The 57,671-nt window shown below is 38.1% G+C and carries 51 protein-coding genes (1 of these 51 running past the window's edge); 33 read left to right on the top strand and 18 right to left on the bottom strand.

What is annotated here, in order from left to right; all coding sequences use genetic code 11:
- The first annotated feature begins 19 nt into the window (after positions 1 to 19).
- The 13 genes from UFO1_RS05275 to nifJ all read left to right on the top strand — a co-directional run bounded on the left by UFO1_RS05275 (position 20) and on the right by nifJ (position 17,518).
- Positions 20 to 985, top strand: coding sequence for a sugar ABC transporter substrate-binding protein (locus UFO1_RS05275; protein ID WP_038668733.1), 966 nt, complete (start codon positions 20 to 22; stop codon positions 983 to 985).
- Between the two features lie 381 nt (positions 986 to 1,366).
- Positions 1,367 to 2,743 (top strand): Sapep family Mn(2+)-dependent dipeptidase, encoded by a 1,377-nt coding sequence (locus tag UFO1_RS05280; RefSeq protein WP_038668736.1) that lies wholly within the window; start codon positions 1,367 to 1,369, stop codon positions 2,741 to 2,743.
- A gap of 88 nt (positions 2,744 to 2,831) precedes the next feature.
- Complete coding sequence (locus tag UFO1_RS05285; RefSeq protein ID WP_038668738.1) at positions 2,832 to 4,733, top strand: BglG family transcription antiterminator; 1,902 nt, start codon at positions 2,832 to 2,834, stop codon at positions 4,731 to 4,733.
- Between the two features lie 14 nt (positions 4,734 to 4,747).
- Positions 4,748 to 5,203, top strand: coding sequence for a PTS sugar transporter subunit IIA (locus UFO1_RS05290; protein ID WP_038668740.1), 456 nt, complete (start codon positions 4,748 to 4,750; stop codon positions 5,201 to 5,203).
- A 26-nt stretch (positions 5,204 to 5,229) separates the two neighbouring features.
- A complete protein-coding gene (locus UFO1_RS05295) occupies positions 5,230 to 5,547 on the top strand; it encodes a PTS fructose transporter subunit IIB (RefSeq protein WP_038668741.1) in 318 nt (105 codons plus the stop codon).
- 98 nt (positions 5,548 to 5,645) lie between these two features.
- The gene (locus tag UFO1_RS05300; protein ID WP_038668743.1) at positions 5,646 to 6,872 is read left to right on the top strand and encodes a PTS fructose transporter subunit IIC; all 1,227 of its coding nucleotides are present in this window, start codon (positions 5,646 to 5,648) and stop codon (positions 6,870 to 6,872) included.
- Positions 6,873 to 6,930: 58 nt separating this feature from the next.
- Positions 6,931 to 8,001 (top strand): M24 family metallopeptidase, encoded by a 1,071-nt coding sequence (locus UFO1_RS05305; protein WP_038668746.1) that lies wholly within the window; start codon positions 6,931 to 6,933, stop codon positions 7,999 to 8,001.
- Positions 8,002 to 8,011: 10 nt separating this feature from the next.
- Entirely contained in the window at positions 8,012 to 9,184 is a 1,173-nt protein-coding gene (locus UFO1_RS05310) for a MalY/PatB family protein (RefSeq protein ID WP_038668751.1), read from the top strand.
- 131 nt (positions 9,185 to 9,315) lie between these two features.
- Entirely contained in the window at positions 9,316 to 10,194 is an 879-nt protein-coding gene (locus UFO1_RS05315; protein WP_038668754.1) for a radical SAM/SPASM domain-containing protein, read from the top strand.
- Positions 10,195 to 10,355: 161 nt separating this feature from the next.
- Complete coding sequence (locus UFO1_RS05320; RefSeq protein WP_038668756.1) at positions 10,356 to 11,012, top strand: transcriptional regulator; 657 nt, start codon at positions 10,356 to 10,358, stop codon at positions 11,010 to 11,012.
- Between the two features lie 308 nt (positions 11,013 to 11,320).
- Positions 11,321 to 12,529 carry a threonine ammonia-lyase gene (gene ilvA, locus UFO1_RS05325; protein WP_038668758.1) on the top strand — a complete coding sequence of 403 codons (1,209 nt, stop codon included), beginning with the start codon at positions 11,321 to 11,323 and terminating at the stop codon, positions 12,527 to 12,529.
- A gap of 17 nt (positions 12,530 to 12,546) precedes the next feature.
- The gene (locus UFO1_RS05330; RefSeq protein WP_038668760.1) at positions 12,547 to 13,941 is read left to right on the top strand and encodes an amino acid permease; all 1,395 of its coding nucleotides are present in this window, start codon (positions 12,547 to 12,549) and stop codon (positions 13,939 to 13,941) included.
- Between the two features lie 31 nt (positions 13,942 to 13,972).
- Positions 13,973 to 17,518 (top strand): pyruvate:ferredoxin (flavodoxin) oxidoreductase, encoded by a 3,546-nt coding sequence (gene nifJ / locus UFO1_RS05335; RefSeq protein WP_038668763.1) that lies wholly within the window; start codon positions 13,973 to 13,975, stop codon positions 17,516 to 17,518.
- Positions 17,519 to 17,578: 60 nt separating this feature from the next.
- Here nifJ and UFO1_RS05340 read toward each other — a convergent pair whose 3' ends face one another.
- Positions 17,579 to 17,935 (bottom strand): MerR family transcriptional regulator, encoded by a 357-nt coding sequence (locus UFO1_RS05340; RefSeq protein WP_038668765.1) that lies wholly within the window; start codon positions 17,933 to 17,935, stop codon positions 17,579 to 17,581.
- Positions 17,936 to 18,009: 74 nt separating this feature from the next.
- Here UFO1_RS05340 and UFO1_RS05345 point away from each other — a divergent pair, with 74 nt between their 5' ends.
- Both UFO1_RS05345 and UFO1_RS05350 read left to right on the top strand, forming a co-directional pair.
- On the top strand, positions 18,010 to 18,408 hold the full coding sequence (locus UFO1_RS05345; RefSeq protein ID WP_038668767.1) for a carboxymuconolactone decarboxylase family protein: 399 nt from the start codon (positions 18,010 to 18,012) through the stop codon (positions 18,406 to 18,408).
- A 194-nt stretch (positions 18,409 to 18,602) separates the two neighbouring features.
- Positions 18,603 to 18,983, top strand: a complete 381-nt coding sequence (locus UFO1_RS05350) for a hypothetical protein (protein ID WP_038668770.1) — start codon at positions 18,603 to 18,605, stop codon at positions 18,981 to 18,983.
- Between the two features lie 39 nt (positions 18,984 to 19,022).
- On the opposite strand, the gene UFO1_RS05355 is transcribed toward UFO1_RS05350, so the two are convergent.
- The 3 genes from UFO1_RS05355 to UFO1_RS05365 all read right to left on the bottom strand — a co-directional run bounded on the left by UFO1_RS05355 (position 19,023) and on the right by UFO1_RS05365 (position 20,799).
- Positions 19,023 to 19,652 (bottom strand): LysE family translocator, encoded by a 630-nt coding sequence (locus UFO1_RS05355; protein WP_038668773.1) that lies wholly within the window; start codon positions 19,650 to 19,652, stop codon positions 19,023 to 19,025.
- Positions 19,653 to 19,724: 72 nt separating this feature from the next.
- Entirely contained in the window at positions 19,725 to 20,420 is a 696-nt protein-coding gene (locus UFO1_RS05360) for an LrgB family protein (protein ID WP_038668775.1), read from the bottom strand.
- 1 nt (position 20,421) lies between these two features.
- Positions 20,422 to 20,799: a CidA/LrgA family protein gene (locus UFO1_RS05365; RefSeq protein WP_038668778.1), complete on the bottom strand. Its 378-nt coding sequence runs from the start codon at positions 20,797 to 20,799 to the stop codon at positions 20,422 to 20,424.
- A gap of 121 nt (positions 20,800 to 20,920) precedes the next feature.
- Between UFO1_RS05365 and UFO1_RS05370 the strand changes: the two genes are divergently transcribed.
- The 15 genes from UFO1_RS05370 to UFO1_RS05440 all read left to right on the top strand — a co-directional run bounded on the left by UFO1_RS05370 (position 20,921) and on the right by UFO1_RS05440 (position 37,978).
- Positions 20,921 to 21,487 carry a YqaA family protein gene (locus UFO1_RS05370; protein ID WP_236639402.1) on the top strand — a complete coding sequence of 189 codons (567 nt, stop codon included), beginning with the start codon at positions 20,921 to 20,923 and terminating at the stop codon, positions 21,485 to 21,487.
- A gap of 111 nt (positions 21,488 to 21,598) precedes the next feature.
- Entirely contained in the window at positions 21,599 to 23,470 is a 1,872-nt protein-coding gene (locus tag UFO1_RS05375) for a hypothetical protein (protein WP_038668783.1), read from the top strand.
- Between the two features lie 399 nt (positions 23,471 to 23,869).
- Positions 23,870 to 24,658, top strand: coding sequence for an electron transfer flavoprotein subunit beta/FixA family protein (locus UFO1_RS05380; protein ID WP_038668785.1), 789 nt, complete (start codon positions 23,870 to 23,872; stop codon positions 24,656 to 24,658).
- A gap of 15 nt (positions 24,659 to 24,673) precedes the next feature.
- A complete protein-coding gene (locus UFO1_RS05385) occupies positions 24,674 to 25,720 on the top strand; it encodes an electron transfer flavoprotein subunit alpha/FixB family protein (RefSeq protein ID WP_236639331.1) in 1,047 nt (348 codons plus the stop codon).
- Between the two features lie 13 nt (positions 25,721 to 25,733).
- The gene (locus tag UFO1_RS05390; protein WP_038668787.1) at positions 25,734 to 27,158 is read left to right on the top strand and encodes an FAD-binding oxidoreductase; all 1,425 of its coding nucleotides are present in this window, start codon (positions 25,734 to 25,736) and stop codon (positions 27,156 to 27,158) included.
- 215 nt (positions 27,159 to 27,373) lie between these two features.
- On the top strand, positions 27,374 to 28,450 hold the full coding sequence (locus tag UFO1_RS05395) for a nucleoid-associated protein (RefSeq protein WP_236639403.1): 1,077 nt from the start codon (positions 27,374 to 27,376) through the stop codon (positions 28,448 to 28,450).
- Between the two features lie 257 nt (positions 28,451 to 28,707).
- On the top strand, positions 28,708 to 29,004 hold the full coding sequence (locus UFO1_RS05400) for a hypothetical protein (protein ID WP_038668792.1): 297 nt from the start codon (positions 28,708 to 28,710) through the stop codon (positions 29,002 to 29,004).
- Between the two features lie 345 nt (positions 29,005 to 29,349).
- Complete coding sequence (locus tag UFO1_RS05405; RefSeq protein WP_038668795.1) at positions 29,350 to 29,745, top strand: PTS sugar transporter subunit IIA; 396 nt, start codon at positions 29,350 to 29,352, stop codon at positions 29,743 to 29,745.
- A gap of 51 nt (positions 29,746 to 29,796) precedes the next feature.
- Positions 29,797 to 30,270, top strand: coding sequence for a PTS sugar transporter subunit IIB (locus UFO1_RS05410; protein WP_038668797.1), 474 nt, complete (start codon positions 29,797 to 29,799; stop codon positions 30,268 to 30,270).
- Between the two features lie 19 nt (positions 30,271 to 30,289).
- Positions 30,290 to 31,024 carry a PTS mannose/fructose/sorbose transporter subunit IIC gene (locus UFO1_RS05415; protein ID WP_305809534.1) on the top strand — a complete coding sequence of 245 codons (735 nt, stop codon included), beginning with the start codon at positions 30,290 to 30,292 and terminating at the stop codon, positions 31,022 to 31,024.
- A gap of 9 nt (positions 31,025 to 31,033) precedes the next feature.
- A complete protein-coding gene (locus UFO1_RS05420) occupies positions 31,034 to 31,846 on the top strand; it encodes a PTS system mannose/fructose/sorbose family transporter subunit IID (RefSeq protein ID WP_038668799.1) in 813 nt (270 codons plus the stop codon).
- A gap of 84 nt (positions 31,847 to 31,930) precedes the next feature.
- Positions 31,931 to 32,194 (top strand): HPr family phosphocarrier protein, encoded by a 264-nt coding sequence (locus tag UFO1_RS05425; protein WP_038668802.1) that lies wholly within the window; start codon positions 31,931 to 31,933, stop codon positions 32,192 to 32,194.
- A 4-nt stretch (positions 32,195 to 32,198) separates the two neighbouring features.
- A complete protein-coding gene (gene ptsP, locus UFO1_RS05430; protein ID WP_038668805.1) occupies positions 32,199 to 33,917 on the top strand; it encodes a phosphoenolpyruvate--protein phosphotransferase in 1,719 nt (572 codons plus the stop codon).
- A gap of 41 nt (positions 33,918 to 33,958) precedes the next feature.
- The gene (pfkA, locus tag UFO1_RS05435; RefSeq protein ID WP_038668807.1) at positions 33,959 to 34,921 is read left to right on the top strand and encodes a 6-phosphofructokinase; all 963 of its coding nucleotides are present in this window, start codon (positions 33,959 to 33,961) and stop codon (positions 34,919 to 34,921) included.
- Between the two features lie 120 nt (positions 34,922 to 35,041).
- The gene (locus UFO1_RS05440) at positions 35,042 to 37,978 is read left to right on the top strand and encodes a sigma 54-interacting transcriptional regulator (protein WP_038668809.1); all 2,937 of its coding nucleotides are present in this window, start codon (positions 35,042 to 35,044) and stop codon (positions 37,976 to 37,978) included.
- A gap of 143 nt (positions 37,979 to 38,121) precedes the next feature.
- Here the strand turns inward: UFO1_RS05440 and UFO1_RS05445 are convergent, their stop codons facing one another.
- From UFO1_RS05445 to UFO1_RS05505, 13 genes are all read right to left on the bottom strand, one after another.
- Positions 38,122 to 38,310, bottom strand: a complete 189-nt coding sequence (locus UFO1_RS05445; protein ID WP_038668812.1) for a hypothetical protein — start codon at positions 38,308 to 38,310, stop codon at positions 38,122 to 38,124.
- A 78-nt stretch (positions 38,311 to 38,388) separates the two neighbouring features.
- Entirely contained in the window at positions 38,389 to 39,120 is a 732-nt protein-coding gene (locus UFO1_RS05450; RefSeq protein ID WP_038668816.1) for an MBL fold metallo-hydrolase, read from the bottom strand.
- A gap of 261 nt (positions 39,121 to 39,381) precedes the next feature.
- Positions 39,382 to 40,833 carry an APC family permease gene (locus tag UFO1_RS05455; RefSeq protein WP_038668819.1) on the bottom strand — a complete coding sequence of 484 codons (1,452 nt, stop codon included), beginning with the start codon at positions 40,831 to 40,833 and terminating at the stop codon, positions 39,382 to 39,384.
- Positions 40,834 to 41,187: 354 nt separating this feature from the next.
- Complete coding sequence (locus tag UFO1_RS05460) at positions 41,188 to 41,757, bottom strand: DJ-1/PfpI family protein (RefSeq protein ID WP_038668821.1); 570 nt, start codon at positions 41,755 to 41,757, stop codon at positions 41,188 to 41,190.
- 77 nt (positions 41,758 to 41,834) lie between these two features.
- The gene (locus tag UFO1_RS24005; RefSeq protein WP_051788836.1) at positions 41,835 to 42,749 is read right to left on the bottom strand and encodes an FkbM family methyltransferase; all 915 of its coding nucleotides are present in this window, start codon (positions 42,747 to 42,749) and stop codon (positions 41,835 to 41,837) included.
- A gap of 21 nt (positions 42,750 to 42,770) precedes the next feature.
- The gene (gene galE, locus UFO1_RS05470; RefSeq protein ID WP_038668824.1) at positions 42,771 to 43,742 is read right to left on the bottom strand and encodes a UDP-glucose 4-epimerase GalE; all 972 of its coding nucleotides are present in this window, start codon (positions 43,740 to 43,742) and stop codon (positions 42,771 to 42,773) included.
- 15 nt (positions 43,743 to 43,757) lie between these two features.
- The gene (locus tag UFO1_RS05475; protein WP_038668826.1) at positions 43,758 to 44,294 is read right to left on the bottom strand and encodes an HAD-IIIA family hydrolase; all 537 of its coding nucleotides are present in this window, start codon (positions 44,292 to 44,294) and stop codon (positions 43,758 to 43,760) included.
- 78 nt (positions 44,295 to 44,372) lie between these two features.
- Positions 44,373 to 45,188, bottom strand: coding sequence for an alpha-1,2-fucosyltransferase (locus tag UFO1_RS05480; protein ID WP_038668828.1), 816 nt, complete (start codon positions 45,186 to 45,188; stop codon positions 44,373 to 44,375).
- A gap of 11 nt (positions 45,189 to 45,199) precedes the next feature.
- Complete coding sequence (locus tag UFO1_RS05485) at positions 45,200 to 46,378, bottom strand: DegT/DnrJ/EryC1/StrS aminotransferase family protein (RefSeq protein WP_038668830.1); 1,179 nt, start codon at positions 46,376 to 46,378, stop codon at positions 45,200 to 45,202.
- Complete coding sequence (locus UFO1_RS05490) at positions 46,338 to 47,321, bottom strand: GDP-L-fucose synthase (RefSeq protein ID WP_051788837.1); 984 nt, start codon at positions 47,319 to 47,321, stop codon at positions 46,338 to 46,340. Before UFO1_RS05490 ends, UFO1_RS05485 begins: the two co-directional genes overlap by 41 nt.
- A gap of 337 nt (positions 47,322 to 47,658) precedes the next feature.
- The gene (locus tag UFO1_RS05495; RefSeq protein ID WP_038668832.1) at positions 47,659 to 48,243 is read right to left on the bottom strand and encodes an SIS domain-containing protein; all 585 of its coding nucleotides are present in this window, start codon (positions 48,241 to 48,243) and stop codon (positions 47,659 to 47,661) included.
- A complete protein-coding gene (locus UFO1_RS05500; RefSeq protein WP_038668834.1) occupies positions 48,243 to 49,220 on the bottom strand; it encodes a GHMP kinase in 978 nt (325 codons plus the stop codon). The genes UFO1_RS05495 and UFO1_RS05500 overlap by 1 nt, the downstream gene beginning before the upstream one ends.
- On the bottom strand, positions 49,195 to 49,911 hold the full coding sequence (locus UFO1_RS05505) for a nucleotidyltransferase family protein (protein WP_038668837.1): 717 nt from the start codon (positions 49,909 to 49,911) through the stop codon (positions 49,195 to 49,197). Before UFO1_RS05505 ends, UFO1_RS05500 begins: the two co-directional genes overlap by 26 nt.
- Positions 49,912 to 50,187: 276 nt before the next feature.
- Between UFO1_RS05505 and UFO1_RS24010 the strand changes: the two genes are divergently transcribed.
- Positions 50,188 to 51,984, top strand: a complete 1,797-nt coding sequence (locus UFO1_RS24010) for a glycosyltransferase (RefSeq protein ID WP_051788838.1) — start codon at positions 50,188 to 50,190, stop codon at positions 51,982 to 51,984.
- Positions 51,985 to 52,065: 81 nt separating this feature from the next.
- Here UFO1_RS24010 and UFO1_RS05515 read toward each other — a convergent pair whose 3' ends face one another.
- Entirely contained in the window at positions 52,066 to 54,573 is a 2,508-nt protein-coding gene (locus UFO1_RS05515; protein ID WP_051788839.1) for a DUF6385 domain-containing protein, read from the bottom strand.
- Positions 54,574 to 54,758: 185 nt separating this feature from the next.
- Here UFO1_RS05515 and UFO1_RS05520 point away from each other — a divergent pair, with 185 nt between their 5' ends.
- A complete protein-coding gene (locus UFO1_RS05520) occupies positions 54,759 to 56,723 on the top strand; it encodes a glycosyltransferase family 2 protein (RefSeq protein ID WP_038668840.1) in 1,965 nt (654 codons plus the stop codon).
- A gap of 2 nt (positions 56,724 to 56,725) precedes the next feature.
- Positions 56,726 to 57,671, top strand: the 5' portion of a protein-coding gene (locus UFO1_RS05525) for a glycosyltransferase (RefSeq protein ID WP_038668843.1). It continues 803 nt past the right edge of the window; only the first 946 of its 1,749 coding nucleotides appear in the window; it begins with the start codon at positions 56,726 to 56,728; its stop codon lies beyond the right edge, outside the window.

Consider the following 57,671-nt stretch of genomic DNA (forward strand, 5'->3'; position numbering starts at 1 on the left):
TGAAAAAGGGGAATTAAGAATGAAAAAAAAGTATACGTTACTAGTAGCAATGTCCTTACTGTTTTCTTTGGTGGCTGCTGGCTGCGGTAGTTCTCAAACGCAAGCCCCAAAAACAAGCGAAAAAATGAAAGTTGGCGTAGTTGTTAAAGCGCTAAATAGCGATTATTGGAAAATAGTAGAATCCGGAGCGAAAGCAGCTGGGGATAAATATGGTGTTGAAGTAAAAGTTCTTGGCCCTAATGCAGAGACTGATGTAACGGGTCAGATCTCGTTGATTGAAGATCAAGTTACTAGAAAAGTAAGTGCATTGGTGGTAGCGCCTTCCCAATCAGCAAGTGCTATTCCAGTTTTTGAACGAGCAAAGACTGCTAAAATTCCGGTAATTCTTGCAGATACAGATGCTTCTTGGAATGATAAGGTTTCCTTTGTTGGAACGGGAAATTTGAATGGTGGTAAAATTGCTGGCGAATACTTTGGGAAAAAACTTCCTAAGGGTTCAAAAGTCGTTATCTTGCGTGGTGCTTTAGGTGATCCTACTCATGATGAACGAGTAAACGGCTGCATTGAAGGGTTAAAAGCTGCAGGTCTAGAAGTGGCAGTAATACAGCCTGCCAATAGTGAACGTTCTATGGCAGTAACTGTAATTGAGAATATTTTGCAGAGCAAACAAGAATTTGCTGGTGTTTTCGCAACGAATGATGATATGGCACTTGGTGCAGCGAAAGCGTTGGAAGATGGCGGTAAGAAAATGGTTGTGGTTGGTTTTGATGGTTCTCCAGATGCCTTGGCTTCGATTAGTGCAGGCAAACTTAATGCATCTGTGGCACAAAGCCCTTATAACATCGGTTTTAAAGGTGTAGAAGCAGCAGTTAAAGCCGCTAAAGGTGAAGCTGTTGAAAAACGAATTGACACTGGAACTGAAATCATTGATGCAGATAATGTTAAACAAAAGAGCGAAGAATTGAAAAAGATCCTAGGAAAATAAAGTACCAAAAGACCTCTTATTAGTAGTGATTTATTTCTACAATAGGAGGCCTTTTTCTTATCAGGTTGGCTGCGAAAAACTCATTAGCACTGTTTAGTTGGGCGTTTGGGAAACAAAATTTCTTACTTAAAAAGGAATGAATGCAGTAAGAAAGATGTAGGAGAACAATTTCTAGTGGAATGAATTTTGCAATCTTGCCAATAAATTAAAACTTGCAAAATAATGGTATTATTTACAAGGGATTTGCGCATAGGAGCAAGAAATTCATATTTAACCTATGAGGATTAGTTTAGTGTCGGTTAAAGGGTATTGAGGAGGAAATTAGCCCTCCTTATTTTTTTATTACGTCAGGTAGATGGGTTGAGTAAAGGAGAGAATAACATGATAAATTTTGCAATCGAGGCTGAGAAATATAGAAAGGAATTTCTTATGCTTCTGGATCAATGGATCAGCATTCCTTCTATATATAATAATGAAACCGTCTCAGCAATGATGCCTTTTGGAGCAGACATAGCACAGGCTTTAGAATGGTTTAAAAATAAAGGGGAGGAAGAAGGTTTTACTACAAAATTAGTAGATGGGTACGCCGCACATATAGAATACGGCAAAGGCGAGGAATATGTATATGTCTTTGGCCACTGTGATGTGGTACCAGCAGGCCAGGGGTGGAACGGTGATCCCTTCAAACTTTTAAAATCAGGGGACATGCTTGTAGGTCGAGGTGTAATAGATGATAAAGGACCTTTGCTTGCTACATTCCTTGCTTTAAAACTTATACGGGACAAGGCACTGCCTTTGAAAAGAAAAATCAGAATTGTTGCCGGTGGAAATGAAGAAAATGGTTTTAAGTGTATAAGGTATTATTTTCAAAGGGAGCCCAAGCCAACATATGGTTTTACGCCAGATGCTAAATTTCCGGTAATAAACGGTGAAAAAGGCGGAATGGTACTCCAGATTAGTGGTAAGGTTGAAAACAATACCATGCTCATACTGGGGGGAGAGGTACACAATACAATACCGACCTATGTTACTGTTAGGAATTGTATTATTCACAAGGAGAAGATAGGAGATTATCTAAAAGAGAATCAACTAACATTGGAATATTCCAAGGAAAAAAATAAAGTTAAAGGTTTTACACTCTTTGGCCTTGGCGGGCATTCCTCTAAACCGGAAAAAGCAAATAATCCAATTGAAAAAGTGCTTCAGCTCCTGAATATGGAATTGCAAGAGAAATGGCTGGAAGACTTGACGTTTCTGTTTGCAGGTGACAATAGGGATGGAAGGATATTTGGATTGGGTGAAAAAGGGAGATGCGGTACTCTTACAATGGTCCCAACTATACTCCGATTAGAAGGTGGTAGGTTAGAATTAACTTTAAGTGTCAGGTATCCAGAAAATTTAGATGTGGAAGAAATACTAGAAAAAATTGCTGCTTTTCTAAAATATAAAGGTATAGAGGGCTATGAGTTAAAGGTCAGTAGTAATAAAAAACCTCATTATATAGAGATGGATTCTTTACTGGTTAGGAAACTTTACCAGGTTTATGTGAAACATACGGGGGATAGAGAAAATCCAGTTCGAGTTACTAGTGCGGGGACTTATGCAGCAGAGATGGAGAATGCAGTAGTATTTGGTGGAGAATTTCCAGATGGTTCAGCAGGCAATGCGCACATGGTAGGAGAGTATGGAAGCGAGGACGCTTTTATAAAATCAATCGGTATTTATGCTGAGGCTTTATGGGAACTTGCTAATCTATAAAAAATGCGTGGCACTTGTGAAGGCATTCCGTATAGATACATGAATGGTAGAAAGGTTTACAATGTAGTTGTAGGATGGTGATAAAGGAATGATAAGTAAGAAACATTCCATGATTATTAAGTACCTTACTGATAAAGAAGAATATGTAACTGCGGAAGAATTAAGTCAGCAACTCGAGATATCTGTGAGAACAGTCAAGAGATACATCCAAGATTTAAATTACTTTTTTTATGATTATGGTGCTGAAATTTTCTCTACAAGAGGGATAGGATATAAGATAAAGGGACCAGCTAAGGAGATTCGGAGGATTAGCGAAAAGGCTATAAAGTACATAGAAGGTTTTCAAATAGACGATTCCACGGAAGGTAGAATTACAAAAATTATATGTACCTTTCTTAACAAGGGGCATGCAAATGCGGAAGAGTTAAGTGATACATTAAATTTGAGTATCGCTAGTACAAATAAGCTGATTGCTAATGTACAAAGTATCTTGAAAGAGTATGACTTAAGTATTATATCGAAGCCCTTTCATGGCAGCAAAATAGTGGGTGACGAAACGAAAATAAGAGGGCTGATTCTCAATTACGCCATAAAAAGCGATGAAAATAATTCGTTGGAAGTGAGATTAGATACTGTTTCAAAGCAAGAAATTAAAGAAATTGAAAAAATCGTTACGGAAGCTTTGCATGCGGGCAATATTATTCTGGCCGATAAAGACTTTAGTATATTATTAACAAGAATACTTATTTCCGTAGCAAGGGTACGAAAAAACTGTTTTATTGAGAAGAATACTTTTCAAGAGAGCTATCGGCTTCATAATTATGATTATATTAAATTCATTATGAATGAAATAGGGAAAAAGTTTGATTTAACTATGGATGAGAATGAGGTGATTTATGTCTCATTAAGCAGTGGCATAATAATATATGACTATAATACAAGAATGAAACTTACAGTAGATTCAAAAGACGTGGTAAACAAGTTTGTCGAGGAAGTCCTTGCAGAGATTAGGTTAGTTACAGATCTTGATTTGACGGAAGATTCTGATTTTGTAAATGCATTAGTTATGCATTTAAAGATTTTTATAAATCGATTCAAAGCTGGAATTAGTGCTAAAAATCCTTTACTTAAGCAAATAAAATCAAAATTTCCTATAGAAACGAATCTAGCTACCATTATGGCAAAAAAACTTAAAGAAGAATTTAATGTCATATTAGATGAGGACGAGATCGGATTTATAACCATGCATTTTGGTGCAGCCTTTGAAAGAAGGAGGAGTTCAAGTGGCAAGAAGGTGTGTATCATTTGTCACTATGGTATTGGGACTTCACAGCTGCTAGCAGAAAAACTAAAGCAAAGAATTAGCAATATTAACATCGTTGGGACCTATCCTGTAAGATACATAGATATTGCCTTAAAGGCAGATATTGATTTCATCGTTTCCACTGTGAAATTAGATAAAAAAGATTTTAAAGTGCCGGTTCTGTATATAGAAAACGTATTTTCGGACGAAATCGTAAATGAGTTACACCAAGTTTTTCAAGAAAAGGAAGAAAGAAAAAAAATATTCCAAGCAACTTTTAACAAAAATGCTTTTTTTAGGGTCAAAGCTGAGACACCAGAAGAGGCGATAAAAAACATTGGTCAAGCAATGAAAGAGTACGGATTTATTGATGAGAGTGTAACCGAAATGGTACTAGAGCGAGAGAAGATGTCATCTACTGAGATTGGTAATTTGGTAGCAATTCCTCACACGATTTTGGAAGGATCCTACAAATCTGTTATTGGTGTAGGGGTGTTGGAAAAGCCAATCATATGGAACAAAGAAGAAGTACAATTGGTTTTTATGGTTTGTTTTAACAAAAAGGAGAGTTATAACTTTCCAATGTTTAAATACCTGTATCGGTTTATTCAGGACGAGGGTGAAGTAAGAAGGGTTATAAAAATCTTTAACTTTGATAAGTTGATGGAAGTATTAGATGTTAAGTAGAGGAGCCGTTGTAGATGAGCGAGGTATTTACAAAAAATCATATTAAAATAAATTTAGATTTAAAGGATAAAGATGCATATTTAAGGTATATTGCTAAACTTTCTATAGAGTTAGGTATTGGAAAAGAGGAGCAGGGTGTTTATGAAGGTTTAGTAAGTCGAGAAAAAGAATTTGCTACAAATTTGGGTGATGGAATCGCGATCCCGCATACAAAATCTGACTATATTATAAAACCTGCAATACTTATACTAAAACCACAGAAAGAAGTTTCTTGGGGAAATGTTGCTGAAGAAGATGTAAGAATTATAATCAGTATTTTAAGTTTTAATGAACAGGGAGGGAATACTCATCTAGAGCTTCTTGCAAGTCTTGCAAGGAAACTCGTAGATGAAAAGTTTAAAAATGCATTGGTGAACTCCGTTGATGAGGAAGAGATATTCTTTCTGATAGAACAGGCTTTACATAGCTAATTTATAAAAACAAAGGAGAGAGGAAAATGACAAAAAAATTAATTGCTTTATGTGCATGCCCAATGGGGTTAGCACACACTTTTATGGCGGCGGAGGCAATACGAAAAGCGGCTGTAGAAATGGGGTATGATGTAAAGGTTGAAACACAGGGGGCTGATGGAATAAAAAATGAATTATCGACTCTTGATATTCGTGAGGCTGAAATCATTATTCACGCTGTTGCGGTAACACCCCTTGGCATGGAAAGATTCGAAGGTTGTGAAGTGTATGAAGTCGGTCTGCAAGAGGTTATAAAAAAACCAATGGATATAATCAAGGAGATTGAAGAAGACTTAGCGCAATAAAATCACTTCTAAATCTTCGGGAAAGGAGTAAAAAGCAAAGAAAAAAAATAAATGGTAATCAGGTAAGAATCCACAAAAATATTTGTAGGAGGTATACCATGGCAATTACGAAAAGAACCATTGGTTCAACAGCATCGAGTAATAACAAAACAAATGAGAACATATCCACAAATTCTGGTTGGCTAGAATCTAGCAAACACATCATGACAGGAATTTCTTATATGATTCCTATACTCATCATGGGGGGGTTAATTGGTGCAATCTCTCAGCTAATACCTTATGTATTTTTTAATATAGATCCCTCTGTATCTATATTAGAGGCAATCAATTCGGGTAAATATGATGGTGTTAGTTTTACAATGCTTCAGTTGGCTAGCATTATGGAAATTTTCGGATTTACACTCTTTGGTTTTGCCATTCCTATTTTTACAGCCTTCACTGCAAATTCTATAGGTGGAAAGACCGCTTTAGCAGCAGGTTTCATTGGAGGGTATATTGCGACTAAGCCTGTTGCTATGTTAAGTCTCATGGATGGAAAATGGGTTACAAAGGCACCAGTCGCTTCTGGATTTTTAGGAGCTATACTCATCGCATTTATTATTGGATATTTCGTAAAATGGTTAAATAAGAAAATCGATCTGCCCCATGATTGGTTAGCATTTAAAGTTACATTTCTAATTCCATTGATCTCGGCTTTTGCATGTTTAGTTCTAATGGTCTTTATCATTACTCCTTTTGGTGGGTGGATAAATACATTAATAAAAGATTTGTTACAAGCGGCGGGAAGCGCAGGGCAATTTGCTTATGCTTTCGTGTTGGCAGCAACTACTGCTTTTGATTTAGGTGGACCAGTAAACAAGGCTGCTGGATTTGTAGCCCTTGGTTTTACGACAGAAAAACTTCTACCTATAACCGCAAGATGTTTGGCAATTGTAATTCCTTCCTTTGGTTTAGGCTTAAGCACTTTAATCGATAGAAAATTAGTAGGGCGAAGTGTATATGATAAACAATTTTATCAGCTGGGTAAAACTGCTATTTTCTTAGGATTTATGGGAATTTCCGAAGGTTCGATACCTTTTGCTTTAGAACGACCAGCCTTTTGTATTCCCCTTTATGTCACTGGTGCTATTTTAGGAGCTTTATCGGCAGTAGCAATGGGGGCTATTCAATGGTTCCCTGAATCTGCAATTTGGGCTTGGCCATTAATAACAGGTATTTTCCCATATATCTTAGGATTGATCATCGGCTCTACCTTTATTGCCGTGGTAAATGTCTTATATAGAAATAAGCTGATAAAAGATGGCAAACTTGTAGTTAATGAATAAAAAATAAGAGTAGAGAACTGATGAAAAGTCAGTTCTCTACTCTTATAAGGAGGTAACAATGAATTATAGTAAGAGGATTGAGGATGTTAGGAAACTGATTATAACAAAAGGACTGGATGGCGTTTTAATAAGCAGTCATCACAATAAGTATTATCTTGGGGAGCTCTTTAGTAGTTCTGGATATATAGTAATAACGAAGAGCAATCAGTATATACTGGTAGATTTCAGATATTTTGAAGAAGTCAAAAGCAAAAGTAAGTTATTTGAAGTGATATTACTGTCCAGTAAAAATACCATAGAAAAAAGGTTGCATTCAATAATAATAGAAGAGGGATTACATGAGCTTGGCTTTGAAGGAAAAGAGATTTCCTATGATTTTTATCAATCTCTTCAGGAGAGCATAAACTGTAATTTATATTCTCTAGATTTATCCCAAATTAGAAGCGTCAAGGAAAGTAAAGAAATCGAATATATTAAAAAAGCTTGTAACATTGCGGATGCTACCTTCCAATATATCCTTTCCTATATCGAGGCAGGTATGAGCGAAAAAACAGTGGAGAATGAATTAGTAAGGTTTATGAAAGAACAAGGGGGAGAAAAAGAATCTTTTGATAGCATTGTGGCCTCAGGGGTCAGAGGTGCACTACCCCATGGGAAGGCTAGTAATAAAATTATCAAAAAAGGGGAACTCATCACTCTGGATTTTGGCGTGAAATACAATTACTACTGTTCTGATATCACAAGAACTATTTCTTTGGGGAGGTGTTCAGCGGAACTTTCAAACGTATATGAGATAGTAAAAGCTGCAGGTGAAGAGGCCATGAGAAAAGCGAAGCCCAATATTACCATGGGAGAATTGGATTATTCTGCCCGTGATTTCATAAGAAAAAGTGGCTATGGAAATTTTTTTGGACATAATTTAGGACATGGTCTTGGAATTCAAGTACATGAGTATCCGTCAGTTGCGCCTGACAGTGATGAACTTTTAAGAGAAGGTATGGTAATTACAATAGAGCCAGGAATATATATCCCGAATGTAGGCGGAGTAAGGGTTGAAGAAGATATTTTGATTACAAGAGATGGTTGTAGCTCACTAACCAATAGTTCTAGGGAATTAATTGTGATTTAGGAGAGAGAGAATGTATCATTTTGATGAGATTGCAGATCGAGTAAGTGAAAAATCTAGAAAATGGGATAGAAAAATAATCGAAAAAAAATTTGGGTCAGTGCCAGAAAACTTTATACCCATGTGGATTGCAGATATGGACTTTAAAATGCCGCCAGAACTAGAAAAGGCTTTTCATGAAGCGATTTCAAGAGGGGTTTTAGGTTATACCTATTGCTACGAAGAATTTTATGATGCGGTGATAAAATGGCAATATGATATGCACCATGTGACAGTTAAGAAGGACTGGATAACATTGTCCTATGGGACAGTATCTACCATCCACTATGTGATACAAGCTTTTTGTGAACGTGGAGACTGTGTTATGATGAACACCCCAGTATATGATCCCTTTGATAGTGCAGCAAGAAAGCAAGGGGTAAAGAGCATTTACAATAGTCTAAAGCTAGTAGAGGGAAGGTATTATATAGATTTTGAACATTTAAAATCACAGTTAGAGCAATACAAACCGAAATTATATTTATTTTGCTCTCCCCACAATCCATCGGGGCGAATTTGGTGTTTAGAAGAATTGACAGAAGTAGCAAGGCTATGCAAAGAGCATAATACAATACTAATTACGGATGAAGTACACGGCGAGCATATAATGTATGGGGAATTTCATTCTGCGCTAAATCTAACTGATGGGTGTGAAAATTTAATACTAGTAACCTCTCCGAATAAGGGGTTTAATTTGGGCGGGTTAAAGACTTCATACTCCATAATATCCAATGAGCATATAAGGAACCGTTTTAGAAAAAAACTAGAGCAGAATTCTATCACTTCCCCAAATGTTTTTGGTATTATTGGAGTCATTATTGCTTACGAGCAATGTAGACCTTGGCTTGCCGGGGTAAATGCATATATAAAAGAAAATTATGAGCTTTTTGAATCCTATATAGAAAAGAAAATTCCAAAATTAAAAGTGATGAAAATGGAATCATCCTACTTGGCATGGGTAAATATACAAGAAACGGGATTCACTTCAGAAGAGATTACAACTATGCTGGCTTTACAGGCCGGTGTATTAGTTGAAAATGGAACTCACTTTGTTAAAGATGGAGAAGGATACATAAGAGTGAACTTAGGAACACAAAAGGATAAGGTACTTGAAGCATTAAGAAGGATGGAAAAGATCTTGCGTTAGTTCGGGACAAACCTCGCCTTTATCAGACAAGGAAGGTTTGTTATACTTGTTCCTTTGACAGATTAATATCCATTTAGTAAAATTAGCTGAAATGCTGGAATAGCATTATAAGAAATTGGAGTCTACAGCCTATGAAAAAATATAAAAAAGTATATTTAGAAATAACAAATGTATGCAATTTAAAATGTGATTTCTGTCCTGAAACGAAAAGAAAAGCTGAATTTATGACAGAAGCTACGTTTGTACAAATTCTAGATCAAATTAAACCTTTTACGGATTATATATACTTACATGTAAAGGGCGAACCTTTATTACATCCTAACTTAGGGAGTTTTCTAGATATAAGTGATGAAAAGGGTTTTAAGGTAAATATTACAACAAATGGTACTTTAATAAATAAAGCAGCAAATACTTTACTAGCGAAACCTGCAGTAAGACAAATAAATTTTTCCCTTCATAGCTTTGATGGTAATCTAAGCGAGATATCTAAAGATGAATACGTCGGCAATATCCTCGAATTTTCTCGTAGGGCAGTAGTGGAGTCAAAAATAATAATATCCTTACGATTGTGGAATTTGGACGAGGCCTTAGTAACAGAGGATCAAAGAAAAAGAAATTTGGATATGATTGATAAAATTGAGGAGACCTTTAAGTTGCCTTATAAAATACAGGGTAATTTATCGGAAGCTAAAGCGTTAAAATTAGGGGATCGAGTGTATTTGAATCAAGATTATGAGTTTAAATGGCCTGACTTAAAGGAAAAAGAGGATTTTAGTAACGGAACTTGCTTTGGTTTAAGAAATCAAATTGCTATTTTAGTGGATGGAACAGTAGTACCCTGTTGCCTTGATGGCGAGGGGATAATTAATTTGGGCAATATTCATGAAGCCAGATTTTCTGATATTATAAGTAAGAAAAGAGTTGAAGATATAAGATTAGGTTTTTGTAGTAATAATGTCGTAGAAGAACTTTGCAGAAAATGCGGGTATAGAAAAAGATTTAATAAATAGTTGTTTAGCAAGGCAAGGACTTACTTCATTGTAGGTCTTTTTTATTTGTTGAAAAAAATAATAGTAAAAAATTATTATCGTAGAAGGAATTTCTTATTAAATGGATAATAATAACAATATAGAAAATTTAGATAATTCGAGCAAGGAGAAGATGAATTTATATGGAGTACAAAAAACTGCTAAATCGATATATCCCTCTCGTAGACTTTATTGCAGACATTATCGGCCCACATTGTGAAGTCCTTTTGCACGATATCGTAGATGTAGAAAACTCGGTTATTGCAATTCGGAATGGATATATAAGTGGGAGGTATTTAGGATGTCCTTTAACAGATTTAGGATTTAAATTATTAGAAAATAAATCTCATTTACATCATAATGCCCTTATTAATTACCGAAGCCGTACTGATAGTGGTGAAAAATTAATATCATCGACTTATTATATCAAAGATGAAAAGGGAGAATTGATCGGAATGATTTGTGTCAATATTTTAAATTCACCAGATCATCTTATCAATAAGATTCCTAGGGAATTTCCTGTCAATGCATTGCTTAGTAATGCAGTTCATGCTGATGATACGGAAGAAGTAACAGAGTCTCTAAGTACTTCCTTGGTTAATGTAGTCGATGATGCAGTAAAAAAAGTAATTAGCAAATATAATATTTCTGCTGAAAGATTGTCAGGAGAAGAAAAAAGTGCAATAGTTCAAGAATTACGTGAAAATGGAATTTTTAAGATAAAAGGTGCTATTACTAAGGTAGCTACTACTTTGAAAACATCAGAAAGTACTATTTATCGATATTTAGCAATGAAATAAGTACTTATGTAGCGTTGAGTTAGGTACCTATCAGGGACTCCTTTATGTTTATTGCATAGCTTATAGCACTATAAGTGTGGATAACCTGACTAATATAAGATGTTTGGTACAAGGGAAAAAACAGTTTTTTATTAACTTTTTGCGGGGGTGATTATTGATGATATTGTAAACCACTATCATTAGGTATGAAAGATTTTTGTTGCTGTAAATCTAACTGCACATCTTTTGTAGGCGCTGTCGTCCTATAGAAGGAACTTGCTAGAATAAAAGCTACTATATATTGCCAATATAAGTAAGGATGTGATCAAATGCATGTCTCATTAGAAGAAATAAAAAAGGCCCGAGGAGTTTTAGACGGGGTGATTTGTAGAACAGGACTGGTGTATACCAATATCATTAGCGAGATGAGCGGCAATCATGTTTATCTCAAAATGGAAAACCTACAACGTACGGGGTCATTCAAACTAAGGGGAGCATATAACAAAGTCGCGAATTTAAGTGAATCTGAAAAGAAAAATGGAGTTATTGCCTCCTCGGCAGGTAATCATGCGCAAGGGGTAGCCCTCGCAGCAACAACTTTTGGTATCCAATCTACCATTGTTATGCCCAAACATGCTCCCTTATCAAAAGTGATCGCTACTCGAGGATATGGAGCTAAAGTAGTCTTACACGGTGATGTTTACGATGAAGCATATGCAGAGGCTAAACGAATTCAGGCAGAAGAAAACTCCACATTTGTTCATCCCTTTAATGACCCTATGGTAATTGCGGGACAGGGAACAATTGCTTTAGAGCTACTAGAAGATTTACCAGATGTAGAAGTAGTAGTTGTGCCAATTGGCGGGGGCGGGCTCATTTCTGGGATGGCAGTAGCTTTAAAAGAAATGAAACCGAGTATAAAACTAATTGGTGTACAGACCCAAAATATGCCAAGCATGGCGCAGGCAATCGCTCAGAAGCATGTAGTCACCATTGACGGAATTCCGACTATCGCTGATGGCATCGCAGTCAAGACACCTGGTAATTTGAATTTTGATATTGTTCAACGGTATGTAGACGATATTGTTACGGTAGATGAAGAAGAAATAGCGAGTGCTATTTTATTGTTACTCGAAAGAGTTAAGAGTGTTGCGGAAGGTGCAGGTGCCGCAAGTGTTGCAGCGGTTTTAAATAGACTTTCTGGCTATAAAGATCGAAAAATAGCAGCCGTAATAAGTGGCGGAAATATTGATGTTAATACTATGACGCGTATTATCAATAAAGGGCTTGTTAAGTCAGGGCGCAAGGTGTTTTTTGATACTATAATTTCAGATAAGCCTGGAGTATTATGCCAATTGCTACAATTGATTGCTAATGCTGGTGCTAATGTACTTGCTATTACACACAGCCGAGAAAATAGAGATGTGGCCTTGGGGTGTGCTAGAGTGGAGTTAGAATTGGAAACCGCAGATGATGAACAAATTTATACAATAAAAAGGTTAATGGAACAACGTCACTATAACGTTAATATTCGATAAAAAAGGGAGTGAGCCTCGTGGAAGAAAAACAATTAACCAGAGGACTTAAAGCGCGGCATATTGAACTGATAGCCCTGGGAGGCACGATTGGTGTTGGCTTGTTTATGGGGTCGGCAAGTACAATAAAATGGGCTGGTCCCTCTGTACTATTGGCGTATGCCTTAGCTGGTATTATTATGTTTTTTGTAATGCGTATCATGGGAGAAATGCTTTTTCTAGAACCCGTTACAGGTTCTTTTGCAACCTATGCTCATAAGTATGTCAGTCCTTTGGCTGGTTTCCTGACTGCTTGGTGTTACTGGTTTTTATGGGTTACGGTGGGAATGGCAGAAGTAACCGCAATTGGAATTTACGTGGCATACTGGTTCCCTGATATTCCCCAATGGTTACCAGCTTTAGCGGGAGTAGGAATCGTTGCTGCAGCTAATCTAGCAGCTGTAAAATACTACGGAGAATTTGAATTTTGGTTTGCCCTAATCAAAGTTATCGCAATTATAGTTATGCTTGTGATTGGGACTGGGATGATTTTTTTCGGCCTCGGTAACGGTGGTCAACCAATCGGTTTTGAGAACCTCTATAGTCATGGTGGATTTTTTGCTGGGGGCTTGGAAGGTTTCTTGTTTGCCTTGTGCCTGGTAACTGCTTCTTATCAAGGTGTAGAATTAGTGGGAATTACAGCTGGCGAAGCGGAAGATCCTAAAAACACATTACGAAAAGCCATCCAAAATATTATTTGGCGTATTTTGATCTTTTATGTTGGTGCGATCTTTGTGATTGTAACTATTTATCCTTGGAACCAAATTGGCGCGATTGGTAGCCCTTTTGTTATGACCTTTGCTAAAGTCGGTATTGTTGCTGCTGCTGGTATCATCAATTTCGTTGTCCTTACAGCGGCAATGTCAGGGTGTAACAGTGGTATTTATAGTGCAGGAAGAATGCTTTATACTCTAGCAGAAAATGGCCAAGCTCCTAAATACTTTGGCAAAGTATCCGAGAGTGGTGTGCCCCACAATAGTATTATGACGACAATTGCCTGCCTACTAGTGGGAGTAATTTTTAATGTGATAGCTCCAGACTCAAAATTGTTCCTTTACATTTATAGTGCCAGTATTCTTCCTGGAATGATACCCTGGTTTGTATTGGCATTCAGTCAAATAAAGTTTAGAGAAAAATGGAAAAGTGAAATGCCAGATCATCCCTTTAAGTCCCCTTTATTCCCGGTCAGCAACTATATAACCATCATATTTTTATCCCTAGTATTGATTGGAATGTGGTTTAATCCAGATACTCGTGTTTCATTAATTGTTGGTGCAGTATTTATTGGGATTGTCACAGTGGGCTTTTATGCCTGTGGTGTGGGGAAAAAACAAACAAACGCAGCATTAGAAGAATCACAGAAGGATGCTAGGTAGAAAAATTTATTGTAGCGGAGGAATTTAATTTATGGCAAGAAAAATGCAAACTATGGATGGCAATACGGCTGCAGCTCACATTTCCTATGCCTTTACTGACGTAGCGGCCATTTATCCTATTACCCCGTCAACAAATATGGCAGAGCATGCTGATGAGTGGGCCGCTCAAGGTCGGACTAATATTTTTGGTCAAACTGTGAAAATTGTGGAGATGCAATCAGAAGCAGGTGCAGCTGGAGCCGTACACGGCTCCTTGCATGCAGGGGCGTTAACAACCACATATACTGCTTCTCAGGGCCTGCTGCTTATGATTCCTAACATGTATAAAATTGCTGGTGAACTTTTGCCAGCTGTGTTCCATGTCAGTGCCAGAGCTTTGGGTGCGAATGCACTTAGCATCTTTGGTGATCATCAAGATGTTATGGCGACTAGACAGACTGGATTTGCTTTGCTTGCTGAAAGTAGTGTACAGCAAGTTATGGATTTGGCAGCAGTAGCTCATCTGTCAGCAATTAAAGGGCGCGTTCCTTTTCTTAATTTTTTTGACGGGTTCCGGACGTCTCATGAAGTGCAAAAAATCGAAGTTCTTGAATATGATGAGTTGGCTCAGCTAGTAGATCAGAAAGCAATCGATGGATTTAGAAGAAAAGCGCTGAATCCTGATCATCCAGTTATAAAAGGGACAGTGCAAAACTCTGACATCTACTTTCAACAAAGAGAAGTCTCCAATCGGTATTATCAAGCTCTTCCTGAAATTGTCGAGGAATACATGGCCCAAATCAATAAACTGACTGGCAGAGAGTATCATCTTTTCAATTATCATGGTGCTGCGGATGCCGATAGAATGATCATAGCCATGGGTTCAGTATGTGAAGCCATTGAAGAAACAGTTGACTATTTGAATGCTAATGGAGAAAAAGTTGGTCTATTGACGGTGCATCTATACAGGCCTTTTTCCCTAGATCATTTCTTCAAGTACATTCCTAAAACAGTAAAAAGGATTGCTGTTTTGGACAGAACGAAAGAGCTAGGGGCATTTGCTGAACCCCTTTATTTGGATGTAAAAGCAGTATTTAGTGGTAGAGAATGGCAACCGACTATCGTTGGCGGTAGATGCGGTGTGGGTGGCAAAGACGTAACTCCTAGTCATGTTCACGGTATTTTTGAAAATCTAAAGCAGCACCAACCAAAAGATAACTTCACCGTTGGGATTGAAGATGATGTAACCTATACCTCTCTGCCTCTCGGAGAAGATATTGATACTACAGCAGCTGGAACGACTGCTTGTAAGTTCTGGGGGCTTGGTTCAGATGGGACGGTTGGCGCCAACAAGAGTGCTATCACCATTATTGGTGATCATACTGACATGTATGCGCAAGCGTATTTTGCTTATGATTCTAAAAAATCTGGTGGTGTTACCATTTCCCATTTGCGGTTTGGTAAAAGTCCAATAAAATCACCTTATCTAATCAATAAGGCTAACTTTATTGCGTGTCACAACCAATCCTATGTAGATAAATATAACGTATTGGAAGGTCTAAAACAGGGCGGGAATTTCCTCTTAAACTGTAATTGGACGGAGCAGGAGTTAGATATGAATTTACCTGCTGCAATGAAACGTTATATGTTCAAAAATAATATTAATTTTTATACCATTGATGCCGTTCGCATTGCCCAAGAAATTGGTCTAGGCGGCCGAATCAATATGATAATGCAAGCTGCTTTTTTCAAAATTGCGGATATTATTCCTGTTGAAGATGCGGTTACACACCTGAAAAGAGCGGTAGTAAAGTCATATGGCAACAAGGGTGAAATGGTTGTAAATATGAACAATGCTGCCATCGACAAGGGTGTGCAGGCCATTGTAAAAATAACGATTCCTGCTTCTTGGGAAAATACGCAAGATAAAAGAAGTACAGAGGATAAAGTGCCAGCTTTCATTAAAAATATTTTAGTTCCTATGAACAGGCAAGAAGGCGACCAATTACCTGTAAGTGCTTTTGTTGGCATGGAAGATGGTACCTTTCCTATGGGGACTGCAGCATATGAAAAACGTGGTATTGCCATTAATATTCCCTGCTGGTTACCAGAACACTGTATTCAGTGTAATCAGTGCTCCTATGTATGTCCCCATGCTGCCATTAGACCTATATTAATCAATGAGGAAGAAATGGAAAAAGCTCCTTCTGGTTTCCTGAGTAAAGCCGCTAGTGGTGTGAAAGGGTTGAATTTCCGCATTGCCATTTCGGCTTATGATTGTACAGGGTGCGGCAACTGTGCCCAGGTTTGTCCATCCAAAGAAAAATCTTTAGAAATGAAACCGCTTGAAACTCAGCTCGAACAAGCTGTTTTATGGAATTATGCGCTAGCTATATCACCAAAAGTAAATCCTTTAAATCCACTCACTGTAAAAGGCAGTCAATTTGAACAACCCCTACTTGAATTCTCTGGTGCTTGTGCAGGTTGTGGTGAAACTCCCTATGCAAAACTCGTCACTCAATTGTTTGGGGACAGGATGATGGTTGCTAATGCTACTGGTTGTTCTTCCGTTTGGGGCGCTAGTGCACCATCGATGCCTTATACCAAGAATCATCGGGGGCATGGACCAGCTTGGGGTAATTCCCTATTTGAAGATAATGCTGAGTATGGATTAGGTATGCTGCTTGGTGTAAAACAACTCAGAGAAAAATTATCTCGGGATATCAGAGTAGCAGCTGAATTGAGTGAGGACTCTGAATTTAAAATGGCCTGTGAGGACTGGTTGTTGAATAAAGATCAGGGTGATGCTACCCGTGATAGAGCCGATAAACTCATCGCTCTACTAGAAAAGAATAAAGAGAATGATCCTTTGCTCAATGAAATTTACAAGAATAAAGATTTTATGGTAAAGAGATCTCAATGGATTTTTGGTGGTGATGGTTGGGCTTATGACATTGGCTTTGGTGGACTGGATCATGTACTGGCATCTGGCCAAGATGTGAATGTGCTTGTATTTGATACCGAAGTATATTCTAATACAGGTGGTCAGTCTTCCAAGTCCACTCCAACCGCGGCAATTGCAAAACTAGCCGCTAGTGGTAAACGAACCAAGAAAAAAGATCTTGGAATGATTGCGATGAGTTATGGGAATGTCTATGTAGCACAAATTGCAATGGGCGCTGATAAAAATCAAACTCTTAAGGCTATCGCAGAGGCAGAAGCCTACCCGGGGCCATCTTTAATTATCGCTTACGCCCCTTGTATTAACCATGGTTTAAAGGTAGGTATGGGTTGCAGTCATTTGGAAGCTAAGCGGGCCGTAGATAGTGGTTACTGGTCACTATATCGGTACAATCCTCAACTGATAGATACTGACAAAACGGCATTTGCATTGGATTCCAAAGAACCAACAATGAGTTTTCAGGAATTCCTTATGGGGGAAGTGCGTTATTCCTCACTAAAGAAACAGTTTCCTGAGTTAGCTGGGAATTTATTCAATGAGGCCGAACAAGAAGCAGCAAATAGACTGAAAGGTTATAGACGGCTAGCTGGTCAATATGCTGCAGTCATCCAGGAAGTTGCTGCGACTAAAGAGTAAAAATAAAGAGCTAGGGCTATCTCAATATCTGAAATAGCCCTAGCTCTTTACTACAATTAATTATTTTAGTTTATCTTTGTAGAACTTAATTTTCTCATTCAGATTTTGAAGGTTGTTTTCCCATTTCGCCTTTTCCTTTATCACAGCTACTTTATGTTTTTCTAGTATTTCTAATCGTTGCTGTGTTGTGTAATCTCCTTGATATCGTAATAAAGAGTATTCTCTAATCTCTTTAATCGACATCCCAGTTTCTTTCAGTTTTTGAATAAATAGAATCCAATCGACATCCTGAGGGGTATAAAATCGTCTTCCTGCTGAATCACGGCTGACAACAAGTAATTGTTCTTTTTCATAATAGCGTAATGTATAAGAACTTATATTAGTTATATCTGAAAATTGTCCTATTGAATACTTCATTTTTATTTCCTCTTGACTTAGAGTTAACTCTAAGAGTTACAATTCAATTATAACAAATGCAGGAGGTAAGAACAATGGATTTAAATCGTTTTGAAAAAGGATTGAAAAAACTATCAGAGGTGGATGGTACTGCTGGTGAACATGTTATTGAGGCCCTTAAGGATATTGCGCCTGATTTAGGGAAGTACATTGTTGAGTTTGCTTTTGGTGATATATACTGTAGGGAAAATTTGAACTTACAAGAGCGAGAGATGATAACGTTAGCAAGTTTAATGACGCAAGGGGGCTGTGAAAATCAGTTAGAGGTACATATAAATGGAGCGTTAAATGTAGGGATTACACCACAGAAGGTAATTGAAGTCTTCCTTCAATGTATTCCTTATACGGGATTCCCAAGAGTTTTAAATGCTGTTGGGGTTGCTGCAAGAGTTTTTAAATCACGCAATGTAAGTGTTAAAGAGGCTGCTATATAGGATATTTCAATCCCAGCGCCATTCTTTGAGACAATGAAGTTGCTTTTCATAAGTTCTGGCGACAGAATAATGTGAAAAGCAACTTCATTTTTAATATGATACGCTTTATGGTATGCATTTTTCTTTTAACTGGAATGATAATATCATAAGGGAGTCCAAAATATATCCTCGCAATAAAGGAAGGAGTGTTTACTATGGAAAAAGAACAAACTATTATTTCATACTTTTTTACTGAAAAGAAAGTAAAAGAAGCGAAACAGGCATTAGCTTGTGTTGGTTTAGAAGACGTCCATATTCGAAAAGTAAGCCGCTTTGGTATAACTAACGATAGAACCCAAGATAATCCCATATCTCGAGCGGAGACTCTTACTGGTCTAACACTTTTTTCAGCGAATACTTCAAAAGAGGAAAACGCATCGACAAGGGTTTTGCTCGGAGCAGATCCTTCGGTTAGTGGTATTAGTACTAGTGGCAATCAAATGCCTGGCCCAGTTTTCTCGCTAACTGCATTTGTTTCAGAAGAACGGGTCGATGAAGCAGTAGGAATACTTAAACAAAAGGGCGGGCAAGTATAAAAACAAAAGAGTAAATGGTAAGTAAAGATTAGATGTTTTTTATTTTTCTGCAGTTAATAATTTGACCCCGAGTCCCAGATAAATGGTTCCACAAACTTTATTGGTAATAAAAGCGGTCTTCTCATTTTCTCTTAAATACGCGCTCATGCGCGAGGAAAATAGAACTAACAGCAAACACCAAGTTGTTCCAGTAATTATAAAAGTTATGCCAAGACAAAGAAAGGGGAGCAATCCATATGTATTGGATGGAGCAATAAACTGGGGTAAAAATGATAGAAAGAAAAGGGCCACTTTTGGGTTTAAAACATTTGTTATTAGCCCTTGAAAGTAGATATTCCTTGGCGTCATATGGGTAGTATCTGTTAATGATATCAATTTATTTTCTTTTGCAAGTAAGGTAGTTAATCCCAAATAGCCAAGATACATTGCACCAATCATTTTCACAGCTGCAAAAGCAGTCGCAGATGTTGATAAAATAGCAGATAATCCTAATGCTGCCATTATAGTATGAATGGCAACTCCAGAAATAATACCAAAAACGGAGTAGATTCCTCCTCTCTTACCTTGTGCGACACTTCGACTAAGTATATAAATAGTGTCAGATCCAGGTGTTATGTTTAAAACGATACCAGCCAATAAAAACATTTCATAATTTTGAATACCTAACACATTCATCCTCCTTTTCAATTTTTCTCTATATATTATAAGTCTTGGAAGGAAATAAGTCCCCTAATCGATAAATTAAAAGTTAACAAGCCAAGGAATATAAAATGGAGCGATGAAAGAGATAAATATGGCAGCAACCGCCATGGCTACTCCTGCCATGGCTCCTTGCAGAGCTCCTTCTTGAAGAATGGTAGCTGTACCTTGGCCATGAGAAGTAACCCCCATAGCTAATCCCCTAGCAATGGGGTTCTTTATTTTGCAAAAAGAGAGAACACCGGGGCCAATGATGGAACCTAGTGTGCCTGTGAAAACAACAAAGGCGACAGCAATAGCCGGGTCACCGCCGGTAAGTAGAGAAATTTCAATGGCAATAGGGGCAGTAATCGACTTAGGCGCAATGGAAGCAGTGATCAGGGAGTCAAGTCCGCTGATTTTTGCTAATAAGACAGCCGTTGTTAAGGTTGACAAAGCACCGAAGCTAATTCCTACTAATATGGGTAATAAGTTCTGGCGTAACACGTTTCGATTTAGATAGAGAGGGAGCGCTAATGCTACGGTAGCAGGGCCAAGTAAAAAAGTCATAACATCTTTACCAGGCTTGTATTGTTCAAAGGTTATGCCTGTATAGTGAAAGACCATAATAATAACTGCCGTACTAAGGAGTACAGGATTGTATAAAGGATTTTTAGTTTTCAAAAATAGTTTTCGACTAATGATATATAATGATATAGTAAGGATAATAGTAAAAGTTATTAATAATGTGGTGGGCAAGTTAGTTTGCGCCTCCTTTTCTTTCGAGATATTTTGTAAGAAACTGAACGATTCCTCCTGTTGCTAGTAAGGCGACGAAAGCACTAATGACTAAAGGCAAAAAGAGAAGATGTCCTTTCTGGGTAAATAACTCTCCCCAGTCCATGAGTCCTACAGCGATGGGTATAAAGAAAAAAGATAAGTGTTTAAGTAGTGGATTGGCACCGAGAGAGAGCCATTGCTCCTTAATAATGCCAGCAGATAATAAGGCAAATAGGAGAAGCATACCTAACACACTGCCTGGTAAGGGCAAGTGTAAAATTTCGACGGTCCATGTACTGACATAATAAATAAGCCATAGTAAAAATATTTGTCCTAATGTTTTCAGAGCGTTTTGCAATGTTTATCACCTCGTTTAATATGATGTGGTAAAAGTAACCTTAGTATATACATAATAGCAGTAAATAGTATATAATGCTTCAAGAAATACTTTTTTATTGAGGTGGGATAAGTTGGAACAAGTGGTTGTATTCTTTCAAAATTTTGGCGCAGCAGGGCTCTTTATTATTTCTTTTGTTGAGTCTATTTTTTCGCCGATATTGCCAGATCTTTTATTGATTCCTATGGCTTTATCAGCACCGGAAAAAGCCATATATTATTCTGTGATTGCTACAACAGGGTCTGTATTAGGCGGTATTATCGGTTACTTCGTTGGCAATAAGTATGGAATCATTGCGGTAAAAAAGTTTGTACCTGACAAATATGTTGTTAAAATAACCGGTTGGCTCGATCATTATGGTGGATGGGCTATTTTTCTTGCTGCCCTTGCACCAATTCCTTATAAATTTGTTAGTATCAGTTCAGGTGTTTTTCGTATTAATATGGTAGTTTTCTTAGTGGCTTCCATATTTGGCCGAGGAAAACGATTTTTGTTGGAAGGCATTCTGATTTTTTATTATGGCCCTAAAGCATTGGAATTAATAAAAACGTATTCCAACACTTTTTTGATTGGACTTGCTATCTTTATTGGCCTTCTTGTTGTCGGTGTAATAGTGATGAGAAGACTTCCCCAAAGAAAATTAAGTTAAAAAAGACTTGGCTTATGCCAAGTCTTTTTAACTTATTATTATGACTAGGATTATGTAAGGATTTACCGTATACTAGTATTATAGGTTTATGCTAGAAATAGAGGTGAAAAAATGGAAATCAATAAAGTATCACAGACTCCTGGTCCTGGACAAGTGGAAAGTACGAAATCGGCAAACGTTCAGATGGATCAGGAGAATCTTGAGGTATCTAGTAGCAATTCATTGGTACAAAAGGATTTTCAAGTTAAACTAGAAGATATTATTAAAAATAAATTGACGGATTTAACTAGTTTGTTAGAAAGCCGGGATCAACTAATTGGCTCATTGCCAGAAAATATTAAAAAAAATGTCCAGGAAATTTTGCAGCAAATGACCTCAACCAAGGATGTAGCCCAAGGGATGGAACACTCTTTAAATACACAAAAAAACATAGCAGAGCAGCTTACTAATTTGGCAAATATCTTAGAAATTGTAGCCACGTTACAAAAAGGTGAGTATCAAGACGTACAGTCAGTGTTAAAGAGAGTCGCTGAAATGGTAAAAGGACAAGGTGAAATATCTCCAGATCAATTGGCAAATCAACTCTCACAATTAGTAAAACAACTGAATTCGTTACCTCAAAATACTAGGCAGGCGGTAGAACAATTTTTGCAACAGCTTCTCCCAGAAAGTGGACAATCCCTAGGTGAAAATAAGGAAAATACGTTGTTGCAATTAGCAAGGCAATTAGCTTCGAATACTAGTTTGCCTCAAGGCGAATTAAAGCAAGTTGCCAAACAACTATTACAGCAATTAACACCAGAAAATCTAAAACAGTTGAGTGAAAACGATAAGAATTCACTGGCTCAATTAACTAAATTATTGGAAAAGAACATGCCTTCTGGAATACAACAATCATTAGTAGTGAGTGAAATGCCAGATTTGCCCGAAGTGTGGGCCCTATTAAAGACAATTGATGCTCAGCAGTTTAACGATATACCACCTAAAGTCTTAGAGCAAACAGCAACTACATTACAAGAGCTTTATCAGGAGATGAAAGCATCACCGGATAAGGCCGCTGTAGCTGCCAAAATAGAAAACTTTGTGCAGAACTTGCCCCCAGAGCTGGGAAAAGCGGTTCAGCAAGCTATAAAGCAAGGAGTCCAAGATAACAGTGTATTAACCTTGATAAAAAGTTTCGAAAATGCTGCATTATTAAATGGACAAGAGTCAAAAGACATTGAAGCCTTTATGGCGAAATTTGCGGAAAATCCTATGCCAAAATCCTTGGCAGCACCAGCAGCGGATTTATTGGCGCAAGTGGCAAAGCAATTATCCGAAACGACGGTAACAATTGAACAGTTAAAAACCCTAATGAAGCAGATTCAAAATCAACTGCTTTCGCCAAATGATAAGCTTATTGAAAAGGCGCAGCCAGGACTAGAACAATTGACCAAGGCAGTAGAGCAAAATATTCCACAAGCTTTGCAAGACATGGCAACAAAAAATAAGTTGCCAGAGCTATCTAAAATGTGGGTGCTATTGAAGGCCGCAGGGGGAGAACCATACCAAAATTCGAACCTAGAGAGTTTGCAAAAATCTGCCGGGTCAATAAAAGAATTGGCGCAATCATTATACAAATCCTTGGCAGGTGAAACGGAGAAGCAGATAGATCATAAGTCATTATCTTTTTCAATGCCCCTTTATTTCACGGATGGAACACGTTATCCGGCTCATATTCACATTTACCACCAAGAAAAGGAAAATAGCAACCAAGTAACAAAAAAACAATTTGAAACATGGATGCGGGTTAGTCTAGATACAGAAAACATTGGCATTGTTGACAGTGTTTTTAGACTATATGAAGAAAATAAGCTGGATTTACGGGTTATTTTTCCCGATTCCCCTGCTGTTAGTGAATTTACCCAAACTCTACCTGAAATTAGAAAAAGTATTGATGATACCACGCTTAAACTCACCAATATTATGATCAATAAAATATAATGTGCCAGAATACAAAAATAGGTTGTTACCTCTCAAAGGTGACAACCTTATTTTTTTGTTCTAATGATCGAAAAATATGTTATATAAGATGTAAAGTAAAAAGCAATAGTATTCATGGTAAAAAAGAATTAAATAAGTTAAAAAAATAACATTCTATATGAGAATTGCTTCACAAGTTGCTATAGCTAAAACGCATAGATTCGATTACTATAAAAGATTTTACCTAGCATAACTTCTGTTGTAAAATAAAAAACAAGAATTATCCGACAAAATAATGAATTCAGTTAAATCCATTTATTGTTGCTTTTTGCAATATTCCAGCAATATTGTGAAAATATATATGTAAGAATAATGTAAGAAATCTCTTAATCTTGGCAGAATAAAATAGGAGGTGTATTTATGAAAATTATTGTACTTGTAAAACAGGTTCCTGGGACTGATTCGGTAAAACTTGATCCTGTAACTGGAGTTATGGTGCGTACTGGTAAAGATACAATTATTAATCCACTTGATGAAAATGCATTAGCTGAGGCGATTCGAATTAAGAATACTTATCCCGATGTAACAATCACTGCGGTGAGCATGGGACCAGTATCAGCAATGAAAGCAATCAAAGAAGCAATCTCAATGGGAGCAGATGATGGGGTATTAGTGTCAGGTAGAGAATTTGCGGGTTCTGATACGATTGCTACAGCAAAAGTAATTGCGGCAGCAATTAAGAAAACAGGCGATTTTGATATGATTCTTTGTGGAGAACGTGCAACAGATGGTGAGACAGGACAAACTGCGGCGATGATTGCTCACTACCTCGACATTCCAGCACAGACTTATGTATCCCAATTAGAAATTTTAGAAGATGGCGTTATTGTAAAACGTACTGTTGAAAGTGGCTTTGAAAGAGTTCAAGTAACATTCCCAGTATTAGTTTCTGTAAATAAAGATATTAGTGATACTGGATTCCCTACCTTGAGTGGCAAATTAAAAGCAAAACAGGTTGAAGTGCCAACGTGGGGTAATGCAGAACTTGGTTTTGATAAGAGTGAGCTTGGACTTACCGGTTCACCAACACGTGTAGTTAAAATCTTTAGCCCTAAACTTTCTCGTGATACGATCATGGCAAAGGCCAATGGTACCACGCAGCCGATTGATGAATTGATGTCCTTTTTAACTCAAAAAGACGTTTTATAAGGGGGGGAGACAATAATGATGTCAAGTTATGTTAATTGTAGTATCGCAGAAGCAAAAAACCTTGCGGACTTTAAAGGTGTATTTATTCTAGGTGAACAACGTGATGGTAAAATACAAGCTGTTACTTTTGAACTATTGACTTGGGGACGTGGAATTGCGAATGATCTCGGATGTGAGCTTGGTTGTATTTTGCTAGGTGACGAAATCGAGAACATGGAGGAAGTAATTTTACGCGGCGCAGATAAAGTGTTTTTCATTCAAGATCCTATTTTCAAAAACTTTTTGCCGCAGCCTTACAGCAATGCAATTACCAGATTAGTTAAAGAAGAAAAACCAGAAGTTATTATCGCTGGTGCCACAACTACTGGTCGTACGGTAATGCCTTTGGTCACAGCAAAAACTCATACTGGTTTAACGGCTGACTGTACTGAACTTACAATTGATCCTGAAACGAAATTATTATGGCAAACTCGTCCTGCGATAGGTGGCAATATTATGGCTACCATTAAAACTCCTGAAACACGCCCACAAATGGCTACAGTTCGTCCTAGATCAGCAAAACAATCTCCAATTGATACTACTAGAACAGGCGAAATTATTGTTAAGAAGTATGCTGGTCCAACATTATTGACTGCAGAAAAGTTTTTAGAATTTATCGTTGATACTACCCAAGCGGTTAGTATTGAAGAAGCTGATGTAATTGTTGCCGGCGGTAAAGGGATGAAAAATGCTGCGGGTTTCAAATTGATCGAAGAATTAGCAGAATTAATGGGAGCAGCTGTTGGTGCAACCCGTGATGCAGTTGAACTTGGCTGGTCAACTTACCCGCACCAAATTGGTCTTTCCGGTAAAACCGTATCACCTAAATTGATGATTGCTGCAGGAATAGCAGGTAAAATTCAATTCTTGGCAGGTATGCAGACCTCTGATGTCATTGTTGCAATCAATAAAGACCCTGAAGCACAAATCTTCAAAGTGGCGGATTTCGGTATAGTAGGCGATGTGTTTGAAGTAGTGCCTATGCTAATTGAAACAGTCAAAAAAATGAAAGCTAAAGCATAAGGGGGGATAAGAAATGCAATTTAACAAAGTAACAGCTGAGATTATTAGACAACTTCAAGATATTCTTGGACAAGCAAACGTAGTTGCAGATGAAGAAAAGATGGAAATGTACTCTCGTGATGAAACTTCAGATAAACTTTGGGAAAAAATGCCTGAAGTGGTTATAAAGCCTGAAAATGCACAACAAATTGCGGAAGTTGTCAAATTGGCAAATCGTGAAATGATTCCGATTACTCCTAGAGGTGGCGGTTCAGGTCTAGCTGGTGGTGCTGTACCATTGCATGGTGGTATGGTATTATCCTTAGAAAAGATGAATAAAATTATCGAAATAGACAAAGAAAATTTATTCATGGTACTAGAACCTGGTGTTACCACTGGGGAAGTACAAAAAGAAGCAAGAGAATTAAATCTGTTTTATGCTGGTGACCCTTGTTCTGCAGAATCTTCCTTCATTGGTGGTAATGTTGCGACAAACGCTGGCGGTAATAAAGCAGTCAAGTATGGCGTTACAGGGCGACACGTCTATGGTTTAGAGGTTGTTATGCCTGATGGTGACATTGTTGTTTATGGTGGTAAAAACATAAAAGACGTTACTTTCTACGATATGGTACATTTGATGGTTGGCTCAGAAGGAACCTTAGGAATTATAACAAAAATATGGCTTAAATTAATGCCTTTACCTCAATATGTTGCCGATCTGTTAATTCCGTTCCCAGACATGCAATCAGCAATTAAGGTTGTGCCAAAAATCATGACAGCGGGTATTATCCCAACGGCAGTTGAATTTATGGATAGCCTGTCCATTAAAGCAGCCGAAATGTATCTCAATAAAAAACTACCATACAGTGATGCTGGCGCTTATATTATTTGTGAAGTTGATGGAAATACAGAATTGCAAGTACAAGAAGACTATGAAACCATTGGTAAATTGTGCAAAGAGAACGGTGCCTTAGAAGTTTTTGTAGCAGATAATATTTCTACACAAGATCGTATTTGGAAATCACGTAAAGCATATGCAGAAGCATTGCGCATGATAAGTCCAGTCTACTGTATGGAGGACATTGTAGTACCTATTTCAAACATTCCAGCAGCTTTGGATGCGATTGAAAAGATTGCAAAAAAATATGATTGTAAGATTCCTAGTGCTGGTCATGCTGGTGATGGAAATATACATGCCACTATTTTAAGAGAAGATCGTGATGATCATGCTTGGCATGATTTAAAGGATGCAGTGTTGTCGGAAATCTATGATGCTGTATATGTACTTGAAGGTAACTTATCAGGAGAACATGGTATCGGAGCAAAACGTGTATCAGCAATGTATAAACATATGACTGCTGGACAAAAGAAGGTATTACAAACCCTAAAGGATGCCTTCGATCCTAATAATATTATGAATCCAGGAAAAGTGGTACTTTTAGGTAGAATAGCAGAATAAAAAAAGCAGTCTAGATCTTCTAAAATGAGATTTAGACTGTTTCTTTTCTACTATAGAATACATTAAAATCATCATTTCCTTCCTTATTATATATACTGCAGAATTTAAGAAGTTAGTTTGAGCTCTTTATTATAGAAACAAATGGTTCTAGATTGAAAAACTTTGAAATTGTGATACAATGTAAAAATACTAAAGTATCTGTAGTAGTAGGAAGGATGAAGCGATTGTTTGATTTTTCAAATGTAAGTCTAGAGCAGTTAATTATACATAAGGTAGGCAACAAGTTACGAGATGAGGGAATTTTTCTATCCCCATCCATTTATGACATGAAAGATGGTAATGTAGAAGAACTATTGCTAAAATATTTTTTATCTTCCTTTAAAGAGAAAGTTTTCTATAAATTTTTTCATGAAACAGACATTCATTTAAATGAATTATATATGTATGTCAGCAGTATATTCATTGATCCTGAGAAATTCTATGAACAATCTGTTAATATATTAAAACATTTATATGAAAAGTCTTCTCATCCGCAGATTAAAGGCGGCGAGTTTTATATGGCCTATTTTAAAGATTGTCTCATAAATGAGCAACGCGCAGATGGGATTGGAATTTTTAAAACGGAAAAAAAGGAAACCTACTTAAAGATTACCAAATACGCAGATGAGTTTATGATTGGCAGCGATAAAGGGATTAATGTTAAAAAATTAGATAAAGGTTGTATTATCTTTAATGTGAATTCTGCTGATGGTTATCGAGTTGCTATTGTAGATGCCATCAATAAGGGAGAAAAAGAGGCCTTATACTGGAAGGATGAATTTTTACGTTTAACAAACGTACAAGATGAGTATTTTCACACGGAAAATTGTTTGCAGGTGTGCCGCGATTTTGCCGAAAATATTTATGGACAAGTTTATCAGGCTGACAAAAAAGACCAGGTGGTTTTTGTTAATGAAGCAGTGGCCTATTTTGATAAGCATAATGAATTTCATCTAGATCAATTTGTTCAAGAAGTTGTAAAAGAGCCTGAACTTATTGAACAATTTAAAGAACATAAACAGAATTACGAAAGCAACCAAGGCTTTGTTGCAGCGGAAGGTTTTAGTATTTCGAATCCAGCAGTAAAAAGTGTAAAAAAGAAGTTTAGAAACCTGATTAAATTAGATACTGAAATTGAAATCAAAATAAAAAATCCTACAACAGAAGCTGGTAAGATGCAAAACATTGAAAGAGGTTTTGATGAGGAGACGGGTATGCACTTTTATAAAGTGTATTTTAATGAGGAAGAATAAAGAAGACTTGATTCAGATGGAGTTTTAACTCCAGCTGAATCTTAGTCGCACTTATCCAGGGACTTAGCCGCTCTTAATTCCCACTTATATAAGTGAGCCTTGGGTCCGGAGACCCTTAGAGCGAACTTATTTCGAGTTTACAGCCTGTTTCCCTGACCGTCAAGGGCGGGGAATTACAGACTGTTAACGAGATGAAGATGGGAGTCTTAGAGCGGTTTAGTCATCGGATAAGAATTTAAAATAGAGGAGAATGTAACATGGATTCTAGAAGCGAGTTATTAGAACTAATCGGACAATTACCAGAAGAGAAAGTCGATACTGCTTTGACTTTACTTAAGGAACTGATTGCTAAGCAAGAAAATAATGAAAAGATAATAGATCCTTTACAGGATTTAATGAAAGCCTTAATGTACTCGATGAACAATAGCTTATACGATTTGTCGATTGATGCAGGACGTAAAGAGGAAAAAGTATTGTCTAACCGTTTGGAATCTTATCGAAAAAGAGTTGCAGAGGCCTGGGAAGTATATAAAAGTAAAAGTGACATAAACTAATGCCCAAGAAATGACCTTACTCGTTGAGATAAGGTCATTTTATATTAAATTAATTATATTTGACTGGATAATACAATCCTATTTATCATAAAGTAGTAATATGGAATTGAATATGTATTTAGAATTAATACAAAATTAAAACAAATGCAAAACAGAAATAAAACACAGAATATTCGTGCTGTTTTATTTAAAACAACACGAAATTTTTATGGAGCTGAAGGGCCTTAGTTTGCTGACAATAATCCATTGTTTAAAGCTGTTGTCAGCAAATGAAACAAATCTTGGCATAGTTATTGCAAGTGTGTAATGTTAAGCACAAAAGCGAACAGTACATGGAGGCATAAGATGATTGGGGTAGTTATTGTAACACATGGAGGTTTGGCAGGCGCTTTACTCAATGCAGCAGAGTTAATCATGGGTAAACAAGAACAGATTGCGGTCGTTGAGTTTGAGTTAGGAGACGCTATTGCCGATTTACAAGTACGTACTGCGCAAGCTGTGCAAAGAGTTGATACAAATCAAGGGGTATTGCTGTTAGTGGACCTAGTAGGGGGGAGCCCTTATAATGTGACCGCCATGTTGGCTATGCAGAAATGTGGTATTGAAGTAGTCACAGGTATAAATTTACCCATGTTACTAGAAGTTCTGCCCGCAAGAAATCTTGAATTAAAAACCTTGACTGATTTAGCACTTGAGAGTGGCTGTAATGGTATTAATAAGTTTGTAATTTCTAATTTCTAATATAGCCTTTTACATGATAAGGGAAAACCTGAAAAAGAAGGAAGAGAAGCGGTGAGTATTGAATTAGTAAGAATTGATGATCGCCTCATCCATGGGCAGGTTGTCATGGCCTGGAGTAAGGCTGTGTCAATAAAACGTATTGTAGTGATAGATGACAAAGTGGCTAAAGATCTTATTCGTAAAATGCTCCTAGAAACCGTAGCGCCTCCTGGTGTAAAGGTTTCGGTTCTCAATACTCTTGACGGCATTGAATATTTAAAAAGTAATGCGAATGATAATGAAAAATTACTCTTGTTATTTACCAATCCTGCCACGATTGTAACCTTAGTGGAAAATGGAGTAGCAATTACGAAAGTCAATATTGGTGGGATGAGTTTTATGCAAGGAAAAACCCAGTTGACGAAGGCTGTTTCATTAGACGAAGATGATAAAAATGCTTTTAAAGCACTGCATAAATGTGGTATAATTTTACAAATTCAAGTATTGCCCAACGATAGTCCTGTAGACATTATGACTAAAATATAACAAAGCAGGGAGGGATACTGTGTTTACAGCATTAATGGTGGCGCTGGTAGGGTTTCTAGCTGGAATTGAAAGTGTGCTAGATGAATTTCAGTTTCACCGCCCTCTTCTGGCTTGTACGTTAACGGGCTTAGTTATGAGTGATTTGGGGACAGGCATTTTAATAGGTGGCACTTTGGAAATGATGACTTTAGGATGGATGAATATTGGTGCAGCCCAGTCTCCTGATTCTGCAATTGCTAGTATTTTATCGACGACCTTAGTGATTGGTGCACATCAAAGTATGCCAGTTGCCATTGCTCTAGCCATACCCTTAGCGGGAGCTGGGCAAATTCTGACCACTTTTGTCAGAACTATCTGTGTATATTTTCAACATATAGCAGACCCTTATGCTGATCAGGGAAAAACTTCAGGAATTACCTTGGCTCATTTAGGAGCTTTATGCATACAAGGACTACGAGTAGCTATTCCTGCCTTTTTTATTGCTTACTATTCCGATGCTGCTTTGATAAGAGAGTTACTGCAAAGTATTCCCCAAGTTATTACGGGTGGCCTGCAAGTAGCGGGTGGATTTATCGTCGTAGTTGGGTATGCTATGGTTATTAACATGATGAAGGCTGGTCATTTGATGCCCTTTTTCTTTTTAGGTTTTGTAGTAGCTACTTTTCTTAATATTAATTTAGTGGGCATTGGGATTATGGGTGTAGCAATGGCTATGCTATATTTGCAATTAAAATACAATCGGGAAGAATGCTAGGAGGCACACATGGTGAGTGATAAAAAACTTACGAAGGGTGACTTATTCTGGGTATTCTTGCGATCAAATCTTATTCAAGGTTCCTGGAATTATGAAAGGATGCAGGCACTAGGATATTGTTTTTCTTTAGTACCTGTTATCAATCGATTATATGAGAAGAAAGAAGATAGGATAAGTGCCTTAAAACGTCATTTGGAATTTTTTAATACCCATCCTTTTGTGATATCACCGATCCTAGGTGTGAACCTGGCTCTTGAAGAGGAAAAGGCAAATGGAGCGGAAATTGAAGATAGTACAATCCATGCGGTAAAGGTAGGGTTAATGGGGCCTTTGGCGGGAATCGGGGATCCTATTTTTTGGGGGACCCTACGTCCTGTGACAGCGGCATTAGGAGCTGGCCTAGCGATGCAGGGAAATGTTTTAGGACCGCTACTATTTTTTCTACTCTTTAATACAGTGCGCTTACTCATACGTTGGTATGGTTTATTATATGCATATCGAGCAGGCCTTGGTATTATGCAGGATATTGCTGGAGATAAGTTACGTAAATTAACAGAGGGTGCCTCAATTCTTGGTTTATTTGTTATGGGAGCCTTAGTAGCAAAGTGGACGTCAATCAATGTGTCCCTTGTTGTAGCAAAAAGTGGAGAAATGATTACTACAGTTCAGGATATTTTGAATCAACTTATGCCCAATATGTTATCCTTAGGGCTCACCTTTTTATGTATTTATTTACTACGCAAAGGTGTATCGCCACTAACCATTATCGCTGGATTATTTTTTATAGGCATTGCCGGTTATTGGGCAGGAATATTGAGTTAAGCTATGTTTAGTTAGGGTTTCTCTGCATTATTGCAGTATAAATAAATGTTGATTTTATAAAAAAAGAAAGGTTGTGTAAATTTTATGGAATTCAATTTACAAATTCAAAATCAAGCAGGTTTACATGCGAGACCAGCAGCCATGTTCGCACAAAAGGCTTCTTCTTTTAAATCTAATATTATGATATTTAAAGAGGGAAAAAGTGCCAATGCTAAGAGTATTATCAGTATTATGGGGCTAGGCGTTAAAAAAGGCGATAATTTACTTGTTAAAATTGATGGTCCAGACGCAGCAGCAGCAGGCGAAGCGTTAAAAAAACTAGTTATGGATAAATTTGGAGAAGAGTGATAGTATGTTGAAAATAGAAGGAATCGCAGCATCAGCGGGTATTGCTATGGGCCAAATTATGCATATTCAAGAAGGTTCCCATGAGTTTTGCCGCCGAGTAGAAGCATCACAAGCTCCTAAAGAAAAAGAACGTTTTATAGCAGCCCAGCAAAAAGCCGAAGCTGAGTTAGATGTTTTACAACAACGTATGGCAGCTACTGTAGGGGAACAACAGGCTGAGGTGTTTGCAGCGCATAAACTAATGGTGAATGATCCATCCTTGGTTGAAGTTGTTATGAATGATATTGATAATAACTATGCCAGCGCGGAAGCTGCTGTGCAGGATGCAGTGAATGAGATTGCAGAGATGTTTCTTGCCCTTGATAATGAATATATGCGAGAGCGGGCAGCTGATATTAAAGATATTGGCAAGCGGTTGTTACGTATATTACAAGGAGGGTCAGACGAGGTTAACTATGCGGGTATTTTGGCAGCGCAAGACTTATTACCCTCTGATACCGCTGCTATTGATTTAGCTAGTGTATCAGGATTTATTACTGCTCTTGGCGGTAAAACCTCTCATAGTTCGATTTTAGCTAGAGCTGCCGGGATTCCAGCAGTAGTTGGTATCGGCAATGCCCTGGAAAAGTTGAAAAATGGTGATATGGTTATTTTAGATGGTCATGCAGGCCAAGTATTAGTAAATCCCGAAGAAGCAGTCTTAGAAGAATATCGTCAACGTATGGAAAAAGAACGGGCAAAAGCTGCAGCCTTAGCAGCAGTAGGCCATTTGCCAAGTACGACTATTGATGGGAACCATATTGAGTTAGCTTGCAATATTGGAACACCAAGCGATATGGAAAAAGTAATTGCTGCAGGTGCAGAAGGGGTAGGCTTGTTCCGTACCGAGTTTTTGTTTTTAGATAAAACAAGCGTACCGACAGAAGAAGAGCAAGTAGAGGCTTATAAAGCCGTTCTGTCAGCTATGCCGGATAAAAAAATTGTCATACGGACCTTAGATGCAGGTGGCGATAAGCAACTGCCATTTATCGGTGGTTTACCTGAGGCCAACCCAGCATTAGGACTACGTGCAATTCGCCTGTGTATGGTATACAAGGATGTATTTAAAACACAACTGCGTGCCTTATTGCAAGCCAGTGTAGCAGGGAACTTGCATATTATGTTTCCTATGATTGCCACTATCGATGAATTAGTGAATGCAAAAGCATTACTACAAGAAGCAGCGGAGGAACTAACGAAAGAAGGCATTCCCTTCCGTTCGGATGTACCTGTTGGAATTATGATTGAGGTTCCTGCAGCAGCTGTTATTGCAGATGTACTGGCAGAAGAGGTAGATTTCTTTAGTATTGGTACCAATGATTTGGTGCAATATACTATGGCTGCAGATCGTATGAATGAGCATGTCGCTTATTTAAGCGACTACTTCCAGCCGCCTGTAGTCCGTTTGATTGGGAATGTTGCTAAAGCAGCACAAAAATCGGGTAAATGGGTAGGTATGTGTGGCGAGATGGCAGGTGATCCTCTAGCAACACCACTTTTAATTGGTCTTGGGTTAACGGAGTTATCCATGAATGGCAGGGCCGTTCCTGTAGTGAAACATCGGGTTCGTCAACTTACCTTAGGACAATGTCAAGAGTGGGCTGAACATATTCTGACTCTGAGGACTGCGTCTGCTATTAAGCAGGAATTAGAAAAAATTGCTGAAAAATATGAAATAAATTAGATACATTTCATTTTTAATATAGCAATATGAGAGGTGTGCTTATGTTGAAACGTATTGCTGTCATGACAAGTGGTGGTGATTCTCCTGGAATGAATGCAGCGATTCGAGCAGTGGTGCGTGTAGCAATTCATGAAGGCGTAGAAGTATGGGGTATTTATAACGGCTATGCGGGTATGTATGAAGATAAAATGGTGAAACTTGAGTCAAGATCTGTGGGAGATATTTTGCAGCGGGGTGGAACTTTTCTAGGAACTGCACGCTGTGAAGTATTTAGAACACTAGAAGGACGACAAAAGGCTGCAGAAAATTTGCGCCGACGCGGCATTGAAGGTCTTATTGTTATTGGTGGGGATGGTTCCTTAACAGGTGCTCAATTGTTATCGGAACTCGGAATTGCTGTAGTTGGTCTTCCTGGTACCATTGACAATGATATTTGGGGTACAGATTATACAATTGGTTTTGATACGGCAATCAATACTGTAGTAGATGCCCTCAACAAACTGCGGGATACTGCTTCTTCTCACGGCAGAGTGATGGTTCTTGAAGTTATGGGACGCAATTCTGGCTGGATTGCTATGACTGCCGGACTTGCAGGTGGGGCAGAGCAAATTCTTATTCCAGAAATGAGTGTCAATTTAGACGAACTGTGTCAAAAGCTACGTGTAAGTCATGATAATGGGAAAAAATATAGCGTAGTAGTTGTTGCCGAAGGGGTAGGCAGTGCCCTAACGATTGGCGAAAAAATCGCTGCTGACACGGGTCTTGATACTAGAGTATCTGTATTAGGGCATATACAACGGGGTGGGTCACCTAGCGTATTTGATCGCATTTTAGCTAGTACCTTGGCTGAGCATGCAGTATTAGCTCTAACTTCAGGAATATCAAATGTATTATTCGGTTATCGAAATGGAGCTGTAGTTCCGATTGACTTAGCAGATGCGATAGGACACAAGCGGACAATTGATACCTCCACGTTTCGGTTAGCCGCCGTATTGTCTCAGTAAGATAATAAAAATAAAAGCATTGGGAAATAACCCTTTGCTTTTATTTTTATATGACTTTTAACGTTATATAATAAGTATATAGTAGTTGTCTGCTGGATGTGGCCTAAGAGGAGTGGGAAAATGAAACGCCAATTAAAGGTTTTAGAAGTATTAGATGAGTTATGTGCTGAAAAACTAGATAAAAGTATGTTGCAGCAGCATAAACCATTAGGTTTTACTGCAGAAGAGGTAGCGGCAGCAGCAGGTTTTTCTCGTAGTAATGTGAGTAGCGATTTAAATGCACTGCATAGAGAAAGGCTTGTAGTAAAATTGGTGAGCCGATCTACCTACTATATAACGGTTAGATGGGTAGAATCTATTTTCCCAACCTTACACGGGCAAGTGCCGGAAGTGGTGCGTCACCAGCGTCAGATTGAAGAATTAGCTACTACTAAAGCCTCACAGGTAGAAAGTATTGCGCCTAATGTTGAGGATTCTGCCAGAAGCATTGATATCTTACAAAAGACAAAAGAGGATCATGATTCTTTTGAGGGATTAATTGGCGCCCAGGATAGTCTTAAGGTTGCAGTGGAGCAGGCGAAGGCTTCGGCCCTTTATCCCCCAAAGGGGCTCGATACCTTGCTGGTTGGCTCTACTGGAGTTGGTAAAACATTATTTGCCGAATATATGTTTAAATTTGCTTATAATCAAGGAAAGATTTCCGCAGATGGCCAGTTTGTCGTATTTAATTGTGCAGACTATGCGAATAATCCTCAACTTCTGATGTCACAGCTATTTGGCCATGTACGAGGGGCCTTTACGGGAGCAGAGAAGGACAAGGCCGGCTTAGTGGAAAAAGCAAATGGCGGCATGCTCTTTCTAGATGAAGTACATCGTTTGCCACCTGAGGGACAAGAGATGTTGTTTTATCTCTTAGACCGGGGTGAGTTTCGGCGTATGGGTGATACCGATAGGACACGTCATGTAACGGTAAGGGTAGTGGCTGCTACTACGGAGAACCCTGAGTCCGCCTTATTGAAGACTTTTTTACGACGTATACCTGTAGTCATTCAATTACCTGATTTAACGGTACGGCCATTGCATGAACGATTTGAGCTCATTAAGTTCTTACTGGCTCGTGAAGCAGTTCATATTCAATCTAGAGTTATTGTAAGCCAAGAAGCATTATGGGCCTTACTTTTGTATCGATGTGTAGGGAATATTGGACAATTGCGTAATGATCTACAACTCGTATGTGCTAAAGCTTTTTTGCATAGGTCAGATAAGAGCAAACCAGTACGCATCGCATATGAAGAATTGCCTCCTAAAATTAAACAAGCGATTGTCTATGATCCTCAGGCTCGTTTAGAAACCAGTAAAATTTTATGTACTTTAGGCAGTGAATTACTCATTCAGCCGAATGGAGTGGCAGCTCAAGGAGAGGGCGATCGGAGCTTGCCTAAAAATTTCTACCAAACAATCAGTGACCGGATGCAATTCCTTAAATCCCAAGGTATCGGACAATCAGAAATTATTCAATGTATAGAAATGGATGTAGAAAGCTATTTTCAACGATTAGATCCTGAGCAGTTAGAAATATCGCAAGAGTATTTGCAAAGCATTTTGCCGCAGGAATTTCTCACGGCATTTGATATAGCTTGCAGTAAAGCCGAAAAAATGGGAAATCCTTTAAGTCGTCGGTTATATTATGCCTTAGCAATTCATATTGCCGCGACAGTGGAACGTATACGTAGTGGTTTACCCATTGTAAACCCTAATGTTAGGTCTGTTGCGGAACTGCACCCTAAGGCGTACGCGGTGGCAGAAGGAATGGCCCAGTGTCTTGGTGAGAAGTTAGGAGTACTAATTCCCTTAGATGAAATCGGTTTTATTGCTCTTATGCTGGCTACCTTTGATGATCGCCATGGAAAGGAAGATCGGAAAGTAGGGGTGCTTGTTATTACTCATGGCAATTCTACCGCTACAAGTATGGTTGAATTTTCGAATAAGCTTTTAGGCGTTAGTCATGCCCGTGGGATTGATATGCCTTTAGAAGTAAATGTAGATTGGGCAATCGAAAGGGCTGTTCAAGTAGCCCGTGAAATTGATGAAGGAAAAGGCATTGTTTTATTAGTTGATATGGGATCTTTATCAAGTGTGGCAAAAGCAGTAACGAACCGAACTGGAATTATCGTCAAGAGTGTAGAGATGGTAAGTACACTAATGGTATTACATGTTTTACACAAAGCGATTTTGCCTAAGAATGATATAAATGTAGTTTATCGATCCGCATGGACAGCACGTAGTATGTCTCAGACTGTAGTACAAGCCGAAGATCCAACCAATTTTATTAGTGGCAAGGATAAGGCGATTATGACTACTTGTTTTACTGGCGAAGGGGCAGCACTTAAAGTTAAAAGTTTATTAGAAAAACTATTAAGTCAATGGCAACTTTTTAATATTCGTGTGATAGCTGTAGAAGCTGGAAACCAAGAGGTATTGCAAAATCGTCTTACTTCCTTGTTGCAGTCCTATGATATTGTTGCGAGTGTGGGAAGTATTGATCCTGAGATTGAAGACCGACCTCATATCGCCATTGAGGAATTAATGGAGGGGGGAGCAGGTAGTGAATTACGTCGTCTGCTAACAGAAGGATTAAAAGCATCTGATATTGCAGATCGCTATACGGATCGAGGTATGGACTGGGAAGTTATGCGCGGTATGGTTGCGGGTATGTTGGATGAATTTTTGACTTTTGTTAATCCGCGTAAGGTTATGGATACGCTAATGATATGTATTAAAAAGCTAGAAGAAGAATTGGAAGTTGAATTTTCTTCATCGGGCTTGGTACGTATGCTAGTACATTCTGCTTGTATGGTGGAACGCTTGCTAACCCAGGCTGGTATTAGTTACCCTGACACAGCTGCCTTTATTGCCGAACATCCTCTTGAGTATGCTGTTTTAAAAAATGTTACGAATGCATTGGAACAACAATTTGCAGTGGTAGTCAATGATGAAGAGATATGCCATCTCATTGAAATTATTAAGTTAGAACGACAAAGAAATGTTGGGGTATAAGAAAAACGCTACGCGTCCTTTTTGAACCACAAAGACACAAAGGTCACAAAGGGGTTCTATCCATTTCATTCCCATCTTCTTTGTGGTTCAATCTTTTTAACTAGAAACTTATAAATTCTGATACCATAAGAAAAAAGAGCAGATTATATCTGCTCTCCACGGTCATAAGTGTAATCAAATTCTACATTGGAAATGTTGTTTGATACAATCGGATCTCTTACTGGATCTGGCAGCAAAGTAAAATCCCTAGCAGAATACGATTTCATGTTACGAGGCTTTTGTTCAAAGAAGCCTCTTTTGTTTGGGGCATAGGCTGGTTTACTTTTTCTCATAAAATTTACCCTCCTGTTTGGAATTTACATTGGGAGTCATTATTAGTCTTCCAAGTAAAAGGAGAGATATTTACTTTACTAAAAAAAGATTTCTTGTCCCAGTTGCTTAATTTCAACGGTAGGAATCGATAATTCTTGTGCTCTTTTACTAAAATCTTGACTGGCACCAAAATCTTTCCCAAAGTGCATTGGCAACAATAACTTTGGTTTGCATTTCGCAGCAAAATATTCGGCACCTATGCAGTAAGCTTCTTCTAAACGACGGTCTACAGGGAAAAAGGCAATATCAATGGTCTTGCCAACGATTTTTTCTATTTCCTCTTTAAAGGCCTTTTCCGCAATAACCCGATCTTTTTTCGGTTCCCCCGACCAATGCCACCAATTCAAGTCGCCAGCATGGAAGATCGACAAGCCATCTACTGTTAGGAGAAAAGAAATACCTTGATCTGTAGATCCAAAAGTTTGGATTTTTACATCATCAATAATTTTTTCTTCATAAGCAGCTACCATATGGCATTTATAGGGAGCTGTTTTTGTCCGAATATCATTGCTTAGTATGTAGTTTATATCAGGATTATCTTTTGCCCAATCAAAAATAACAGGATCAAAATGATCTGCATGGGCATGAGAAGAAAAAACCATGATATTTTTTTTGCTTTTAAGAAACTCACTGGTAATAACTCCATCAGTTACGCTAAGTTTATTGCCAGGAAAAGGTTGATAATAATCGAAAATAATAAAATGATTTGCTGTTTCTACAGCATAGCCACTATGGAATAGATAAGTAATTTTTGCTTTAGAAGGATTCATGTTATCACCTCATAGAATTTATTTATTATTATCTACTTTTTTACGATAGATAATCTTTTCATAGTAGATATTCAAATAGGTAAGCGAAGTACTATTTTTATTTAAAATATGATATGTTTAATTACCACATTATAACATAGAATTTGGTAATTAGGCTTTACTCCCTAACAATTAATATCTTTAATCATAGTATGATTAAAGAATAAGAAAAGAAGGTTTCTGCCAAATTTAAATTTAGCAGAAACCTTCTTTTTGACAAGATTAAGATTGTATTTGGTTACTGGCTTTTTTATTAGTCCACTTGGCAATTGAGGGAAGGATAAGTCCTAGGCCAAGAAGGACAAAAGGAGTAAGTAGGTTTAGAGACAATTGGAAATACCATTGGGAAGTAAAAAGCTGAACACCTTTCGGGAACATACCCATGATACAAGCAAAGGCGGTAAAAAGGAAGCACCATAAACCAATGGAAATTGCTCCTGTAGAATTCTTCATAAAATGATACTCTGCTGAAAATTGACCGACAAGGCGACGTACCGCGATATAGGCAGCGAAAACCCAAAGATATCGTAATGGCATAACTATGGAATTCAAATCCAGTAACCAATTGTATAGGTCATTCATATTACCGATACCTAGTGCTGGAATGATAATCAGTGTACCAACTAGAACAGCAGTCATTTTATAGCCATTAATCGGTGCACCGTATTCATTGGTTTTGCTTAATGCATTAGGAATATACTTGGAATCGCTTTCTGCTAATAATACTTTGAGTGGTGCATCGATTGAGAATACTAATGCAGAAATTTGTGATAAAAAGTTGGTAAAGGCATACAAAATGAGGAACAGGTTACCAACTCCGTAGTGTTGTCCTAATAATTTAAACGCATAATATTGACCATTCATTTTTAAATCTTTAGGAATATTATTAGCATCAAACATCATACCCATTGCAAGGGAGCCTAATAAAGCGGAAAGAGCCACTAAAATCGCCAAAATAATCATGGCTCTAGGGAATTCTTTACTAGCATTCAATGTGTTTTTTACATAAGGAGAAATTTTTTCACATCCTCCAACCGCAAAAACTAGCATAGAAATGGTAGTAAAGTAGGTAAAGTCAAAATTAGGTAGAAAAGTGTGTAAACTTAGATCAGTTGTAGCTATTGCGACGCCTCTGATAGAAGGTGCTGCTAGCATTAACAGTACATACATAAATGACATGATTAACATGCAAGTACCTGCAACCATTCCAATTCGTTTCAAGGATGTAATGCCTCGAGAAGCAACCCACATGAAAAAGATGAATAAAACCAATGTAATGAGCTGTAGTACCATTGGACTGAAGGTCTTAATAAATGTACCATCTTGGAACACGCCCCAGCCTAGAGCAATTAGGATTTGTTGAGGCTTTTGTGCAAGATAAGGCACATGTACTACCCAGTAAGTCCAACCAGCCAAATAGGCCAATAATGGACCCATAGTAGAACCAACCCAAGTACTGACCCCGGCTTTACCTTCCTGAAAAGTAGAACCCATTTCTCCTACCATTAATACGTAAGGGATAAAATAAAGTGCAATAATAAGGATCCAGGAAACAATAACTGTCAGTCCTTGATTGGCATAGTTGTTCACAACGTTACCAAAACCCCATACCATGACAAAAACCATTAGTGCAAGATTGTACCATCTTAATTTTTTTGCTTCATCTTGGGCCATAGATTAACCTCCTAAAATTAATTGTCTTTTCATGAAAGACAATTAATTTTATCATCCTTTACAAAAATAGACAATCATGTCACAATAATAAAAAAATATAGATAGTGAGGCCTTAATTTTAAAAAAATAAACGGAAGTGTATTGAGGGTAAACAGTACCAACACATTTAGAAGGCCTAATTTTAAAAAAAGTATAATTATTTTTAAATTAGTCCATTGTAAATGGAAAAAACGTCCCATATATGGACGTTATACGAGAAAAATATTTTTCTCCACTAAGGTAAACTAGGGCTAAGATTCAAAAGAGTGAACCTCTTCTGATCTTAGCCCTAGTTTATAAAAAGTTGAGTTAAAATTAAATACTAATTTTTGCGCCGAGTAAATCAACAAAAGCTTTCAGCCATGCAGGGTGATTAGGCCAAGCTTGTGCAGTGACTAAGTTGCCACAAGTCACAACAGGTTGGTTTTCCCACTTAGCTCCTGCTAGACGACATTCAGCAGAACAAGCTGGATAAGAAGTAACAGTATGGCCTGTCAATACATCCGCTGCAGCTAAGAGCTGTGTTCCATGACAAACAGCCGCGACAGGCTTATTTTCAGCAAAAAAAGCTTGAACAAGTTTAATTGTTTCATCATACATTCGAATATATTCAGGTGCCCTTCCACCAGGAATGACTAAACCGATATAGTCATCTGGATTTACATCAGATGCAGCAATATCGACAGGAATACGATGGCCCGTAAGTTCAATATAAGTATCTAAATTTACAAAATCATGCACTACGAGTTGTAATGTATCGCCAGCTTTTTTATTAGGAGCGGCAATGTCAACTTGATAGCCTAACATCATCAATGCTTGTTGAGGTACTTTCACTTCATAGTCTTCTGCACAGTCACCAGTAAGTAATAGAATTCTCTTTGCCATGATGTAACCTCCTCATATTTTCGGAAATTACCACATGTATTCTAGAATATAGGAATATATTCCTGCTAAGAAACAGACTAATTTATTCTCCAATTCTCCCATATAAACAGGAATTGATAAGTAAGAGAATGTGTTTTATCTAACTTTTCCTGAATATTAAACATACGCTCAGCTGCATTTGGCACAAAATCATGAAACTGAACCTGAATATTTTTAATGATCATAACTAGATCCGTTTCAATTAGATGTTCGAGTAAATCGTATTCTCCACCTTCAATATTAATTTTCATCAAATCTATGCTTGAAATACCGGATTCTTTAATAAAGTCGTATGCCCTAACAAGAGTAATTTCTCTATTTTGATTTCCTGGTCTGAACATGGATGATCCATCACTATCAACATAAAGTATTACTTTTTCGGTATTTTTTCCTAAACCGAAGTTGTATACCTTTATTCTCGGAGTATGGAAAAACTTTCGCTCAATATGTTCGGCGTATTCTATTACCGGTTCAAAAACATGTATTTTACTACCATATCTTTCAAAGATGCTAGCCGTCCAATTACCTTGATATCCTCCGAGATCAAAGACTATCGATTCTTCATTCAAATCGTAATCAAGTCGTAATATTTTGTCTCCTTTTGCTTGATGCCACGGAATTATCCTTTGTTGGGGAAGTAGTTGGATTGCTTGTTGTGCGGCATCAAGTGTACATTCTCCTGTCATTGTCTGCAACAAATTTCTAACTCTAGTTATTTCTACAGCGTCTTCTCCATATTCGATAAATTTTTCATATGCGTAAATTGCTTCTTTTTTCAGCCCTAGTCGTTCATAGCATATAGCAAGATTATAATAATGAATCGGATTATTATGCTCGTATATCAAAAGTTCATATAAACATTCAATTGCACGCTTATATTCTCCGGTATAAAAAAAAGAGACGGAGGCATTTTTTTTCTCAATAAACTGTTTATTAATAGTTTCCTTATCCACTATTAATTCAATCTCCCTTTATCAATACGTTCTACTTTTTTCCCATTCCCAAGCTGAATTCAAAATATCTTCAATCGTTAGTTTAGGATCCCAATTCAAAAGCTGCTTAGTTTTTTTATTAGAAGCTATTAATCTTGCAGGATCACCAGGTCTTTGATCCGTAATCTCAAAAGCTACTTTAATATTAGCGATACGTTCAAAGGTCTTAATTATCTCTAGGACTGAGAAGCCTACATTATTGCCTAAATTAAAAGACTCGGAAGTATCATTTTTTAGAATATAGTTCAAAGCCAAATAATGTGCTTCCGCTAAGTCAAGGACATGGACAAAATCTCTAATACATGTCCCATCAGGAGTATTATAATCGTTTCCATAAACAAACATTTTCTTTCTTTTTCCTAGAGCTGTTTGAAAAATAAGTGGAATTAAATGATGTTCAGGATTATGGGATTCTCCTATCTTACAATCAATGTCAGCACCTGCAGCATTGAAATATCGTAAAGCTGAATATTTGATTCCATATGCTTTTCCATAATCCCTCAATAATTTTTCCCCGATACATTTTGTTTCGCCATAGGGATTTATCGGAAGTTGTCTATGCAATTCATCTATAGGAACAAATTTAGGTTCACCAAATATTGCGGCCGATGACGAAAAGACAATATGCCGAATGGAGTGTTCAACCATGGCATCAAGTAAGTTAATCATTTTACTGACATTATTACAATAATATTTACTGGGATTTTGTACTGAATCTGCAACATCGGCAAGTGCTGCAAAATGAATAACCGCATCGATGTGTTCAGATTTAAAGATTGATGTTAATAACTTTTTATTACCAAAATCGCCTTCAATAAATGTTCCCTGTTTTACTGCTTCACGATGTCCGAAGGACAAATCATCTACTACGATAGTACTAATACCTTTTTGGTTTAAAAAATTATTGCAATGACTGCCAACATAACCTGCTCCGCCAGTAATCAATACGTTCACGGAAAACCTCCTCAATTATTTAATGATAATTGTACTAACAGCTGCCAATAAATCATCAGCTGTCAGCACGCCTTCAATTGCTGAACCGATTAAAATTGGCTTTATCCCGAAGTTAATACCTGATTCGATATCAGAGAGGCTGTCACCTACCATAAAAGAAGTTTCTTTGCCAATATCAAACTCCAAGGCTGCCTGCAAAAACATTCCTATCCTAGGCTTTCTACAGGTACAATTTGCAGTAACATCATGTGGGCAATAATAAATTCTATCAATAAATGCGTTTTGTTTTTTCAGATCCTGGTTCATCTTATCGTGTATGTGACTCAAAGCATCCTCTGTCATCATACCCCGGGCAATCCCTCTTTGATTGGTCACGATAATGACTTTGTAACAATGCTGGTTTAACAGGTGGATAGCTTTAGCAGCACCAGGAAGCAAATGAAAATCTTCGTACCTTTTTATATAATCATGTTCAGTGGCTTTCTGATTAACAACACCGTCACGATCAAGAAAAACTGCGTTTATTTTAGCTGTCTTTAAGCTGCTAGTCATTTATTGCTCCTTCTCTGTAATGAGTATTAATCAGCACTTCGGAAACATGGTGTTTTTTTAGTAAGTCACTTCATAGTACTAAATTGCAAACCAGTTCTCTGGGATAACATCTTTGGTATCTTTGTCCGTTGTATTAAACCATCTATTTGGAGCAATAACAATTTTATTCTTATTCGTGGATAACCAAGCTCCCCACCAACTAAAAGTACTATTTGCGATAATATGATGTTTACACAAGCTCATTAAACGAAGGTCTTCATAGTTTTTTTCGGGACCATTTTGAGAAACAAATGTTGTAGGATAATCAATGTTTACATTCTCTTGTGCCCATTTAATATCATCCGAAAAAATAAAAAAGTGGGGTTCATGAATAACAGACGTCATTTTAATTATTGCTTTGCGATAATACTCCATTGAGCAAACTCCATGAATTTTATTAGCAGCTGGATTTGTTACGTAGTCAACCCGGCGAATATGCAAACTAATGGAATTGCAATCCATAATGTTGTTAGCGGTTGTCAAATTTATTAGTTCCGCGGGAGTCTTAATTAAGAATTCTGTTCGAATCGTTTCCTCAATATCTTTAAAATATTTTTCAGTTTGCCAATAACCATCTAAATAAATATCTCCAGGAGCATTTAATATCTGTGGATCAAAGTGGAAATAGGGTTCTCGAATCACTCTGCCAGCAGCAAAGAGAGCATTTATTTCCTCAATCGTTGCGTAATTCTCCACAATATTAAAATGTTTTAAGCTATAGTTATGCAGTTTATATTGTTGAAATGGAAAAACATTCAGTTTGATAGGTTCATTATTTATAATGGAAATTCGACGAGCCATTGCATATTGAAAAAGTTGATTACCCAAGCCGCCAATTAATTGCACAATGATCATAAGATTCTCCCCTAAACATATTTTTTTAGACAACTACTAAGCGTCTCTAGATCCACATCTGTTAATTCGGGGTAATTACCGCAATAAAAACCACAGTTATGAATAAAATCTGTTCCTGGTAGTTCGTAATTTTCACCAACATACTTTGCATAAAAGGGTTGACGTAGAATATTTCCAGCTATCATTGGTCTTATTTCTACTCCAGCTCCAGAAAATTGCCCCAGATATCTATCCCGCAATTCTGGTGTTTTACAGAGAATTGGAAATGAAAAACTGGAAAATACTGTGATGTGGGAATGATCAAAGGGGATTAAATCGGGATTTTGTAAAACACCCTTCTCAAGTAGAAGAAAATTATTCTGCCGAATTTTTATATTTTCCTCCAGCAGTCTAAGCTGATTTATACCTAAGAATCCTGTTATTTCCGTTGGACGAAGGTTATAGCCCAGATCATAAAATGTGTACTTTGCCTCAAATTCGTTTTGAATAGAGTATTTTCTTCTCCACTTGTACTGCTGCTCTGAAGTTAGATTTCTATCCCAACCATTGGCACGGACAATTCGTAACATTTCATCCAGTTCATCATCATTGGTATGTGCCATTCCGCCTTCGATGGTCGACATATGATGTGCTACAAAAAAGGATGAACTGGCAGCAATGCCGAAATTACCAGCTTTTCCGGATGGTAATTCAGTACCTAGAGATTCACAGTTATCTTCAATTAATATAATTTCATTAGCGTGACAGATATTTTGTATTTCCTCCAGATCTCCCGTAAAACCTAAGGCGTTGGTAATGAAAAAAGCTTTTAGTTCTATCTCTTTGATTCGTTCAAGCAAATTAGGGGACATTACATTGAGAGTCCTGGGAGTGCAATCAATAGGGACTGGTATCAATCCCATTTGGAGAATCGGCATTATATTGGTTGACCAAGTAAGAGCAGAAAATCCGACTTTATCGCCTTCACGTAATCTTCCAAGATTTTTTAGTGCTTGTAGAATAGCCAAATTAGCACTGCCGCCACTGTTGAATAAAGCAGCATGTTTTACTTTCTGGAATTTCGCAAACTTCTTCTCAAATTCCCCGCATTTTGTACCCATGCTCAAGCGATCAGACCGTATGATAAACTCGGCCAATGCGTTTTTTGTTTCATATTCGTTTAGAAAAGTACTTTTCATCAATGGGATCATATTTTTCCTCCCCATTTTCGCAGTGAGCATAGTATTCATTTATGACTTGATCAATGCCCTCTTCTAATGAAATTTTCGGCTTAAATCCCAGTGAATGTATTGTTGATATATCAAGACATTTTCGCGGCATTCCATCAGGCATGTTGAGATCCCAATGTATTTCTCCTTTATATCCGGCTTTTTTAGCAATGAGATTCGCTAACTCTTTTATCGATACATCCATTCCCCAACCAACGTTAATGATAGTAGGGGAATCGTAGCATTCCATTAAAAATAGTAGCGCATTTGCCAAATCATCCACATGCATAAATTCTCTACGAGCAGCACCACTTCCCCAAAGTACAACTTTTGCCAAGTCCAATTTTACTGCATCCACAAACTTCTTAACTAATGCAGAAAGAACATGAGATTTTTGCGGATCAAAGCTATCATTTGTACCATACAAATTACACGGCATCGGACAGATACTTTTTAGACCATATTGCTGATGATAAAACTGAGTTAACTTTAAGCCGGCAATTTTAGCTAAGGCATAGCCCTCATTAGTCGGCTCAAGTGGTCCTGTTAAAAGATACTCTTCTTTCATAGGTTGTGGGCAGTCGCGCGGATAAATACAGGAGCTGCCAAGGAACAATAGTTTTTTCACACCATTTTCATATGAGCAACGGATAATATTATTTTGTATCATTAAATTGTCATATAAAAAATCTGCGGGATACGTTAAATTGGCATAGATGCCGCCAACTTTCGCAGCAGCAAAAAATACATAGTCTGGTTGTTCAGATTTAAAGAATTGTTCCACTTGCTGAGAAATACGCAAATCAACTTCTTTTTTGGAAACAGTAATAATATTGGGATAACCCTGTGCTGTCAATGCCCGGACAATTGCTGACCCAACCATTCCTTTATGTCCTGCAATATAGATACGGCTATTCATTTTCATTTTTAACTATTCTCCTTATGCATGTAAAATCATCCTATCACCAAGTTTTAAAGGTTTGGGTAAAAATCAGATACTATACTATATGCTATATCTATAAAATAGTGATTTAAGGCATAATTATTCCTGCTGATGCACTAAATAGGTCTGGTTTCATAATATATAAAGTGATGATAGTGGTATGTCAAAAACATGATAATGAGAAATTAGGAGAAGCCCCTGCTGCATGAAAAGGCAGCAGGGGCGTTGTTAAGCAAACAATAATTCACTTTACTTGTCTTGCGAATAAAAGTATATTTTCCCTATAAAATCTACTTTTATTTTAGTTGTGTTCAAGGTGCTAGCCACTTATTTCTCTTTCTGTTACAATGAGTTTCCGGAAATATTGACTGAGGACATGTCCTAACATCAGATGTATATCTTCCACTTGGCCATAGTTGAAATTATCAACAACTATATTGGTAGTTGTAAGTTCTTTCACTCTTCCACCATTGAATCCTAGGATACCGATAGTAGTAACATTGATGCTATTGGCATAGTTTACGGCTTGCACTAGATTTGGTGAATTTCCTGATGCAGAAATACAAATTAATATATCTCCAGGTTCCAACAAGTTTTCTAGCTGTTCTTTAAAAACTTCATTATAAGAAATGTCATTTGATATTGCGGTCATATGCGCGACGTTATCAGTCAAACTCATTATTTTTAGCCTTTTTTCACCTGGAACAGCAGTACCTTTAGCGAAATCGCAGACATAATGAGAAGCGGTTGCTGCACTGCCACCATTACCAATAACGTAAATTTTCTTATTCCCTTTATAAGCATCCCATAGAATGGTTACGATTGTAGTCAGATCTTTTGAAGTAAGATTATTTATTGTAGCAATTAATTCACTGCAGTATTGCTTGAAATATAAGTTTATCATTAGTCCTCTCCCAAAAAAATGATTCGACTTCCATGTTTTGTGATACCGAAGTCGATCTTTTTCATATCTTTTAGAGCATCTCGAACACGCTCTTGCTTATCCTCATCACAATAAAATAGTAAGAATCCACCACCGCCAGCACCCAAAATTTTTCCCCCCACAGCGCCGGCCTCTCGCGCTTTCCAATAATAATTTTCTATCGTATTATTACTAATCCTGTTACTTAACTGCTTTTTAAGCATCCAACCATCGTGAAGAATGTCCCCAATTTTTTTGTTTATACCATCAATTAATAACACATTTTTTAATTCGTTTGCTTGATCCCTCATGCGGTCTAATAATTCTAGTTTATTTTTAGTTTCTTTCTTTTGGGTTGACAAGATTCCGCTGGCAGATCGGGTAATACCTGTATAAAATAACAGCATTTTTTTATTCAATTTATCAATATCGGTTGTATTCAAGTTTAACGGTTCATGAAAGACTGTTTCATCTGAATTAAAACGAAAATAATTAATATTTCCGAATGCAGCAGCATATTGATCTTGTTTACCAATGGGTTTTCCCAATAGATTGATTTCTATTTGACAAGCCTCTTTGGCCAAGTATTCCGAAGATTTTTGCTCTCCTTTGAAAGTATATAAAGCATTTAACAATCCAACTGTAAAACTACTAGAAGACCCTAATCCCGTTCCAGCGGGAATATCTGCAATGGACGTAATCTCAATGCCTTTGGTAATTTCAGTTAATTTGAGGCATTCCCGGACAATGTCATGTTGTATTTGATCAATATTTTCAACGATTTCTGTTTTTGAATAACTAATTCTTATCGTATCATCAAATCTTTTATTAACAGTAATATAGATATACTTATCAATCGTTAGACTAACTACTGCACCATATCCATTGGAATAATAGGCTCCTAAATCTGTGCCGCCACCTGCAAAGCTAATTCTAAGTGGGGTTCGAGATATAATCATTTTTCCAATCCTCATTTGCTTTCTTATAGTTCTCTATAGTTCCTATATCAAGAAGATATTCATGAATCATATATCCTCTCATTTTATTAGTTAATAGTGGCAAAATATCATGTCCTAAATCAAAAATAGCTTTGTTTGGCGGAAAGTAATCGAATATTCTATTGCTGGCTACATAAATGCCTGCATTGGCCAAATTGCTCCTCGGCTTCAATGGTTTTTCGATAAATTCAGTTATGATATTTTCTGTATTGATTATTGCAATCCCACACTGAGTAGGGTTATTTGCATGAAATAACCCCATTGTCAGAATATCGAAGTGGCTATTATGAAAGTGTATTAATTTACTTAGATCTACACAAGTCAAATTATCTGCATAACAAATTAGAAACTCTGTTTCATCACAAACAAAGTTTGCATTATTTCTTATTGTGCCGCCACTACCTAAAAGTTCTTTTTCATAGATGATTTTAATTTTTATATCAGTCTGATCAATGCCTTTAACATAGTTACTAACTTGTTCACTATGATAATGAGTATTAATAAGTACTTCAGAAATATGGTGTTTCTTTAGTAACTTAATCCACCAGCTTAGAAGTGGTTGATTATTAATTGGAACCAAGCATTTTGGTATACTGTCTGTAAGTGGCTTTAGTCTTGTTCCATATCCTGCGGCAAGGAGAAAAGCTTTCATCTATATCGCCCCATATAAGAACATTTAATGTACTATATGAACAACTAACCCAAAGTGCTACTTATAGTAATGACCATGTTTATTTTTGCGTTGCGCACAATGAAAAATAACCTGAATATAATGTATCGGAAGTCCAAATGTAGGCTTTAGCTTACATGTATGCGTAGAGAAGCTGTATTAAAATGTCCAAATGCGAGGTGTGGGTTAGGGAACAACCAAAAGAACAAGGAGCAAATGGAGGGCAGTCCCTGATAGATCGCGAAAGGAGTGCAATGCATGCACGAGGTGGTAGGATTAATATTCAGTAAAGATAGAGCCATGCAATTAGACGCAACGTTAAGATCGTTTTCTTTACATTGTCGGGATATGGGAAATATCGACTTTAAAGTTATTTGGACATACTCTAATTCAATCAATGAACAGCAATATCAAGAACTGGCGAGCACTTATCCATCTATCGAGTTTATCAGTGAATTGAATTTTGAGTCGCAGGTTTTGGCAAGCATAGCTGGTTACGCATATGTTTTATTTTTGGTAGATGATAATATTTTTGTGAGAGATTTTTCAATGGAAAATGTAATTGAAAGCTTACGAACAAATCAGGATGCGCTTGGATTTTCATTGAGGCTAGGCATAAATACAAACTCGTGCCATTTGTTAAGACTTGACCAGCAATTACCAACATTCATGATTACCGAGAATGAATTTTTAAAGTATGACTGGACGTCAGCACAGTACGATTTTGCCTATCCCTTAGAAGTTTCAAGTTCCGTTTATAGAGTAAATGATATAATGGCAGCTGTGCATCATTCTTTTGCCGATCCTACTATGTTGGAAGTGCAGCTTAATCGCAATAAAAAAATCTTTTATCAGCAAAAAAAATTCCTTCTATGCAATCAGTATTCTTATACGTTTTGTAACTTTATTAACAGGGTACATACCATTGTTAAAAACCAGGCAGGAGAAACATTCTATTATTCGACGGAACAACTTAGCGAAATGTTTATCCAAGGGCATCGAATCAATGTGGAAGAGTACAACTCATTTATTCCTAATGCCTGTCACCAAGTGGTTGAATTGAAATTCAAGAAAATAACGGATTTATCACGAGCCAGCAAGAACAAAACTGAACAAATTTTCACCGCGGATAGTAGGAATTTTCAAGGTATGATTCCTAAAGTTAGTGTCATTATGCCTGTGTATAATGCAGAGGATTACTTAAGCCAGGCGATAGAGAGCATCCTTGGGCAAACATTTACCGACTTTGAGTTCATTATTATTGATGACGGTTCTACAGATAATAGTCTTAATATAATTAAAACTTACAACGATTCACGTATCATACTTATCCGTAATGAAACGAATCTTAAGTTAATTGCTTCACTGAATAAGGGAATGAATCTGGCCAATGGGAAATATATTGCGCGCATGGATGCAGACGACATTAGCTTGCCGGAACGGTTAGCCAGACAGGTGGAATTTATGGATCAGCACCCCAATGTTGCTGTATGTGGGACTTGGGTAGAACTATTCGGTGAGTGTGAGCAATCCTTTTGGCATTTTCCTGATAATCCAGATGTAGCTAAGTGTGTGCTATTATTTGGTTGTTGTATCGCTCATCCTTCTGCGATGCTAAGAAGAACCATATTGGAAACAGGTCTTTGTTATTCTGACCTGTATCCCCATGCGGAGGATTACGGCTTTTGGGTACAAATCGCAAAAAAATTCGATATTACCAGTCTCCCGCAAGTATTACTTAAATATCGGATATCAGGCAACCAAAAAAGTGCCAAAGATGCACAACAAGTAATAGACGGAGCTGCAAAAATCCAACTTGAGCAGATCAACGCCCTCGGCATTGAACCAACAGAGCAGGAATGTCTCCTGCATTGGACCATTAGTCAAAAACAATTTATTCCGAATGTTTCGTTTACCCATGCGGTGTTAGCATGGCTTACCAAACTTAAAGAAGCAAACTCGTTCTTACATTATTATCCCGAACCGGCTTTTAGCGAAATTCTACGTATGTATTGGAGTAGTGTTTGTATAAATTTAGTAAATGCTTTTAAATAATGATATTTCCTCCCTTTACTTATTTCCAACAAAAGTGACCCCCGTACTCGGGGGTCATTTTTGTTACGCGGCAATTATTGGTTATCCTCCTTGACCATTGAACCAAACATTTAGTGTAACATCCGTACCACTGGCAGTATTATCAAGAAGTAATCGCGAATATTTGAGGAAGAAGTTAGAAGTATCAGCTAAAGGTCCGGTTGTAGGATTGACAGTTGTAGCGATACCGTCATTCACCCAGACACTGTTGTCAGGGCTACCCTGCACTTGGAATGTTACGGTAGTTACGGCGGTACTGTTATTCTCAGTAACCCATGTTATTACATTAAGAATAGATGCATCTTGGCTGGTAACTGCTAGGGTAGTGCCACCTGCAACATTGACATTGGGGAATGATGCCTCGGTGAAATATAAGAGTGACGAGACTGCCCCAAAGGTAATAGCGCCAAAGGTCACATCACCAAAGGTAACCGCGCCAGTGATAGCGCCAAAGGTAACGGCGCCAAAAGTGACAGCTCCGAAAGTGACATCACCAAAGGTAACCGCGCCCGTAATAGCTCCAAAGGTAACGGCTCCAAAAGTGACAGCGCCTGTAATCGCCCCAAAGGTAACAGCTCCGAAAGTGACATCACCAAAGGTAACCGCGCCCGTAATAGCGCCAAAGGTAACGGCTCCAAAAGTAACAGCGCCTGTAATCGCGCCAAAGGTAACAGCTCCGAAAGTCACATCACCAAAGGTAACAGCACCAGTGATAGCGCCAAAGGTGACAGCTCCGAAAGTGACATCACCAAAGGTAACCGCGCCAGTGATATCACCAAAGGTAACGGCACCAAAAGTGACAGCACCAGTGATAGCTCCAAAGGTAACGGCACCAAAAGTGACAGCGCCTGTAATCGCCCCAAAGGTAACAGCTCCGAAAGTGACATCACCAAAGGTAACAGCACCAGTGATATCACCAAAGGTAACGGCTCCAAAGGTGACAGCTCCAGTGATAGCGCCAAAAGTAACGGCACCAAAGGTAACAGCACCAGTGATAGCGCCAAAGGTGACAGCTCCGAAGGTCACATCACCAAAGGTAACCGCGCCCGTAATAGCTCCAAAGGTAACGGCTCCAAAAGTGACAGCGCCTGTAATCGCCCCAAAGGTAATAGCTCCGAAAGTCACATCACCAAAGGTAACAGCACCAGTGATAGCGCCAAAGGTAACGGCACCAAAAGTGACATCACCAAAGGTAACCGCGCCAGTGATATCACCAAAGGTAACGGCACCAAAAGTGACAGCACCAGTGATAGCGCCAAAGGTGACAGCTCCAAAAGTAACAGCACCAGTGATGGCGCCAAAGGTGACAGCTCCGAAGGTCACATCACCAAAGGTAACAGCGCCTGTGATAGCGCCAAAGGTAACGGCTCCAAAAGTGACAGCGCCAGTAATAGCGCCAAAGGTGACAGCTCCGAAAGTGACATCACCAAAGGTAACCGCGCCAGTGATAGCCCCAAAGGTAACGGCGCCAAAAGTGACAGCACCAGTAATAGCGCCAAAGGTGACAGCTCCGAAAGTGACATCACCAAAGGTAACCGCGCCAGTGATAGCCCCAAAGGTAACGGCACCAAAAGTGACAGCACCAGTGATAGCGCCAAAGGTGACAGCTCCGAAAGTGACATCACCAAAGGTAACCGCGCCCGTAATAGCGCCAAAAGTAATAGCGCCAAAAGTAACGGCCCCAAAGGTAACAGCGCCGGTGATAGCGCCAAAGGTGACAGCTCCAAAAGTGACAGCGCCTGTAATCGCCCCAAAGGTAACAGCTCCGAAAGTCACATCACCAAAGGTAACAGCACCAGTGATATCACCAAAGGTAACGGCTCCAAAAGTGACAGCTCCAGTGATAGCGCCAAAAGTAACGGCACCAAAGGTAACAGCACCAGTGATAGCGCCAAAGGTGACAGCTCCAAAAGTGACAGCACCAGTAATAGCGCCAAAGGTGACAGCTCCGAAAGTGACAGCGCCTGTAATCGCGCCAAAGGTAACAGCTCCGAAAGTGACATCACCAAAGGTAACCGCGCCAGTGATATCACCAAAGGTAACGGCTCCAAAGGTAACAGCACCAGTGATAGCGCCAAAAGTGACGGCACCAAAGGTAACCGCGCCAGTGATAGCGCCAAAGGTGACAGCTCCGAAAGTGACATCACCAAAGGTAACAGCGCCAGTGATAGCTCCAAAGGTAACGGCACCAAAAGTGACAGCGCCAGTGATAGCGCCAAAGGTGACAGCTCCGAAAGTGACATCACCAAAGGTAACGGCACCAAAAGTGACAGCGCCTGTAATCGCTCCAAAGGTAACGGCTCCAAAAGTGACAGCACCAGTAATAGCGCCAAAGGTAACGGCACCAAAGGTAACAGCGCCGGTAATAGCTCCAAAAGTCACGGCTCCCAGGGTAATAGCCCCAAAGGTTACCGGTAAGGCAACACCGCCGGCAGTAGTAATCGCCAGGTTACCACTACTATCTGTATTTAAGGCTACATCAGTATTTGTACCAAAAATCTGTACCTTTGCCTTTTCAGGTTGATCCTGGATGATTTTAAAATTTGGCAAAATATATTCCCTCCTTAAAATAGTGACAAAGGTTTTAACCTTCATTGCATAATATTACTTATGTATAGCAAAGGTTACAATTTAGGTGGAATCGATAAAAATTATGCGGTCCGCAGGGGTGGCGATACTTGATTTCAAGCATATATATATATAGAAAACTTTTTTTAAAAAGGATGGAGTTTTTTATGTCTACCAGAATTAGTTTGTGTATGATTGCCAAGAACGAAGAACACAATATCGGACGTTGTTTGCGAAGCGTAAAAGGGGTAGTTGATGAGATTATCGTTGTGGATACAGGATCAAGTGATAAGACTTGTCAAATTGCTCAAGGCTTTGGGGCAAAGGTCCGATCTTTTATTTGGAACGATAATTTTAGCGATGCCAGAAATGCATCTCTTGACCTGGCAACTGGTGATTGGATTTTGTTTCTTGATGCGGATGAGGAGTTAGCAAAAAAAAGTAGAGCAATTTTACGCCAGGCTGTGTTGCAGCCGGGAGTGGAAGGTTATTTTATTAAGATAGTAAATGTGGCTGGTAATGATAGTTGTCCGGAAACCAATGCGGATACAGTATTTCGCTTGTTTCGCAATAGACCGGACTACCGATTTCGAGGGGCAGTTCATGAGCAAATCTGCAATGTAATTATTGAGAAGAAGGGGCAAGTCCAATTTCCATTTATCGAGGATTTGATTATTAATCATTATGGCTATCTCAACAGTGAGATTGAAGGAAAAGATAAAAAGAGGCGTAACCGTGCTTTGCTAGAAAAGGAACTTATCAATAACCCAGATGATTGTTTAGTAAGGTTTCATTATGCAGTAGAACTATTTCGGATGGGGGAAAATTTGTCGGCAGCCCAGGAATTTGAAAGAATATCGACGATAGTAAACCCCAAGGAAGTAATATACGGTCCCAGACTTATGCGTTATATTGCCCTAGCTTATTATGGAGCTAATGAATTGCCTACGGCATTAACCGCTGTCCAGCGAGGACTGGCACTATTTCCTGATTATGCTGATCTCTATTATTATGGAGGGGCACTCTATTATCAGTTAAAAGAGTATGGGCTCTCCTACGAGTATTTTCAAAAAGCAATAGAGGCGCTGGATCAGCCGGTATATTATGCGACTGGTTCCGGAATACAAGGCTTTCGGTCTTATTATTATCTGGGGCAAATCGCGGAAAAATTCTGTAATGAGGAAGAAGCGTTGCGTTACTATATTGAGAGCTTACGGGATAACAGTAGTTTTCCAGCAGCACTTGAGAGCATTATGGGTATTCTACAACCGAGAGAAAACCCAGATTATACCAAGTATGCAATCGGGAAGATCTGCGATGTTTCCGTACCTCAGGCAAAACTGTTGATGGGAAATCTGTTGTTTAGATATGCTGCATATGGTCTGGCTTTGGAGTATTTTGAGGATGTGCCTGAAACTTTAGTTACAAATGAGTTATTGTTGTATAAGGCGATATGTCTTATGCAGCAGCGACGTGGTTTAGAGGCGCTAACTGTTTTGGAATTAATTGAGAGATCCGATAGTTTTAATCCTAATGTTAAGTTTAATAAGTTATTATGTTTTTGGCTTGAAGACAACAGACAAAAGGTTTGGGAATTTGGAGGAGAATTGTTAAGTAGTGGCTTGACGGAAGATACGGCTACAGTTGTGGAACTGCTGCGGAATTCTCATGCCGATAAAACACCTAAAGTTCTCGGTCGTGAAGGAATGACACCGATATTAGAAGCTTTAAGCCGGGCGCTTGACTTAGGCGAATATAATCGTTGTACCTTACTGTTGTCGGGTATAAGTCCCCAATCGCTACGTAATTATTATTTAACCTTGGGAGAGCTGTTTTATCGATATAGGCACTTAGAACTTGCCGAACAATATCTATGCCAGTATATTGAAGAGAACAGCGGCGGTGAGCGGGCATATTTTCTATTAGCTGAAATAAAACAAAGCCAGGGAGCATATTTTGCTGCTATTGACTATTATCAACAGGCGATGCAATTTGCTCCTCAAGAGCCTAAATATTATGTCAAGCTAATCAAGTTGTACGAAAAGGTTCGTTCTGAGCTCTTAAAACAGGCGACGGAAAAGTATCCTCAATTTCCTATATTAGCCACTCTTTTAGAAGAGACCAGGGCTTAAACATGACACCAACGATTAGCTTGGCTATGATCGTGCGGGATGAGGAGGCTAATTTAGCGTTATGTCTTAACAGCCTTAAAGAGGAAGTTGATGAAATTGTCGTCGTTGATACCGGATCAAGGGATGGAACATTAAACATTGCCGCTGATTTTACGGATAAAATTTATTCCTATGAATGGAGCAACGATTTTAGCGCTGCCCGTAATTTTGCCATAAGTAAATGCACCGGGCATTGGATAATTAGCTTGGATGCCGACGAAAAACTGGATTCACAAGCCGGAAGCCTACGACAGTTATTTAATCGCAACCCAGAGGCTGAAGTCTTTTTGTTGCCGCTTTTATTGTGCGCGGATGAAAAATGCGAAAGATTTTCTGTCATTCGCTTATTTCGCAATACTGCCGCATATCGTTTTGCTGGCAAAATTCATGAACAGGTAGTGATAATGAATGCAAAAGTTGTGGGTGTGGCAGATGCGCCTGTTATCCTCCATAAATTTATCACTGGTAAAGAACGCAACAAAAAACGATACCGTAATCTAAAACTGCTGCGGCAGGCAATAAACAGTGAGCCTGATAATTACTATTTAAAATATTACTTGGGTGTTACATGGTTAGGTATGGGGCGCTATGAAAAAGCATTACCCTATTTTCAAGAGGCAGTTGCTAACATAGGTTTAGACCGGCTAATGTTCAGGGGACCGGCTATACGGTATTTGGTTAACTGCTTACGGTTCTGCGGACGCTTGGATGATGCTTTAGGGGTTTGTCACAATGAGTGTAAGCTAAATCCGAACTATACAGATATTTTCTTTGATGCAGGAGCAATTCTGGCGGAAAGGGGCGAGTTTAAGCAAGCCATTGAATATTTTCATAAAGCAATACAATTAGGGACTCCACCATTATTGTTTTACCATTCCCAAGGTACGGAAAGTTTCTTGGCGTTCTATC

This window comes from Pelosinus sp. UFO1, assembly GCF_000725345.1.
Lineage (GTDB): Bacteria > Bacillota > Negativicutes > DSM-13327 > DSM-13327 > Pelosinus.

What these genes read in the sequence shown, in the direction of transcription:
- UFO1_RS05275 (WP_038668733.1), top strand. Translation starts at nt 20, where the DNA reads ATGAAAAAAAAGTATACGTTACTAGTAGCAATGTCCTTACTGTTTTCT.
- UFO1_RS05280 (WP_038668736.1), top strand. Translation starts at nt 1,367, where the DNA reads ATGATAAATTTTGCAATCGAGGCTGAGAAATATAGAAAGGAATTTCTT.
- UFO1_RS05285 (WP_038668738.1), top strand. Translation starts at nt 2,832, where the DNA reads ATGATAAGTAAGAAACATTCCATGATTATTAAGTACCTTACTGATAAA.
- UFO1_RS05290 (WP_038668740.1), top strand. Translation starts at nt 4,748, where the DNA reads ATGAGCGAGGTATTTACAAAAAATCATATTAAAATAAATTTAGATTTA.
- UFO1_RS05295 (WP_038668741.1), top strand. Translation starts at nt 5,230, where the DNA reads ATGACAAAAAAATTAATTGCTTTATGTGCATGCCCAATGGGGTTAGCA.
- UFO1_RS05300 (WP_038668743.1), top strand. Translation starts at nt 5,646, where the DNA reads ATGGCAATTACGAAAAGAACCATTGGTTCAACAGCATCGAGTAATAAC.
- UFO1_RS05305 (WP_038668746.1), top strand. Translation starts at nt 6,931, where the DNA reads ATGAATTATAGTAAGAGGATTGAGGATGTTAGGAAACTGATTATAACA.
- UFO1_RS05310 (WP_038668751.1), top strand. Translation starts at nt 8,012, where the DNA reads ATGTATCATTTTGATGAGATTGCAGATCGAGTAAGTGAAAAATCTAGA.
- UFO1_RS05315 (WP_038668754.1), top strand. Translation starts at nt 9,316, where the DNA reads ATGAAAAAATATAAAAAAGTATATTTAGAAATAACAAATGTATGCAAT.
- UFO1_RS05320 (WP_038668756.1), top strand. Translation starts at nt 10,356, where the DNA reads ATGGAGTACAAAAAACTGCTAAATCGATATATCCCTCTCGTAGACTTT.
- ilvA (WP_038668758.1), top strand. Translation starts at nt 11,321, where the DNA reads ATGCATGTCTCATTAGAAGAAATAAAAAAGGCCCGAGGAGTTTTAGAC.
- nifJ (WP_038668763.1), top strand. Translation starts at nt 13,973, where the DNA reads ATGGCAAGAAAAATGCAAACTATGGATGGCAATACGGCTGCAGCTCAC.
- UFO1_RS05340 (WP_038668765.1), bottom strand. Translation starts at nt 17,935, where the DNA reads ATGAAGTATTCAATAGGACAATTTTCAGATATAACTAATATAAGTTCT.
- UFO1_RS05345 (WP_038668767.1), top strand. Translation starts at nt 18,010, where the DNA reads ATGGATTTAAATCGTTTTGAAAAAGGATTGAAAAAACTATCAGAGGTG.
- UFO1_RS05350 (WP_038668770.1), top strand. Translation starts at nt 18,603, where the DNA reads ATGGAAAAAGAACAAACTATTATTTCATACTTTTTTACTGAAAAGAAA.
- UFO1_RS05375 (WP_038668783.1), top strand. Translation starts at nt 21,599, where the DNA reads ATGGAAATCAATAAAGTATCACAGACTCCTGGTCCTGGACAAGTGGAA.
- UFO1_RS05380 (WP_038668785.1), top strand. Translation starts at nt 23,870, where the DNA reads ATGAAAATTATTGTACTTGTAAAACAGGTTCCTGGGACTGATTCGGTA.
- UFO1_RS05385 (WP_236639331.1), top strand. Translation starts at nt 24,674, where the DNA reads ATGATGTCAAGTTATGTTAATTGTAGTATCGCAGAAGCAAAAAACCTT.
- UFO1_RS05390 (WP_038668787.1), top strand. Translation starts at nt 25,734, where the DNA reads ATGCAATTTAACAAAGTAACAGCTGAGATTATTAGACAACTTCAAGAT.
- UFO1_RS05395 (WP_236639403.1), top strand. Translation starts at nt 27,374, where the DNA reads ATGAAGCGATTGTTTGATTTTTCAAATGTAAGTCTAGAGCAGTTAATT.
- UFO1_RS05400 (WP_038668792.1), top strand. Translation starts at nt 28,708, where the DNA reads ATGGATTCTAGAAGCGAGTTATTAGAACTAATCGGACAATTACCAGAA.
- UFO1_RS05405 (WP_038668795.1), top strand. Translation starts at nt 29,350, where the DNA reads ATGATTGGGGTAGTTATTGTAACACATGGAGGTTTGGCAGGCGCTTTA.
- UFO1_RS05420 (WP_038668799.1), top strand. Translation starts at nt 31,034, where the DNA reads ATGGTGAGTGATAAAAAACTTACGAAGGGTGACTTATTCTGGGTATTC.
- UFO1_RS05425 (WP_038668802.1), top strand. Translation starts at nt 31,931, where the DNA reads ATGGAATTCAATTTACAAATTCAAAATCAAGCAGGTTTACATGCGAGA.
- ptsP (WP_038668805.1), top strand. Translation starts at nt 32,199, where the DNA reads ATGTTGAAAATAGAAGGAATCGCAGCATCAGCGGGTATTGCTATGGGC.
- pfkA (WP_038668807.1), top strand. Translation starts at nt 33,959, where the DNA reads ATGTTGAAACGTATTGCTGTCATGACAAGTGGTGGTGATTCTCCTGGA.
- UFO1_RS05440 (WP_038668809.1), top strand. Translation starts at nt 35,042, where the DNA reads ATGAAACGCCAATTAAAGGTTTTAGAAGTATTAGATGAGTTATGTGCT.
- UFO1_RS05445 (WP_038668812.1), bottom strand. Translation starts at nt 38,310, where the DNA reads ATGAGAAAAAGTAAACCAGCCTATGCCCCAAACAAAAGAGGCTTCTTT.
- UFO1_RS05450 (WP_038668816.1), bottom strand. Translation starts at nt 39,120, where the DNA reads ATGAATCCTTCTAAAGCAAAAATTACTTATCTATTCCATAGTGGCTAT.
- UFO1_RS05455 (WP_038668819.1), bottom strand. Translation starts at nt 40,833, where the DNA reads ATGGCCCAAGATGAAGCAAAAAAATTAAGATGGTACAATCTTGCACTA.
- UFO1_RS05460 (WP_038668821.1), bottom strand. Translation starts at nt 41,757, where the DNA reads ATGGCAAAGAGAATTCTATTACTTACTGGTGACTGTGCAGAAGACTAT.
- UFO1_RS05475 (WP_038668826.1), bottom strand. Translation starts at nt 44,294, where the DNA reads ATGACTAGCAGCTTAAAGACAGCTAAAATAAACGCAGTTTTTCTTGAT.
- UFO1_RS05480 (WP_038668828.1), bottom strand. Translation starts at nt 45,188, where the DNA reads ATGATCATTGTGCAATTAATTGGCGGCTTGGGTAATCAACTTTTTCAA.
- UFO1_RS05485 (WP_038668830.1), bottom strand. Translation starts at nt 46,378, where the DNA reads ATGATCCCATTGATGAAAAGTACTTTTCTAAACGAATATGAAACAAAA.
- UFO1_RS05490 (WP_051788837.1), bottom strand. Translation starts at nt 47,321, where the DNA reads ATGAAAATGAATAGCCGTATCTATATTGCAGGACATAAAGGAATGGTT.
- UFO1_RS05495 (WP_038668832.1), bottom strand. Translation starts at nt 48,243, where the DNA reads ATGATAAACTTATATTTCAAGCAATACTGCAGTGAATTAATTGCTACA.
- UFO1_RS05500 (WP_038668834.1), bottom strand. Translation starts at nt 49,220, where the DNA reads ATGATTATATCTCGAACCCCACTTAGAATTAGCTTTGCAGGTGGCGGC.
- UFO1_RS05505 (WP_038668837.1), bottom strand. Translation starts at nt 49,911, where the DNA reads ATGAAAGCTTTTCTCCTTGCCGCAGGATATGGAACAAGACTAAAGCCA.
- UFO1_RS24010 (WP_051788838.1), top strand. Translation starts at nt 50,188, where the DNA reads ATGCACGAGGTGGTAGGATTAATATTCAGTAAAGATAGAGCCATGCAA.
- UFO1_RS05520 (WP_038668840.1), top strand. Translation starts at nt 54,759, where the DNA reads ATGTCTACCAGAATTAGTTTGTGTATGATTGCCAAGAACGAAGAACAC.